Raw genomic sequence first — 57,671 nt, forward strand, 5'->3', positions numbered from 1 at the left:
TTACTAAGTTCTCTTGGAACGGTAAATAAAAACAAATAGAGATACTATATAAGTCAAACCTAATAAATAGAAGAAACGCCTATGGAACAGAAGCTTACCTAATAGAAGAAATAATTCCGTTTATTTCTAATTCACTACCCTTACCCTAAATTTTGAGAAAATTATTTTGATTAACAACAAAATCATCAATCTTTTATGAATGAAGATCGCAAAAAACGAGGATTAACGCATAGCAAACTCCTCATGGCAGTAGCTATCGGTACGCTGTTTTTGAACAGTGGAAATGTACTAGCTACTCAGGTTGCCTCCGACAGCCCTTTGGAAGTGACAGAGCAACTACAAACTCAAACGATTAACGGCTTAGTTGTAGATGCCAACGGTGAACCGGTTATTGGAGCCAGTATTATAGAGAAAGGAACCACAAATGGTGGTATTACGGATATTAATGGTAAATTTACGCTGACTGTAAAGCCAGGAGCTACCTTAAAGATTTCATACATAGGCTACCAGACTCAAGAAGTGAAAGCTGCCCGGACTATGAAAATTATCCTGAAAGAAGATAGCGAATTGCTGCAAGAAGTAGTAGTGGTTGGTTACGGTACACAAAAGAAAGCTAACCTGACAGGAGCAGTGGCAACAGTCGATGTAAATAAGACATTAGACAGTCGTCCTATCGCTGATATTGGTCGTGGATTACAAGGTGCGGTAGCAGGAGTTAATATCACAATACCAACCGGTGAAGTAGGATCAGATCCTTTGATTAAAATTCGTGGTCAGGTTGGCTCTATTTCAGGAAACAATACACCACTCATCTTATTGGACAACGTGGAAATCCCAAGTATCCAGATGGTAAATCCTAATGATGTTCAATCTATTTCTGTTTTGAAAGATGCAGCTTCATCTTCTATCTATGGTTCTAAAGCTGCGTTTGGTGTAATCCTAATAACCACAAAATCAGGGGCACAAAGTGATAAATTTGAAATAAGTTATTCGAATAACTTTTCTTGGCAAGACCCTGCTAAGAAAATTGAGATTGGCGGTATAGAAGCATTACAATATACATTGGATGCACAAACAAACAGAAGAGAACCAATGCCAGCCGGCGGTTTCTGGCGTATTAGTCCTGAAAGCCTGGAAAAGGCCATTGAATGGCAAAACCTGTACGGTGGAAAAGTTAAATGGAATGATCCGGTAGTGTATGGCCGTGACTGGTTCTATGACGGAAAAGACAAATATGGATACAGACTTTATGACGGTGCTAAAGCCATGATTAAAAATTGGACACCGACAATGACTCATAACTTGTCTGTTAATGGTAAGAGTGGTAAGACCAGTTATAATATCGGATTAGGCTATCTGGATCAGAGCGGTATGTCAAAAACGGCTAAGAAAGATGACTTCAAACGATACAATGCTTCGGTTAGTGTTACTTCAGAAATCAATAAGTATATTACTGTAAGGGCAAGCTCAATCTATTCAGATCGTAACAAACGCTATCCGGGAATTGGAAATACAACTGCCGACCCATGGTTATATCTTTATCGTTGGAGTCCGCTAATGCCTATGGGAGTGACTGAAAATGGCAATCCGTTGAAGGAACCTACCTACGAAATGGCAGCTGCCAATACGGATAATCTGCAAAATAAATACTACAATATTAATTTAGGTTTCACACTGAATTTGACCAAAAATTGGGATGTCAAGTTTGACTATACATATGACAGACAAACTACTGAAACGAATTCATCCGTAATGCAATATGAGGCGGGTGAAATGTGGTATGCTCCCACTGCCTGGATGGAAAACGGCAGTCAAGTATTTGTTAACGAACAAGGAGAGAGAGTAGATACCGGTGGTATGCCTGCATATCGCTTCCCTGTGAACAAATACTATAACAGTTCCGGTCCAAGTGCCAGTCAGGTAGGCAATAATAGTAAGTCTATTGATAACAATACCTTCAACATTTATACTACTTATAACTTGTTGCTGGGTCCAGAAAAGCAACATGCATTCAAGTTCATGGCAGGTATGAACAGAGTTACCAACAAATGGAGTTCATATAAAGGTTGGAAAACAAATCTGATTGATTTGACAAATCCGCAATTCCCATTGGCATCCGGAGATCAATTTATTGAAGGAAACCGGAACTGGGAAGCACAGTTAGGCTTTTTTGGCCGTCTTAACTATTCTTTTGAAGATAGATATTTCGTTGAAGCAAATATACGTCGGGATGGTTCATCCAAGTTTCCAAAGCATCTGCGTTGGAAGTGGTTCCCTTCTTTCTCTGCCGGCTGGGTATTTACCAATGAAAAGTTTATGGCACCTATTAACAATATCTTAAGCTTCGGTAAATTCAGAGCTTCATGGGGTAGTATTGGTGACCAATCTGTTTCAAACACTCTGTATAAATCCATATTGTCAGATGGTCAATCATCATGGCTGGATGGAAGTGGAAATAAAACACCTATGTTCGGTACTCCATCATTGGTGGACAGCGATATTAGCTGGCAGCAAATCGAAACGCTGGACTTTGGTATCGATCTCAGATTCTTTAATAATAAGTTCGGAGTCACTTTCGACTGGTTCCAACGGGATACAAAGAACATGATTATCCCTGGTGAAAGCCTGCCGGTAACTCTTGGCGCAGCTGCTCCCAGTGGCAATTATGGTAGCCTGAGAACTAAGGGTTGGGAATTGTCAGCCGACTTCAACCATCGTTTTGCTAACGGATTGGGCATTAATGCAACAGCATCTATTTCAGACGCTTCTACTTTTATCACAAGAGGTGCCGACTACTTGACTCCGTGGGAAGATCGAAGTTTAGGAACTACCTACTCAACAGGTAGACGTTATGGTGATATCTATGGTTTTGTAACCGATAGATTATTCCAAAAAGAAGATTTTGTATATGGAGCAGACGGCCAGATTGAAAAGATTATCGTTATTTATAACGGAACAGCTCGTACCACCTATAAGCAATCTTCAGAGTATCCGGTTTATCAGGTGCATTATGAAGATGGAAATAAGCTAATATTCTCTCCTGGTGATACCAAATTTGTAGATCTGGACGGTGATGGTTACATCACTCCGGGAACCAGTACAAATGGTAATCCTGGCGACCAAACTGTTATCGGTAATACTACTCCGCGTTATGAATACAGTTTCAGATTGGGTGCTGACTATAAAGGTTTTGATTTTTCTATTTACTTCCAAGGTATTGGAAAACGCAAGATTTGGGGTAGCGGGCAATTAGCAATTCCCGGGTATAATGCTAAGGAAGGTGCACTGCCTAAAACTTTTACAACAGACTATTGGACAGAAGAACGCACCAACGCTTTCTATCCCAGAGCATGGGATTTAGGTGGCAGCAATACTGGATTTGCTATGCAGAAACAATCCCGCTATCTACTGGATATGTCTTATTTAAGAATCAAGAATATAACATTGGGATATACCGTTCCGACAAATATCTTATCTAAGATATACATCAGCAAAGCAAGAGTCTATATGTCATTGGAGAACTTCTTTACATTTGATAACCTGAGAGGATTACCTATTGATCCGGAAGCTATATCAGGATATTCAATGTTCTCCACCAACTATAACCTTGGACGTACAGGTACCGGTACACCGGTATTCAAAAGTTTATCATGTGGTGTTCAATTAACCTTCTAAAATAGAATCATTATGAAATTAAAAATATTTATAATTTTAGCCGGTGTCGTTTTATTGTTTACGAACTGTAATGATGTGCTCGACCGCCCGTCATTGACTACGGCTGAGGATGATGCATATTGGACCAATGAAGATAGAGTACGTCTATATGCTAATGCTTTTTACACAAACTTCTTTGTGGGGTATGGATTAAAGTATACAACGATTTATGCTCCTAACGCCAATTATACGTTTAATGACGATGCAGTGAGGATGTCCACTCAAACACAGTTTGGGCGTACAGTTCCTACATCTAAAGGAAGTACAAGTCTGGACATGATGTGGCAAAGTGAATTTACCGGTCCTACATGGAATTTTGCCTGGGTTAGAAAAGCAAATGTTATGATTGACCGCATCACTAATCTGATGCCTGAAATATTGACAGACGAACAATATAACCATTGGACAGGTGTTGGACGCTTCTTCAGAGCACTGGAATATGCTCGTCTGGTAAATGTTTTTGGCGATGTTCCTTATTACGACACAGAAGTTCAGAATACGGATAAGGATGGCTTATACAAAGACCGCACTCCGAGAAACGAGGTTATGGATGCAGTTTACAACGATTTTGAGTATGCATTACATAACGTTCGTTTGAATGATGGAGGTCAATATGTGAATCGTTACGTAGTAGCTGCCATGGTTTCAAGATGGGCTCTGTTTGAGGCAAGCTGGCAGAAATATTATTATAAAAATAACGAACGGGCTAAAAAGTTCTTCGATCAAGCTGTTGCTGCAGCAGAGATGGTTATGAACAGTGGCAAATATGGTATTGTTGAAGATTTCCGTAAATTATTCGGTTCTACTGACTTAACCAACAGCAAGGATTGCATTTTATACAGAAAATATGATGCTGGCCAAAACGTTACACATTCCATCGCATCGACTTGTAATATGAATGACCCTACTGATGTTGGTCCAAACTTGGATTTGATTAAAGCGTTCATCTGCACAGATGGTAAAGATTGGCAGACTTCTTCTTTGGAAAATGTAGATGATTTTACTCTTAGCAATCTGATTAAAACAAGAGATTCTCGTTTTGAAGCCAGCTTCTATACTAAACCCACTCCAAGATCCAAGAGTAGCTATTTATATGTAACAAAGTTTATCCCACGAAGTGGACTGAGTTATATTGAAAGTGGTGGTTCTCCGGCTGCAGAATTCCAGAGTGAGAAAAACGTGACTGGTTATCCGGTACTACGCTATGCTGAAGTCCTGTTAAACTGGATTGAAGCGAAAGCTGAACTTGCAACATTGGGTGGTACAGAGGTTTCTCAGTCTGATATAGATATATCTATCAATCTGATTCGCAAAAGACCGATAGCAGAAGAAGCCAAAGCTTTAGGAGTAACTATGACAGCTGAAATGAAATTGGATGCACTTCCACAAGATCCTCATAGAGATCCTACTGTACCAGCACTACTTTGGGAGATCAGACGGGAAAGAAGAATGGAATTTGCTTTTGAATTTTCACGTATCATTGACTTAAGGCGTTGGAAAAAGCTGGAATACATGGATACTGATAAGAATGAAGATTTGTTGATTGGTACCTGGGTTAATTTCAACAATGAAGTAAAAAGCGAGTTGAAGGATGAGAATAAAGGGAAACTCAGAGTAATGGCCAAAGACGGAAGCTTTACGGTATATGATGGAACCAATGCAGCTAAGATGAATGGTTTCTTCTATCCTACACAAAATCAAGGTAGGCTGCCATTCTTGAATGTTCCTAACGTTAATCCATATCTCTCTCCTATTGGTACGAATCAAATTTCGGACTATAAGAATAAGGGATATACTTTGACTCAGACTGAAGGTTGGCCAACGGGCATCAATTAACAATATGAATCTGTGAAATCATGGAAATTATTTTAAACTAAAACATGAGATTATGTATAAATTAATAAGAAATATAGGATTTCTGGCTGTATTGCTGGGACTTGGTCTGGTATCCTGCGATGAGGATTATCCGAAAAGCCATATAGCACCTTATGATACCGAACTTCTTTCTATCAAAATAACCAATGCAGGTGCAGATGGCAATACAGTGGTAGAAGGAACTATTGATGAAGACAATAAAATCATCAATTTCCCCCGTTTGGATATGACAACGAACTTCTCTGCTCTTAATCTGGACGCGAAGCTTTCTGATGGAGCTACTCTTCAAAATTCGGTATTAGATTTCTCCATGGATGAAGAAACTGCTTCTAAAACTTTGGTTCTTCGGATAGTAAATCAAAAGAGATACAAAGAATATTTTATAAGAGTCAGAAAAAGAATTCCGGTATACGGAGCTGATTTTGAAAAACCTACAGTATATGATTTCTCCGGAGACAATATCTATCCTGATTATGGAAGCCTATTAACAAGATGTGCTTCTTATGATGGTGAACATGTATTGATTGTCAGCAGAAAAACTGCTCCACATCTTCTTAAAGTGTCTGAACTGAAGAAAGGTGAAATTAAACCGATAATGTTGGATCTTACGGGCGTAACGGGTGGAACCTATTCTTATAATATGGGAGCATTGGCAAACGGACATGTATATATTGCATCCCTATCAGGTTCTCAAGCATCACCATTGAAGATTTATTATTGGGATACACCAACTTCTAAACCTGAAGTTATTGCCGATATCAAAGTATCGGACATTCCTGGAGCTGGAAACAGACATGGAGATAATATATCAGTCAATATTGATAAGAACGGTAATGGATTTATCTTCTTCGGAGATAATGCATCTACTAAATTTTTGAGATTGACCGTAAATAATCATAAGACAATAGGTGAACCGAAAGTACTGACTTCAAGCGCTGATGCGACTATGGTTACCAATGTGTATAGGATAGAAGATACAGACCAATATGTATGGTCAGGAGTAAGATTGCCTGTTACATTGGTTGATGAATCTCTTGGAAGTAAATATGCAATGAACAAATCGAACTTGGAAACAGAAGCGGTTGCTCCTAGGATATTTACCTTTAATGAGGAGCGTTATCTGATAGTTTGCAGTGCCGGACAAGGAAGTGCATCCAAAGCAACTCCTTCCTTGGTTGTTTACAATCTGACCAAGGGAAGTACAGTGGCTGAAGCAATGCAGAAGTTTGATGAAGGAGATAATCATAATCCTGATTATAAATTCATCTTGGGTGGAAGCGGTAATGGAGCAGCTCTTGCACAAACAGATTATCTTATAGAGAAAGATGAAAATGGAAAGGATGCTAAACTCTGCATTTTCGGCTCGCGTACAGATTCTGGATTTGTAATCTGTGAATTCCCTATCAAACAAGAGGAAGAAGATTAATAACTATCCTCGTTTTTTAATCAAATAAATTATAGTATTAACATAGGAGCCGTCTAATGAGTGAGAATTAGGCGGCTTCATTATTCTGAATTTAGGAATGAAATATTTGAAATATCTAACCTTGATTATTTTCATTGCATTTGTCGCATCTTGTAGTAAGGACAATGACGATGATATTATACCGCCACCGGAAGAAAATACACCTTCGACTTTGCCTCAAAAAGAGTTACGTGGAGTATGGGTAACTACAGCCTGGGGTATCGACTGGCCCATGGAGGAATACAATGCTACAGCTCAGAAACAAAAGTATATTGACTATCTGGACTTATTAGTCGAAAACAAAATGAATGCAATATTCTTCCAGATTCGGGGAATGGCAGATGCATTTTATGATTCGCAATATGAGTCTTGGAGTAAGTATATCACAGGAACTTCCGGAGTTAAGCCAAGTTATGACGTTCTGGGATTTCTTATTGAAGAAGCTCATAAACGAAATATCCAATTCCATGCCTGGTTGAATCCTTATCGTATTTCAACCCGGGCAAATAAGAACTCCTCATTTCCTCAGTTGGACCCAAAGATTCCTTCTGAACTGACTAAGGATTACGAAAAGATTCGGATTTACAATCCGGCTTTACCCGAGGTGCAAACCCGTATCACACAAATCGTCAAGGAAATTATTACTAAATATGATGTTGACGGTATCCACATGGATGATTATTTCTATCCTGCATTAGAAGCATCTGAGAGCATGAATGATAATGTGGAATATGAAAAATATGGTAAGGCACAATTTGATAATATTGCTGATTTCAGACGAAATAACGTAAATGTAGTAATCCAGAATATTCAAAAGACTATTATCGAGACTCGCCCTGATGTTATTTTCTCCATCAGTCCTGCTGCCAATATGGATAGTAACTATAATACTTTGTTTGCAGATGTGAAAAAGTGGTCGAAAGAAGGCTGGGTGGATGTTGTAATTCCACAATTGTATTTTGCTACGGGTACGGAAGAAAGTAGTTTTAACCAGAGACTAAATTTATGGTCACAATATATTTATGAGAATCATCTTTTAGTAGGATATGGAGTTTATAAATTTGGTGACCCGGCATATGGTAGTAAATTCCAGTCGTCCGAAGATCTGCAGAAACAGTTCGACTTTGCAAAAACAAAACCAAAAGTAAAAGGAAGTGTTTTGTATAGCGTTAAATATTTGGTAGAAAATAAAGTTAGGATTATGGATGTAATCAGGAATGTATATAAAACCCCTGTCTTACTCCCCTACTTAGGCAGAACCATAGCTGAAAAGCCAAACACTCCTACTAATGTCCGCGTAAGTGGAAGTAATTTATCATGGAGTGGAGTACAAGCTGCTTATTATGCAGTGTATAAAGATAATGGTATCAACCAAATAGCCAGTTTAATAGGGACCACTAAAGATACCACATTCAAACTGAATGAAAAAGGAACTTATTTCGTAACAGCACTCGATAAGAAAAATGCAGAAAGTGATTTATCGGAATCTGTAAACTATTAAAATAGGTTCATCCTGCAAAATACTCCTTGACAATCAGAACATAAGCAGATACTTTTTGACCTTGCACTAATTAAATAGCCATTAAATTAATGATTATTTAATTAGCACAAGGTCAAAAAATTAACAATCTTCTTTGTCCAATCTGCCAGATATAAAGGTATATTAATCAGCGTGCCATCTTGTTTTAGATTATTCAATGAATAGCGTAACTTACATGCCGGATGATAATTTGCATCATAAACAGACAAACTTTTACCTCCTAACCGAGTTTGAGCTTTTACTTCAACAGGGATAATTTCACTACCAGACTGAATGACAAAATCAACTTCAGCTTTCCCTATAGAAGTCCAATATCGTGGAAGAATATCATATTGAGGAACTAAACTCTGCAAAACATAATTTTCAGCAATAGCTCCTTTAAATTCCGTATATGCACCGTTACCCAAAAATATAATTTCAGATGGAAGCCCGGATAATTCACGCAACAGTCCGACATCGGATAGATAGACTTTGAATGCTGACAAATCATCATAGGCTTTCAAAGGAAGAAACGGTTTTGTTGTACAAAATACCCGGTAAATCAAACCGGCACTTTCCAACCAAAGCAAAGCGTCTTCATAATCACGGGCACGTGCACCGGGCTTAACCAATTTATATAGGAACTTTCTATTCTCTTTAGCCAACTGGCTGGGAATGGAATTCCAAATATGAGTAATACGGGGAATATCTTTATTTTCTGCATGTTTTGAAAAATCCAGAGTATAGGCATTCAGTATTGTTTGCTGTTCCTTTTTCACTTTTTCCATACCTTTATTTTCGAGGAAATAGTTTATTACGGCGGGCATTCCACCAATGACCAAGTATTGTTGATACAGTTCACTAAGCCTGTCAGTAACGAATTGTGGTAAAGGAGCGATTTCAGTAAGTTCTTCAATATAGCTATATAGTTTTTCATTGATCGTCTTCAAGAATTCCTTAAATGTAAGAGGATATAAATTCAAGAACTCAACTTTGCCTACCGGGAATGAATCTCCCTTCGACAAAGCTACACCTAACAAAGAGCCTGCCGCTACAACAGCATACTCAGACGCATCTTCGTAGAAATACTTCAATGCGTTCAGGGCAGGATTGCATTCTTGAATTTCATCGAAAATAAGTAAGGTTTCGCCCGGCAGAATAGGACTGTCAGTGAGCAATGACAATTGTGAGATAATTCGGGAGGGTTCTTTAGTTGTTTCAAATATCTCATGGATAGAATGATCCTTGTCAAAATTAAATTTGACCGTGTACTTAAACTCTGTTCTCCCAAAATATTCAAGAATCCAAGTTTTTCCGGTTTGACGTGCTCCTTTTAATATAAGGGGCTTTCTTTCAGAATTGCGTTTCCACGCTTTCAAATCTTCTATTATACTCCGATACAATTCCATAGCTACAGTCTTATGTTCCGATTATTGGCATTATCACACAAAACAGGTTCCTGTTTTTGGCAAAACTACCAATAATCGGAACATAAACAAATAATAATCGGATAATTATTCTCTCAACATATTCTATATGGCATTTTTTAACCTTATCAGCTATTACTATAGGTGATATTCAGGACCAACACGTTTTTTGCTCATCTTTATTACTACACATTTTCAGCAATGTTCTCTTGGAACTTATATGCTACGAAAAAGAATATAAGAGAGATGAAATATAAGTTAAACCTATAAATAGAAACAAGCCTATGGAGAAGAAATCTATCTAACCGAGAAAATAGCCCTAATTACTATTTTAAACGGACTATCCTTACCCTATTTTTTGAGAGAACTATTTTAATTAACAACAAAATCATCAATCATTTATGAATGAAGAACGCAAAAAAAGAGGATTAGCATATAGCAAGTTCCTCACAGCAGTAGCAATCAGTGCACTGTTTTTAGGTAGCGGTAATGCGATGGCTACCCAACCTGCAAGCGGCAGATCCTTGGGCACGACAGAACAATTACAAGCAATAACTGTTACCGGTTTGGTTATAGACACCAATGGAGAACCAGTCATTGGCGCCAGTGTAGTGGAAAAAGGAACGACAAATGGTATTATGACAGACATTGACGGTAAATTTACCTTGAATGTACAGACTAATGCAATATTGAAAATATCATTTGTAGGTTATCAACCTCAAGAAATAAAGGCTACCAAAATAATGAAAATTATATTGAAAGAGGATACAGAATTATTGGATGAAGTGGTGGTCGTAGGTTATGGCACGCAAAAAAAAGCTAATTTAACAGGTGCCGTATCAACAGTAGATGTTAGCAAATCTCTTGAAGCTCGTCCGCAATCAGACGTATCAAAAGCCTTACAGGGAGTTGTACCTGGTCTTTCCATCATCAATTCTTCGGGTGCAATAAATAAAGAGCCTACTATCACGATCCGTGGTACCGGTACTTTGAGCAATGAAGCCAAAAGTAATCCGTTGATTATAGTAGATGGTGTTCCGATGGATGATATTACTTATCTGAACACACAGGACATCGAGAACATTTCTGTACTGAAAGATGCTGCTTCCACGTCTATTTATGGTACGCGGGCTGCATTTGGTGTGTTACTTATCACCACCAAAGCTGCTAAAAAAACAGATAAGATTACGATTAACTACACCAACAACTTTGCATGGGAAACGCCGACTGTGATGCCTAACTATCCGGACGTTCCTACACAAATCAGAGCATTGGGGATAGCGAACAAACGTATCAATAAAGAAAATGAATTATTTGGTATGATGTTAAACGACATGCTTCCAAAGGCAGAAGCATGGAGAGACAAACATGGAGGTAAAAAAGCCGGATATCGAGAAATGATATTAGGCGAGGATTTTGATATGGATCCTAATACGGGAATTGGGCAATATTATGCAGATTGGGATGTTGTGGGTATTATGTATCGGAATTGGAAGCCTTCTCAAAGTCACAATATTTCGGTTCAAGGCACCAGCGGCAATACTTCCTATTACTTGTCTTTAGGCTATAATAAAAATGAAGGAATCATAAGATTCAATCCCGACAAGATGAATAAATGGACTGTAAACATGAGCGTTACTTCTGACATAACCAAATGGTTACAGATAGGGGGGCGTTTTAGCTACAGCGACAAAACATATAATACTCCGGCAACGCAACGTTCTACATATCAATACATGTGGCGTTGGGGCAGTTTCTTTGGCCCCTATGGAACCTACAATGGTATAGATATGCAGAATGATATTGCTTATCGTAAACAAGCCGGAGAAGATAAATATAACAATACGTACACCCGCTTAGGAGGTTTCTTGAAATTGAAAGTTATGAAGGGACTAACTGTGAATGCCGATTATACATTTAATGTTATGAATGGCTTCAACCGTACTTCCGCACTTCCTGTTACAGGTTATAACTCATGGGGTGGAGATATCCGCACTCCAATTGAGTTAGTTCCGGCTTCCAAATCGTATGTTTACCGTGATTCAGAACGTGACCAGTCTTATGCTTTAAATATTTATGCTAATTACGAATTTAACCTTGCCCGGAAGCATAACTTTAATGTAATGGTTGGTGGTAATGCCGAAGAGGGAGAGAATGAAAAATCCACGTCAAAACGTCTGGGATTGTTAGATTCCAATCTACCGGAATTTAATTTGGCAACCGGCGACCAAACAGTAGGTGGTTTCCACAACGAATGGGGAGCTTGCGGCTATTTTGCCCGTATCAATTATGACTATAAAGGCATTTGGCTTTTAGAATTGAACGGACGTTATGACGGTTCTTCTAAATTCCCCGAAGCAGACCGCTGGGCATTCTTTCCTTCCGGATCGGCTGGCTATCGCATCAGTGAAGAGTCTTTCTTCGCCCCCATCAAAAAAGTTGTTAGCAATGCAAAAATTCGTGGTTCATACGGTGATGTTGGCAATCAGGCTGTAGGTAGTAATATGTATATTTCCACATTGTCAAAGTCTGCAGTTGACAAGACACACTGGCTGGATAATAGTGGAGTGAAAGTTGTGACTTATGGTATGCCTTCTTTAGTTTCTTCTACGCTAAAATGGGAACGAATCCAAACACTGGACTTAGGGGTCGATTTGGGATTCTTGAATAATGACGTAAATGTATCATTCGACTGGTATCAACGTACTACGAAAGACATGTTGGCTCCGGGACAGACAATGCCTGAAGTGTTGGGAGCAAGTGCTCCGAAGATTAATGCCGGTACATTGCGCACTCGTGGTTGGGAATTGAGCATTGACTATCATCACAAATTCAATGAACTTTCTGTTTATGGTAATTTCAGTATCGGCGACTTCAAGACTATCATTACCGAGTGGGATAACGATACTCGTCTCTTAAACACAAATTTCAGCGGCAGAGTATATGGCGACATCTGGGGTTTTGAGACCGAACGGCTATATCAGAAGTCTGATTTTGAGTATGATGCTAATGACAAGTTAGTAAAAGTATATGTAGATCCCGATGGCAAAGTTGTCCCGAAAGGTACCGAAAAAGCAATTGAAGCTTATAAACTGAAGAATGGTGCCTACCAGCATAAACTGCAACAAAAAGGATTCTTGTATGAACCGGGAGACGTGAAATTCAAAGATTTGAATGGCGATGGTAAGATTGATGCAGGTGAGGGTACTCCTGAAGATCATGGCGACCTGAAAGTAATAGGTAATACCACTCCTCGTTATCAGTATAGCTTCCGTTTAGGTGGCGAGTGGAAAGGCTTTGACCTTGACATGTTTTTCCAAGGTATAGGCAAACGTTCTGTTTGGACTACCAGCTATTTCGTAATGCCGATGATGCGTGGTACAGATGCAATCTACACTAATCAGACGGATTACTGGACTGAAGATAATACGGATGCTTTCTTCCCAAGCCTCTATCCGGGGAATACCAGCCAGGGAACCATTTCATCCAGTATCATTCAAGGGGGTAATCACAACTTCTATCCCCAAAGCAGATACTTAGTAAATATGGCTTACCTGCGTTTCAAGAACTTGACCGTTGGTTATACATTGCCTCGTCAGTTGACCCGCAAGGCTTATCTGGATAAAGTACGCATTTATTTCAGTGCTAACAATCTTTGCGAACTAATAAATAAGAGCAATGCGCCGGTTGATCCGGAAATCAACGGTTCTGATACCGGTTCATTGACGGATGGTAAATGGGGTACCGCAGATCCTATGACACGTACCGTATCCTTTGGCGTGCAAGTAACTTTCTAAGCTCAGCTACTAACAATTAGAAAAAAGTAAGTATGAAAAAGATAAATATATTATGCCTGTTGTCGCTTCTGGTTTTTACAGGTTGCGATGATATTTTGGATAAAGGTCCACTGGATACTTTTACCAATACCAATTTTTGGAAAAATGAAGGGAATATCTCCGGTTATGCTAATGCTTTTTATGAGGACTTTACCGGCTATGGTAATGGTACCGGCTTTGGTGATTTCTATTATAAAACACTTTCAGACGATCAAGGAGCCAGTTCTTTTGCCCAATGGACTTATTTGACTGCTCCGGCAACTTCAGGAGGCTGGAAGGACTCTTATGTAGATATTCGCCGTGCTAATATCATGATAGAGAAAGTAGCGGAAACATCTATGAATGGGGAAGCTAAGAATCATTGGATAGGAGTTGGCCGCATGATGCGTGCATGGGATTATTACCACTTGGTACGTATGTATGGCGATGTCCCTTATACAGATAAAGCTCTGGATATTACAGATGAGGGTGTTTTGTATGGTCCACGCAATAACCGTGACGAAGTGATGGATAAAGTTCTGGAAGATTTGAATTTTGCTTGTGCCAATATAAGGGATGTATCGTCTAAAAATACTTGGAGCCGGAATTTAGCCTATGCCATCAAAGCGGAAATTTGTCTGTATGAAGGAACATTCCGCAAGTATCGCAAGGCGGAAGATTATCAAACAGCACCGGATATAGAAGGGGCAAAAAAATATCTGAAAGAAACAAAAACAGCTGCTGCTTATATTATGGGAAAAAATTACAAATTAGGTGATACCTATCAAGGTCAATATAATTCTACTAATTTGTTTAATAATCCGGAAATCATATTCTTTAAGCAATACAAGAAAGATATCTTCTCACATTCGTTGATTGACTATACTTGTAGTTCCACACCGCTTAATGGCATGTCGAAGAATGCATTTGAAGCTTATTTATTTACCGATGGCAAGCCGTTGGCATTGACTTCAGAGGACAAAAGTGATCTTCCTAAACTAATAAAAAAAGGGTCTGCAGGAAGCGTATTTTCTATCTCCCACCTATTAAAGGTACGTGATAAACGCTTGGAACAGACTATTGACTCTGCTGTGTTCTATGTAGGACGTGGTTTCACACGCTTCGATGTAGGAATGGCCATGTCTTCTTCTACTGGTTATGGAGTGAGCAAATATGATAATGAAGAAATTCCCGTAAATTATCGCAATCAGACGGGTTCCAACTACACCCACGGTCCGCTTTTCTGGTTAGCTGTCATATATCTGCAATATGCCGAAGCTGCTGCCGAGCTTGCGGATGCCGGAGGTGAGGCTATTACACAATCCGATTTAGATAAGACGATCAATTTATTAAGGGATCGTGTCGGCTTGCCGCATCTCAATCAAAATGTAGGATTTGATGACCCCGCCAATAATCATGGCGTGAGTTCATTAATCTGGGAAATTCGTCGCGAACGTCGCTGTGAACTCATGTTTGATAACTGGTTCCGTTATTGGGATTTAATTCGTTGGCATCAATTGGACAAACTGGATTCAAGCATAAACCCTGATATTCTTTTAGGAGCTAACCTTAGTGCTGACCCGGAAATTGCAAGTAATAAAGATGTGACATTAAAAGGGAATTATATGGATGCCTCACGTGGGCAGACACGCACATTTGATAAAAGACACTATTGGTATCCAGTACCAACAGGACAGATAACTCTTAATCCACAATTAACTCAAAACAGAGGTTGGGGAGACTAATTGAAAATATGAGAGATTAAACTAGAACTGACAGATAGAGTAATTTCCTAATCATCAAAAAAAATAGCGTCCATTCACTTTGTTTATTCTCAAGGTGAATGGACGCTTTATTTGTGTTATTGTTATTTCATCATATCTTCCAATGAAAGCCCTTTCTGAACTAAATTATATTGTGTAAACTCTTTGGGTAGATTAGCTATCTTCTCTGCCAAGACAGTATAATTTATTTTATTCGGATTACGCTTTACCTCAGCAACAACACCACTCTTCTCAAAATCATTCAGTGCAATCAGATCAATTTCATTTTCTCTTTTAGTATTCCAATAGTTACCCACTTGGGTAACATTCATGGTTTCTGCAACTCTTTCCCGAAAATACCTTTCCAACATCCATCCACTATATTGTACGTAATGGCTTTTGATATATTCGTTTAGCTGGCTGTATTTTTCCAGTTCGATGGCGGACTGATGAGGGTAAATAAAGCGAAACCAGAAATTAAGAAAGTTATCGGACATAAACCAGCGTAGATTTCTGGTTCCCGGTTTAGCTAAAAGAGGAAGCTGTCTTTGAATGAGTGAATAATCTTCGCTGAGATTTTTCAGATAAGGACCGCTATTTTTTCCAATGATACTGTCTATTTCACTCTGCCGTGTGTTTCCCGAAGCAATCAGTTGCAAAACAGAGAAATAGGTACTGTAATCGCGTCCGAACTCTTGTATTAGCATATCTTTACCTTCCGTCAAAAGTGGGGAATCGGGTTGAGTCAGGAAATCAATCATCGAATCTTTGGTGAAAGCACCAGCATCCATTAGCAAGCTTACGTATTTAGCCACTCCACCGGTCAATGTGTATAGGCACAACAAATCTTCCGGCGTAAATGTGGGGTTGTGTTCTTGCATAATTTCAATAAGCACGGAAGTTTTAAATGGCTTCAGTATGAACTTAGAAGTTAGGCGGCCGAACAATGGTTCTTTATGATCTTCAAAAATCTGCCTCATTAAAGAATAAATAGAACCACAAACGACAAAGTTTATTTTTGCTTGAGAAGAATATTGGTCCCAAATGTTCTGTATATCACTGAAAATTGACGGATTGACACGGTCAAAATCTTGGAATTCATCGATAATGAGAGTAAAATGTTCTCGTGAAGCATATTGCATTAAGAGTTCGAACAAATCAACGAAACGAGTAGGATTACCATAAATAGGGATAGATAGCTTATTCATTATTTCTTTTTTGAAAGCATCGCATAATAAAGCTTCATTGGTACGTGAAACAAATAAGTAAATATATCGTTTTCCCTCAAGAGCTTTCCGCAACAAAGTAGTCTTACCCACACGACGACGCCCCATAATAACAGTGAAACAGGCAGAAGAAAGCGATTTTTCTTCTGTCCGTTGGATCAACTTTATCTCTTCTTCGCGATTATAGAATCTCATAATCTATTAAAGTATTATTAATTAAACCTCCTCTAATTAAATAGCCATTAATTTAATATCCATTTAATTATCACAAAGATAAAAAGTAAGAGGCAATAAACAAATGTTTATTAGATAAATATTAACCAAAGGGAACCATATATCAACAAAATAAGCCACTCATTTATTTGCAAATTAATAATTATAATACTAAAAATAATAAAATAAGTGTTTTTGATATTAAAATAAAGTCTATCTTTGTTGCTACGAAAATCCTCCTTAACAATAATACTATTATGAAGAAACTTCTGCTACTGACTCTTTTATTGTGCAGTGCCTTCTTGTGTCAAGCGCAAAAAGATCGAATCATTTTGGGTGACGAACAGACTTCCGAGTATTTTCCCATCCTGAAAGATAAGAAAATCGCTATATTCTCCAATCATACAGGAATGATAGGAGACAAACATTTATTGGATGTCCTTTTAGAAAATAAGTTCAATGTAGTTGCCATTTTTTCACCGGAACATGGATTCCGTGGAAATGCAGATGCAGGAGAACACGTATCCAGTTCAGTAGACTCAAAAACGGGTGTACCTATCCTTTCACTTTATGAAGGTAAAGATAAGAAGCCAAGTAAGGCTTCAATGCAAAAGTTCGATATATTAATAATAGATATACAAGATGTAGGGCTACGCTTCTATACCTATTATATAACAATGTGCAGGCTAATGGATGTTTGTGCGGAATATAATAAGAAAGTCTTATTGTTAGACCGTCCCAATCCAAACGGACATTATGTAGACGGACCGATTCTGGATATGAAATATAAATCAGGTGTGGGATGGTTGCCGATTCCTATTGTACACGGAATGACATTAGGGGAACTTGCATTAATGGTAAATGGAGAAGGCTGGTTACCCGGTTCACGCAAATGTGATTTAGCTGTTATCAAGTGTAAGAACTATACACACCAGACAAGGTATCAGCTGCCAATTCCTCCATCTCCTAATCTGCCGAATATGAAGTCGATATATTTATATCCGTCTACTTGTTTCTTTGAAGCAACACCTGTCAGCTTAGGCAGAGGAACTTCGCTACCATTTCAGGTGTATGGACATCCCAATATGACCGGATATAATTATAGCTTCACTCCAAGAAGTATTCCCGGAGCAAAGAATCCGCCTCAGTTGAATAAACTATGCCATGGCGTAGATCTGAGCAATATGAGCGATGAGGAAATCTGGAAGCGAGGAGTAGATTTAACCTATGTCATTGACGCCTACCGTAACTTGAATCTGGATGACCATTTCTTCCGCCCGTTCTTTGAGTTGTTAGTGGGAAAAGATTATGTACGGAAAATGATTAAAGAAGGAAAAAGTGCTGATGACATTAAAGCCATGTGGAAAGGTGATGTTGAAAAGTTCAAGGCACAACGTAAACCATATTTGCTTTATGAAGAGTAAGTTTATTACCGATATAAATTGTCCAATCGTAAAATAATAGTATGAGCCCGATATCCGTTATTATCACCATTGCCGCTTATTTTGTGATACTGTTCACTATATCCTACATAGCCGGTAGAAAAGCCGACAATGAAGGTTTCTTCGTTGGTAACCGTAAATCGGCCTGGTATGTTGTGGCATTTGCCATGATTGGGTCCAGCATCTCCGGAGTGACGTATGTATCAGTGCCGGGCATGGTAGCTGCCAGTAGTTTTGGTTATCTGCAAATGGTATTGGGATTTGTTGCGGGACAACTAATCATTGCATTCGTATTGACGCCACTGTTCTATCGGATGAACTTGGTGTCCATCTATGAATATCTGGAGAATCGTTTTGGTATGTCTTCCTATCGGACAGGTGCATGGTTCTTCTTCATATCTAAGATGCTGGGAGCCGCAGTACGTTTGTTCCTCGTATGTTTGACACTGCAACTGCTGGTATTCGAACCGTTTGGATTACCTTTCATTTTGAATGTAGCTATTACCGTAGCATTAGTATGGCTCTATACGTTCCGGGGTGGAGTAAAATCCCTGATCTGGACAGATTCACTCAAAACATTCTGCCTGGTGGTATCGGTAGTTCTTTGCATCAGTTATATTGCTTCTGATCTCAACCTGTCGCTTAGCAGTATGATTAGCACCATTGCAGATAGTGACATGTCACGCATCTTCTTCTTTGACGATATAAACAGCAAGCAGTATTTCTTCAAACAATTCTTTGCCGGGGCATTCACAATGATTGCCATGACAGGACTGGATCAGGACATGATGCAACGTAACCTCAGCTGCAAGAACTTCAAAGATTCACAGAAAAATATGATTACGAGTGTTATATCACAGTTCTTCGTAATTCTGCTGTTCCTGATGCTGGGGGTATTGCTTTACATCTTTGCTGGTAACCAGGGTATTCAGGTGGAAAAGAGCGATGAACTCTTCCCGTTGATAGCCACCGGTAACTACTTCCCTGCAATTGTAGGTATCCTGTTTATCATCGGACTTATTTCTTCAGCTTATTCCGCTGCCGGCTCAGCACTGACAGCTTTAACAACTTCCTTTACAGTAGATATCCTCGGGACAAAAGGCAGGACGGAAGAAGAAATCGTAAAGATACGTAAGCGGGTACATATTGGTATGGCTGCAATTATGGGTATCACGATATTCGTATTCAACCTATTGAATAACACAAGTGTGATCGATGCCGTATATATACTGGCAAGTTACACATACGGTCCCATCCTCGGATTATTCGCATTCGGTATATTCATGAAACAGCAGGTTCGCGATAAATATATCCCATTGGTAGCCATCCTTTCCCCTATCCTTTGCTTCATCCTGCAAAAGAATTCGGAAGCCTGGTTCAATGGGTATCAGTTCAGCTACGAACTGTTGATATTCAACGCTCTGTTCACGTTTATCGGACTCTGTCTGTTGATCAGAAAAGATAAGAACTAATAATTAACTTAATACATCATCCATGAATGTAAGACTTCATTTTTTGTTCACTTTGCTCACCGCCTCCCTGATCCCCCAGACGGGAGGCGCGCAAGAGCTTTCGACGGATGTCCGCCAGAAAATCGGTAAGTTTCTGGACGCAACTGCACGGAAAGAGGTTTCCGTAGGACGCATCCGGATTGACTCTGTTTCCATTGAAGGAAATACGTTGCAATTGTTTGCTAACATGAACTGTGCATATATTCCTTTCCGGGAAGATAATGTGACAGAGATTTATCAAGGTGTGCAGGCACTGCTTCCGGCAGAGCTTTCAAAGTACAACCTGCAAATCCGCACGAATAAGCGTAGCATTGAAGAATTAATTCCCCAAGCACTACGCAGTAAAAAGGACAAAAGAGCCAAAACATTCAATCCTGCCGGAACAAAACCCTTAGTAACGGCCCTTTCTACCCCCTATACCCCTACAAATGGCTTAAAGAACCGTCACATTGCCTTGTGGCAGAGTCACGGCTTCTATTATGAGCCTAAACTGACACGTTGGGAATGGCAACGCGCCCGCATCTTCCAGACGGTGGAAGATTTATATACGCAAAGTTATGTACTGCCTTTCCTGGTTCCCATGTTGGAGAATGCAGGAGCTAATGTGCTGATACCCCGTGAACGGGATAGTCAAATAGCAGAAGTTGTTGTAGACAATGACGGTTGCCTTCACTCCCGTTCCGTTTATACAGAAAAGATAGGCGATAAGAACTGGATGCAAGGTACTGGTGAAGGTTTCGCCCATCTGCGCGATCAATATATCAATTTTGAGAACCCATTCCGTGAAGGAACTTTCCGCACAGTTGAGACGGTAAAAGGTAAGAAAGAGAAAGAAAGCACTGCCGAATGGATTCCTGAACTTCCGTCAACCGGACAGTACGCCGTTTATGTATCCTATAAATCATTGCCAAACAGTACGGATGATGCTCTTTACACTGTTTATCACAAAGGAGGAGTATCCCAATTCAAAGTGAACCAACAGATGGGTGGCGGCACCTGGATTTATCTGGGTACATTTGGTTTTGATGCCGGAAAAAGCGATGCCGGAAAAGTTGTTTTAAGCAATCGTTCTGATAAAGCCGGACGTATCGTTACCGCTGATGCCGTAAAAATCGGAGGTGGTATGGGAAATATAGCACGCCGTATCTCTGATGCAGGTGCCACAGAGAATATTAAAAGTTCGGACGGCAATGCTGCCATAGTGCATAAAGAAATGCCGAAGATAAATTACCCGTATGAGATAAGCGGTTATCCCCGTTTCTGCGAGGCAGCACGCTACTGGCTTCAATGGGCAGGTATTCCGGACAGTGTCTATTCCGACAGTCAAGGTAAGAATGACTATACAGACGATTACAAATGTCGTGGTATCTGGGTGAATTACCTTGCCGGTGGTTCTACGGTTAATCCGACAGAACAAGGACTGAATATCCCGGTAGATATGGCTTTCGCCTTCCATTCAGATGCAGGAACCACGCTAAACGATTCCATCATCGGAACACTGGGTATCTACTATACCAACGTTTACAATGAAGAATACGCCAACGGAGCATCCCGCTATCTGGCACACGACATGACAGACCTGATTCAGTCAAATATCGTACGGGATATCCGCAGCCTATACGAACCGGATTGGACACGCCGCGGTATGTGGAACCAATCCTACTACGAAGCACGTGTACCCCGTGTCCCCACTATGTTACTGGAATTACTTTCTCACCAGAACTTTGCAGACATGCGTTATGGTTTAGATCCACGTTTCCGTTTTACGGTAAGCCGTGCAATCTATAAAGGTATGCTGCAATTCATTTGCTCGCAATACCACATGGATTATATTGTTCAGCCGTTACCTGTCGACAATATGGCATTGAAAATGGCAGGCGAGAATGAAATAGAGTTGACCTGGCAACCCGTAGCCGACCCACTGGAGCCAACGGCAAATGCTGAAAAATATATAGTTTATACCCGCATCGGAGATGGCGATTTCGACAATGGTGTGTTGGTAGATAAGAATACCTATCGCACTGCCCTCCCTGCCGGCATGGTATGCAGCTATAAAGTAACTGCCGTCAACAAGGGCGGAGAAAGTTTCCCGTCCGAAATACTCTCTGCAGGACGTGCACTTAATAGTTATAAGCGATTAACGATGAGTGATAAGCAAACAAACGCTAATCACTCAGATATCGTACTGATAGTAAACGGCTTCGACCGCATCAGTGCTCCGGCAGATTTTGTTGCACCTGCTCCCGGTGATACTTTACTTGCCGGTTTCTTAGATGATCTAGACCACGGCGTACCTTATCTGAAAGATATCAGCTATATCGGTAAGATGAAAGAATACCGCCGTTCCATTCCATGGATGGACGACGATGCTTCCGGCTTCGGAGACAGCTATGGCAATTACGAAGATAAAGTAATCGCCGGAAACACATTCGATTATCCCGCTATTCATGGAGCCGCTATTTTGAAAGCCGGATATTCTTTCATATCTTGCAGCGATGAAAGTGTGGAAAATAAAACTATGAACCTGAACGACTATAAGTATGTAGACCTGATATTGGGTAAAGAATGTCAGACTAAAATGGGATGTGGCGGTGTGAAGCCATTAGAGTTCAAAACATTCAGCCAACCTATGCAGGAAGCTATCACCGCATATTGCGGACAAGGCGGAAACATCTTCGTTTCGGGTGCTTATGTTGGAACCGACCTTTGGGACAATCGCCTTGCCCCGGCTCAGGAATCCGATAAGAAATTTGCAACAGAAGTCCTGAAATATAAATGGCGCGTGGGGCAGGCAGCTACAGAGGGTAAGGTGAAATGTGTAGCTTCACCGTTCCCCGCCCTTTCAGGCAACTATACATACCATAATGAACTGAATGCAGACAGCTATGTGGTAGAATCACCGGATGCCATCGAACCGGCAACAAAAGATGCATACACCGTAATGCGTTATTCGGAAAACAACCTGAGTGCCGGAGTAGCTTACAAAGGCGACTACAAGACCTGCATACTGGGCTTCCCGTTCGAAGCATTGCGCACTGCCTCTGAAAGAGAAGCGTTAATGAATGCCATCCTGACATTCTTCAGTGAAAAAACTAATTCATGCAAGCAATAATATACTAAAATCAATCATCATCTATGAAGCGAAGACTTTTAATAATGTTCCTGTTGGGCTGCCTGCTACCGTTCGCGGTACAGGCACAACATGGCACATTCCGTTTTGCGCAAATAACGGACATCCATTTCAGCCCCAATAATTCCAACCCGACGGAAGACTTGCTACGTTCCGTCGCGCAAATAAATGCGACAGACAGTATTGACTTTGTTTTGGTTACGGGCGATATCACTGAAGAAGGCGACCGTGCCACTATGCTGAAAGTCAAAGAGACATTGGATTTACTGAAAGCAAAGTATTACGTGGTTCTCGGTAACCATGAAACCAAATGGAGCGACTCCGGTTGTACTGCCTTCGGTGAGATATTCGGCGGCGAACGCTTTGAATTCGAGCATAAAGGCATCCTGTTTCTGGGTTTCAACTCCGGCCCGTTGATGCGTATGGCTTACGGACATGTCGTTCCGCAGGACATCCGTTGGATGACGGAAGAAATGGATAAGTTTGGAAAAGACAAACCGGTTATACTCGTCACACACTATCCGTTACTGGACGGAGATGTGGATAACTGGTATGAAGTAACAGATGCAGTACGCCCCTATAACATTCGTCTGTTCATCGGCGGGCACTATCACCGTAACCGGGATTTGCGTTATGATGGCATTCCGGGTATTTTGATGCGCAGCAACCTGCGTGATAAAGATGGAAAACCGGGATATGGCATCTATGATATAACGAAAGATTCAATCCTCGTCTACACTCAACGCATCGGCGAATCGAAAAAACAATGGGCTGCTTTCTCGCTGGCTCAGCCCTATTATGATCGTAATGGAAAAGCAGAGAAATACCCCGATTTTTCAGTCAACACAGCATACCCGAATGTGAAAGAACAGTGGATAGTACAAACCGGTGCAGGCATCTATTGTTCACCTGCAGTAGAAAAAGAAAAAGTGTTCGTCGGAGACGATATGGGTTATCTGACTTGCTATGCCTTGAAGAATGGAAAGAAACTATGGAACTTCCAATCCGGCAAACGCATTGTAGGCACTCCGGCTGCGGCAGACGGTGTAGTCGTATTCGGTTCTGCCGACCGTAACATCTACGGTCTGAACAGCAAAGACGGAAAACTGCTGTGGACTGTAAAAGCAAAAAGCCCGGTACTGGGTGCGGTAACCATTGAAAATGGAATTGCCTACATTGGTGCCAGCGATTCTACTTTCCGTGCAATTGATATCCATACAGGTAAAGTAATCTGGGTATATACCGGTGTGAAAGGATACATTGAAACCAAACCACTGGTAACAGCCGACAAAGTGATCTTCGGTGCCTGGGACAATACCCTCTATGCATTGAATAAGGCAGACGGCAAGGAATTATGGAAGTGGACAGGCGGTTTAACGCGCATGCACTTCTCACCCGCAGCCGTATGGCCGGTAGCTGCAGAAGGCAAAGTATTTATCACCGACCCGCAACGTGCCATGACGGCTATCAATATAGAAAATGGAGAAACAATATGGCGCACTTTCCAGTCTATGGTACGTGAAACGATTGGTTTATCGGAAGACGGAACGCGCGTATTCAGCAAGACTATGAACGACAGTATTGTCTGCTATGCCACACAAGGAGATCAACCCCGTGAATTATGGGCAAGTAACGTCGGCTTCGGATACGAACATGCACCCTCTATGCAAGTGGAAAAGGGAGGTGTAATGTTCGGCAGTACCAAGGAAGGATTGATCTTTGCTTTGGAAGCCCAGACAGGTAAAGTCTTGTGGAAACATAAGATAGGTAACTCACTGATCAATACCGTAGTGCCGCTGAACGGGCAACAGGTATTGTTCACCGCCACCAGTGGCGAAGTAGGACTGCTACGAGTTAAAAATTAAAGAATTAATAATTAAAAGCAATATAGGACATTATGAATAAAATCAATTGCTTCGTTCCTTTCTCAGGAGCTGCACAAGCGGAAAAGACAGTAAAAGGCCTGCAAGAAACCGGCTTAGTGAATAACATCTATCTGCTCGCCCTACCGGACGTTACAGAAAACCTGCCCGGATGCAGTACTCTGCACATGCAATCCATCCAGTCCAGTACCACCATGAGGGATATTGCCGGACATAGCGATGCAGAATATACGCTGATCTATACAAAATATACAACGCTTGAACTGGGGTTATTCGCCCTGGAGCGTATGATACACATTGCTGAAGACAGTGGTGCAGGCATGGTATACGCTGACCGTTACCAAGTAAAGGAAGGCAAGCAAACCAATGCCCCGGTGATAGATTATCAATTCGGCTCATTGCGCGATGATTTCGACTTCGGTTCCGTACTGTTATTCCGTACGAATGCATTCAAGGAAGCCGCTGCCCGCATGAATGAAGACGAATATAAATTTGCCGGACTTTACGACCTTCGTCTGAAAGTAAGCCAGAAAGCAAGTCTGGTACACATCAACGAGTACCTGTACAGCGAAATCGAAGACGATACCCGCAAAAGCGGTGAGAAGATATTCGATTACGTGGATCCCAAAAACCGCGACCGTCAGATTGAAATGGAACAGGCTTGTACCGAGCATCTGAAAGAAATCGGCGGCTATCTGGCACCTGAATTCAAACAAATAGAATTCTCAGCAGGTAACTTTGAATATGAAGCTTCGGTTATCATCCCTGTACGCAATCGTATCCGTACCATCCGCGATGCCATTCATTCGGTATTGAAGCAGAAGACCGACTTTAAGTTCAACCTGATTATCATCGATAACCACTCTACGGACGGAACCACAGAAGCTATTGACGAATTCAAGAACGACGAACGCCTCATCCACATCATCCCCGAACGCAATGACCTGGGTATCGGCGGTTGCTGGAACATGGGGGTGCATCATCCCAAGTGCGGTAAGTTCGCCGTACAACTGGACAGCGACGATGTATACAAGGATGAAAACACACTGACTATCATGGTTCGCGCTTTCTATGAACAGAATTGCGCTATGGTGGTAGGTACTTATATGATGACGGACTTCAATATGAATATGATTGCTCCGGGTATTATCGACCACAAAGAATGGACACCCGAGAACGGACGCAACAACGCACTCCGCATCAACGGTCTGGGCGCTCCGCGTGCTTTCTATACTCCGGTACTGCGTGAAGTGAAAGTTCCGAACACCAGCTATGGTGAAGACTATGCACTGGGATTAAACTTCTCCCGCCAATACCAGATCGGTCGTGTATATGACGTAGTTTACATGTGCCGCCGCTGGGACGACAACTCGGATGCTTCACTGGATATCGTGAAAATGAATGGTCATAATCTGTATAAAGACCGCATCCGTACTTGGGAACTTCAGGCACGTGTAGCAATGAATAAGAAAGGATAACTATGAACCAAACCATAAACAATTTGTTCACCGAGCAACTAGTCTCCTGGGAAACGGCTCGTAACAACTACGCCGCCCTTTCGGGTGTGCAGGTGAAGGAGCTGGATGTAAACGGTATTCCGTATAAGGTACAGTTCAATCCTGCACGTATCGTTTCTTCGGGAGCTAAAGTAGATGCCCAGTCCATCAAGGAACGTAAATGTTTTCTCTGCCCGGCCAATTTACCGCCGGTGCAGAAAGGAATTCCGTTCGAAGGACATTATAATATCCTGGTCAATCCGTTCCCTATCTTTCCCCGCCACCTGACGATACCGGAAGTGGCACACGTGAACCAGCGCATAGCCGTCCGTTTCAAGGATATGCTGGCATTGGCACAGGCGTTGACGGATTACACAATATTCTATAATGGTCCCAAGTGTGGTGCCTCCGCCCCCGATCACGCTCACTTCCAGGCAGGCAACAAAGGTTTCATGCCTATTGAAAAGGACTGGCGCGAACAAGTAGCAGGCAAAGTGGCAGGTTACGGTGAAGCTACCCTCTGGTACTTGAATGACGCTCCCCGTGCAACATTGGTCATTGAAGCAGCCAATAAGAAACATGCTGCCGCCCTGTTCGATATCATTTATCATTCACTGGACATCAAACCGGGAGATGACGAACCGATGATGAATGTATTGGCATGGTACGAAGATGAGAAATGGATCGTATGCGTATTTCCACGTGAGAAGCACCGTCCGGCTTGCTATACAGCAGAAGGAGATGCCAATTTATTGAGCAGTCCTGCATCCGTAGACCTCGGCGGAGTGTTTATCACACCGGTCGAAAAAGACTTTCTCAAGATTACCGCCGAAGACATAGCCCAGATCCTGAGCGAAGTATCGCTTTCTGCCGAAGACTTCCATCAGGTACGTCAGCGCATTAAAGAGAAGATATAATAAAACGGAGTATCCTTATTCTCCTCCGGAGAGGGGAATTAAGATAGTAATTAATAAGATAATATGAAAGAACCCAAAGTACACGTAGGCATATTGTTCGAGCCGCAAATAGAGTTTATCCTGCTGAATCCGTACCGCATCAACGGTATGGAAATCAGTGGCAAGCAGGTTGTGACCTACAACGAAGGCAGGATACTGTGGAACGGACGCCTTTATGACGAGCTTCTATTTGAACCTGTAAACGAAGCTACCGACGCTTTCGAACTGCTTGATGTCACCATCGGCATCAACTTCCACTGGGAGCGTAAAGAAGACCAGCGCTTCCTGGGTTCTCTGAAGATTATTGTGGAGAACAAGAAGCTGACAGGCATCAACGTCATCCACGTAGAAGATTACCTGACCAGCGTAATCTCCAGTGAGATGAGCGCAACGGCTTCGTTAGAGTTGTTGAAGGCACATGCAGTGATTTCACGAAGCTGGCTCCTTGCAATTGACAATTCAATTGACAATTCCTTACGGCATGACAGCGCAGCACCCAATAACGCAGCCAATTGTCAATTGTCAACTGTCAATTGTCAATTGAAGTGGTATGAGCGCGACGCCCATACCCGTTTCGACGTCTGTGCAGACGACCATTGCCAGCGTTATCAAGGCATCACCCGCGCCTCCACCGAAATCGTAAAGCAAGCTATCGCTGCCACCCGCGGACAAGTATTGACGTCTGACGGTAAGATATGTGATGCCCGCTTCTCCAAATGCTGCGGCGGTGCATTCGAAGAATTCCAGTATTGCTGGGAAGATACACCCCATCCGTATCTCCGGAAACAACGCGACTTCCGCATCTTCAATCCCAAAACCTGCGACCTCAGCTTTGAAGCTACCCGACCCGGTGGAGGATTACCCGACCTGACGGATGAACAGGAAGCGGAAACGTGGATTCGTACCTCTCCACCGGCCTTCTGCAACACCACAAATAAGAGAATCCTTTCGCAGGTGCTGAACAATTACGACCAGGAAACCACCGACTTCTACCGCTGGAAAATGGAATACACCCAAGAAGAACTTTCTGCACTGATCCTGAAACGCTCCGGCATCGATTACGGGCAAATCATCGATCTTGTCCCTATCGCCCGTGGAACTTCAGGTCGCCTCTGGAAACTGAAAATCGTAGGAACCAAACGGACGCTCACCATCGGCAAAGAACTGGAGATACGCCGTACGCTGTCCACTTCCCATCTCTACAGTTCCGCATTCATAGTAGGTAAGGAAGACGTCTCTCCCGAAGGTATCCCCGGACGCTTCATCCTCACCGGAGCTGGTTGGGGACACGGCGTAGGCTTGTGCCAGATCGGCGCCGCCGTCATGGGCGAGGAAGGATATAAGTATGACGCAATACTGCTACACTATTACATAGGCGCAAGTATCGAGAAGCTATATGACTAATTCAACAAAACAATAAACAATATCATGAACAGTACAAAAAGAATATCACCGTGGGCATGGGTACCTACCTTATACTTTGCACAAGGCATCCCCTACTTCATAGTCAACAACATCTCGGTACTGATGTTTGCCAAGATGGGTGTTCCCAATGGAGAGATGGCTTTGTTTACGAGTTTGCTGTATCTACCCTGGACCATCAAGCCCTTCTGGAGCCCGTTCATCGACATCATCAAGACCAAACGATGGTGGATCATCTCTATGCAAATCCTGATGTCGATAGCATTCATCCTGTTGACACTGTCTATTCCGAAACCGGATGAAGCAGCGATAGCTGCCGGAACAACTCCCATCAGCATGTTCACCATCACACTGATTCTCTTCATCATTACAGCATTTGCTTCGGCTACACATGATATTGCCGCCGATGGCTTCTACATGCTGGCATTAAGACAGAGCGACCAGGCTGCATTTGTCGGTATCCGAAGCACCTTCTACCGCCTTGCATCCATCTTCGGACAAGGAGTACTCGTAGCCATAGCCGGTGCCATCGAGCTGAGGTACAAAGACATTCCACTGTCATGGACCATCACAATGCTGGTTACAGCCGTCATGTTCAGTTTGGTAACTTTCTATCACCTCTTTGCAATACCCAAGCCTACCTCTGACAAGTCTGTGCTGACACCGGGAACAGCCAGTGCAAAAGCCATATTCCAAGAGTTCGGGCGCACATTTGCCACTTACTTCACCAAACCCGGCGTATGGCTGGCCATCGCATTCATGCTGCTTTATCGCCTGCCCGAAGCATTCCTCATCAAGATGTGTATGCCTTTCCTGGTAGCTTCTAAAGAGGCAGGAGGTCTGGAACTTTCCACGGCAGAAGTAGGTATTGTGTATGGCACTATCGGAGTGATATTCCTCACCGTAGGCGGTATCCTGGGCGGATTGTTTGCATCGCGTATCGGACTGAAGAAATCCATTTGGTGGATGGCGGGATGCATGACACTCCCCTGTCTGACCTTCGTCTATCTCGCCATCGGCCAACCCGATAATCTGTTTGCCATCTCCACGGCCATTGCCATCGAGCAGTTCGGCTACGGATTCGGATTCACGGCCTATATGCTTTATATGATGTACTTCTCCGAAGGAGAGTTCAAGACGTCGCACTATGCCATCTGTACCGCCTTCATGGCACTGAGCATGATGATTCCGGGCATGTTTGCAGGTTACCTTCAGGAAGCAGTCGGCTATGTCAACTTCTTCTGGATCGTAATACTCTGCTGTGCCGCCACTATTGTGGTCACGGTGTTTGCCGACAGGAAGATTGACCCGACATACGGGAAGAAGTGATAAGTGATAAAGTGATAAAAAAGAACGATTCATTATGAAAAAGTATATTCTCCTCTGTGTCCTCTGCTTCCTCTGTGGTGCATCGCAGGCACAAAAGATTCGGATAAAGACAGGTATCGAAGTCCTGAAAGATCAGAACTTCAAGTGCTTGGAAGGCAAACGCGTAGGTCTGATTACCAACCCCACCGGAGTGGATAATCAGATGAAATCCACCATTGACATTCTGCATGAAGCACCGAACGTAAATCTGGTTGCCCTCTTCGGTCCGGAGCATGGGGTTCGTGGCGACGTACATGCCGGCGACCACGTGACAGACATCAAAGATGCCACCACCGGATTGCCCGTATATTCCCTTTACGGCAAAACCCGCAAGGCTACACCGGAGATGTTGAAAGACATTGACGTATTAGTCTACGATATCCAGGATATCGGTTGCCGCTCATTCACCTATATCAGTACAATGGGACTGGCTATGGAAGCAGCAGCCGAAAACGGTAAAGAATTTATCGTATTGGATCGCCCCAACCCGGTAGGCGGACTCAAGATAGAAGGCAATCTGGTAGAAGATGATTGCATTTCTTTTGTCAGTCAGTTCAAGATTCCGTACCTTTACGGGCTGACTTGCGGTGAGCTGGCATTGATGCTGAACGGAGAGAAGATGATGGCAGCACAATGCAACCTGCATGTTGTGAAAATGAAAGGTTGGAAACGCAAGATGGACTATGTACAGACGGGATTGCAATGGGTACCCTCTTCTCCGCATATTCCCCATCCGCACTCGGCTATATTCTATCCGGTAAGCGGTATTCTGGGTGAACTGGGATACATGTCTATCGGGGTAGGCTATACGATACCGTTCCAGATGTTCGCCGCACAGTGGGTAGAAGCAGAAAAACTGGCGGTAAACCTGAACGCATTGAACGTGCCGGGTGTTGTATTCAGGCCGATGTATCTGAAACCCTTCTACTCCGTGGGTAAGGGTGAATTGTTGCAAGGCGTACAAGTACACATCATGGACGTGCAGAAAGCCCCGCTGAGCGACATCCAATTCTTGGTGATGCAGGAAATCGCAGCGCTCTATCCTGACCGTGCCGTATTTGAGCATGCCGACAAGGGACGTTTCCGTATGTTCGACATGGTAAGCGGCTCGGAAGAGATACGCAAGCGGTTCTCACAGCGCAACCGATGGGAAGATGTTCGCGACTATTGGTATAAGGATGCTGAAGACTTCCGACGGTTGTCGAAGAAGTACTACCTGTACAAGTAGGGAACAATAAATGCTTCTTGCACCGAAAAGAACCATTAAGGAACCGAGATGTCATAAGAGGTGACGAGTGCTTGTCATCACAGGTAGGTGAAAGAAGAAAAGAATGATAAGGAAAAGAAAGGCGAAAACACTATGGTAAAAAGTAGCTACACTTCGTTTTTGCAGGAAATAAGGGGACTTATTCCGCAAGATAGGATATACACCGACGAACTGCGCCGGTTAGCATGGGGAACAGATGCGGGTTTCTACCGCCTCATCCCACAAATCGTGATTCGTTCCAACAGCGAAGAGGAGATCTCCGACCTGTTGAAACTTGCCGACCGTTACGGTCTGCCAGTAACGTTTCGTGCCGCAGGAACCAGCTTGTCGGGACAAGCCATTAGTGACTCTATCCTGATAGTAGCCGGAAAACATTGGGAGAAGTACAGCATTTCTCCCGATCATGAACAGATTACCTTGCAACCGGGCATCATCGGTCAGCGGGTTAACGAGATTCTCGCACCCTACGGACGTAAGTTTGCTCCGGACCCGGCAAGCGTGAAAAGTGCCATGGTAGGTGGCATTGTCATGAACAACGCCTCGGGTATGAATTGCGGTACACACGCCAATAGTGACAAGGTACTTCTCTCCGCCCGCATCGTATTGGCGGACGGCACCGTACTAGACACAGGGGACGACATTTCGCGTGCTTCCTTCGAAGCCACCCACCCCGATTTCCTTAACCGCATCTGCGAACTGCGCGATCGGATACGTGCCAACGAAGAACTCTCCGCACGCATCCGCTACAAATATTCCATCAAGAACGTAACCGGACTGAATCTCCTGCCATTCGTCCGCTTCGACGACCCGTTCGATATTATTGCCCACCTGATGGTAGGCTCGGAAGGCACGCTTGCGTTCCTTTCCCAAATTACCATGCGCACAGAGTACGACTATCCGTACAAGGCTAGCGCCATGCTCTATTTTACCAACATCAAGGATGCCTGCCGGGCGGTGGTGGCGATGAAAGAACTCTCAAATGACAATACTTCCGCATCAGAAGCAGACAGAAAGATAGTAAAAGGCGCCGAACTGCTGGACTATAAGAGCCTCTCTTCGGTAGAAGATCCTGTCTACTTAAAGTATAAGCAAGAAGTTGCCGATGCCTCCGGCCTCACAGCCGTGCTGACCGAAACCAAAGCCCGCACCCGCGAGGAACTGGAACAGAACATCTCAGTAATCGAGAAATGTCTGAAAACTTTCAGCACCTACATCCCCGTGCACTTCACCGACCGGCCGGAAGAATATTCCAAGTATTGGGCTATCCGCTCAGGCATATTCCCATCCGTAGGTGGTACACGCCAGCCGGGCACTACCTGCCTCATCGAGGACGTAGCCTTCCACATCGAAGACCTGCCCGAAGCCACTGCCGACCTGCAACAGCTCATCGCCCGCCACGGCTACGATGATGCCTGCATCTACGGTCATGCCCTGGAAGGCAACTACCATTTTATCCTGAACCAGTCCTTCAGTACCGACGCCGAAGTAAAGCGCTACGAGGACCTAATGAATGACGTAAAGACTCTGGTAGTCGATAAATACGACGGTTCGCTGAAAGCAGAACATGGCACCGGACGTAACATGGCCCCCTTCGTGAAATATGAATGGGGAGAGGCAGCTTTTGAAACCATGAAGGCAGTCAAGCAGTTGTTCGACCCGAAAGGGCTGCTCAATCCGGGCGTTATCTTCAATGATGACCCGCAATGCCACATCAAGAACTTCAAACCGTTGCCGTTGATTCCTATCGACGAAGCCAGTCCTGCCGAAAAAGTAAACAAGTGCATCGAATGTGGCTTCTGCGAAGTGAACTGCCTGTCGTGCGGCTTTACCCTTTCTTCGCGCCAGCGCATTGTATTGCAACGGGAAATATCACGTCTGAAACAAAGCGGCACAGCCCCGGAACGTCTGTCTCTACTCGAAAAACAATACCGCTACCCGGGCAATCAAACTTGCGCAGGAGACGGACTATGCTCCATGTCTTGCCCGATGAATATCAATACAGGCGACCTGACCCACATCATCCGCCAGGAAATACTGCCGAAAGGTAGCCTCGGATATAAAGCAGGAGATTTCGTAGCCAATCACTTCGCCGGTGTTAAGAGTAGTCTACGCCCCGTTTTATCATTAGCCAATTTCGGACACTCCGTATTAGGAACCAAAGCCATGAGCAGCATTACGAAAGGGATGCACAATGTATTGGGCGTACCTTTGTGGACGCCTGCCATGCCGAAAGCTTATTCAATTGACAAGTCACAATTGTCAACAGTCAATTGTCAATTAAACAAAGTAGTTTATTTCCCCAGCTGCATCAACCAAACCATGGGCCTCCCGAAAAAATCCCCCGTGGAGCAACCTTTGGTAAACAAGATGATCTCCCTCCTACAAAAAGGCGGTTACGAAGTCATCTTCCCCAAGGACATGGACAAGCTCTGCTGCGGCACCATTTGGGAAAGTAAAGGTATGCTCGACATTGCTGACCGCAAAGCTGCCGAACTCGAAGCCGCCCTTTGGGAAGCCAGCGAGCAAGGCAAATACCCAGTTCTCTGCGATCAGAGCCCCTGCCTGCACCGCATGCGCGAAACCATTCAAAAGATGAAACTCTACGAACCTGCAGAATTCATCTACACTTTCCTGCGAGACAAACTGGTCTTCACGCAGACCGACCGCCCCGTAGCTGTACACATCACCTGCTCCATGCGTAAAATGGGTCTGGCAGATACAATTATCTCCCTGGCAAAACTCTGTTCTACGCATGTCTTCGTACCCGAAGAAGTAGGCTGCTGTGGTTTTGCCGGCGACCGTGGATTCACCTATCCTGAACTGAATTCCTATGCCCTGCGCAAACTCCGTCCGCAGATAGAAGCATCGGGTATCACTATCGGCTACTCCAACAGTCGTACTTGCGAAATAGGACTGACTACCAACTCAGGTATCCCCTACGTCTCTATCGCCTATCTTGTAGACCAATGCACGAAGAGCGTGAAAGCTGAAGCAACTGATAACTTATAACTAATAACTTAACACACTTATTACAATGAACAGTCAGACCAAGACAAACAAGCGCATTCTTGCCCTCGACATCCTTCGCGGTGTCACCATTGCGGGCATGATTATGGTGAACAACCCCGGCACTTGGGGACATATATATGCCCCCCTGCGCCACGCTGAGTGGAATGGCCTCACCCCCACCGATCTCGTCTTCCCTTTCTTCATGTTCATCATGGGTATCTCTACCTATATCTCCCTGAAGAAGTACAATTTCGAGTTCAGCCATGCAGCCGCCATGAAGATATTGAAGCGTACCATTATCATCTTCCTGATCGGACTTGCCATCGGCTGGTTCTCCAGATTCTGTTACTACTGGGCAGGTTCCCATGAAGGGCTCAGCTTCGGCGAACAACTCTGGGCATCCGTCTGGACCTTCGACCGCATCCGTATCCTGGGTGTCATGCAGCGTCTGGCCCTTTGCTACGGTGCTACCGCTATCATTGCGCTGACTATGAAACACCGTCATATCCCTTACCTCATTGCCACATTGCTGGTAGGCTACTTCATCCTGCTGATGTGTGGCAACGGATTTGCTTACAATGAAACCAATATCCTCTCCATAGTGGACCGTGCCATCCTCACCCCCGCACACATGTACAAGGACAACGGCATTGATCCCGAAGGTCTTTTAAGTACCATCCCCTCCATTGCCCATGTATTGCTGGGCTTCTGCGTGGGTCGCATGATGCTGGACAGCAATAAATCCGAGAGCCGCGAAGCGTTACTGAATTCTCACCTGATCAAATTATTCCTGGTTGGCGCCATCCTTACTTTTGCAGGCTTCCTGCTGAGCTACGGGTGTCCTATCAACAAGAAAATCTGGTCTCCTACTTTCGTCCTCACCACTTGCGGATTGGCCTCTACTTTCCTTGCATTGCTCATCTGGATCATCGACGTGAAAGGATACAAGAAATGGTGTACTTTCTTCGAAGCTTTCGGTGTCAACCCCCTGTTCATGTACGTTCTGGGTGGAGTGCTCGGCATCCTGTTCGGCAGCATCAGCTTCCCCTGGGGCGATGGCAGCATCAGCATACACGGATTCTTATACAAGATTGTTCTCATGCCGATATTCGGTGAGACAGGCGGTTCACTGGCCTATGCATTGCTCTTTGTAGCCATCAACTGGTGCATCGGCTATCAATTGTATAAACGGAAGATATATATCAAGATATAGTAGCAAGCAGATAAATCGGCAAAAGACTATAACACCGATGAAATATAAACGATGAATAATTAAAATTAAACGATATGATATTAATAGCAGACAGTGGCTCTACAAAAACCGATTGGTGCGTTGTAGAGAAAGGTAAACTCATCCAGCAAGTTTCTACGAAAGGTACCAACCCTTTCTTTCAGTCGGAAGAGGAGATCAGTAATGAAATTGCGACAGCGCTGCTGCCCCAGTTAACGACCAATGCCTTCGACGCTGTGTACTTTTACGGTGCCGGCTGTGGCTTCCCCGACAAAATTGCCATGGTACACCGTGCCATTATCCGGCATCTCCAGGTTTCGGGCGACGAAGTGGAAGTAAATACGGACATGCTTGCCGCCGCCCGCGGACTTTGCGGACACGAACCGGGCATAGCCTGCATCATGGGCACAGGTTCCAACTCGTGTTATTACGACGGCAAACACATTGGTGCCAACGTCTCCCCCCTGGGTTTCATCCTTGGCGACGAAGGTAGCGGTGCTTGCCTGGGCAAATTGCTGGTAGGCGATATTCTGAAAAATCAAATGACTCCGGAACTGAAAGAGAAGTTCCTCAAGCAGTTCAATCTAGAACCGGCAGACATCATCGACCGTGTATACCGTAAACCGTTCCCGAACCGTTTCCTGGCAAGCCTGTCTCCATTCCTCGCTCAGAATCTGGACGAGCCTTGTGTGCGCACGCTAGTATTGAACAGTTTCAAGGCTTTCCTGAAAAGGAACGTCATGCAATACGATTATCTGCATAACAAGGTACATTTCATCGGTTCCGTAGCATTCCATTATAAGGAAGTACTTGCCGAAGCTGCACAGGAAATGGGCGTTCAAATAGGCACCATTCTCCAAAGCCCTATGGAAGGCCTGATTAGCTACCATAGCACAATTGACAATTAAAAATTAAAAATTAAATCATCATCATGGCATTCGTAAAGATATCAGAGCAACCTTCGCTCTACAACGACTTAGAAAAGAAATCTGTCCGCGAAATATTGGAGGACATCAATACAGAAGACCAGAAAGTGGCATTGGCTGTTCAGAAAGCCATCCCACAGATTGAGAAACTGGTGACACAAATCGTTCCACGCATGAAGCAAGGCGGACGCATCTTTTATATGGGAGCAGGTACCAGCGGTCGCCTGGGTGTGCTGGATGCCTCGGAAATTCCTCCAACATTCGGTATGCCTCCTACGCTCGTCATCGGACTGATAGCAGGTGGTGATACAGCCCTGCGCAATCCGGTAGAAAATGCGGAGGACGATATGCGTCGCGGTTGGGAAGAGTTGGTTGAACGTAACATAACGGATAAAGATACCGTCATCGGCATTGCTGCTTCCGGCACGACTCCTTACGTTATCGGTGCCATGCAGAAAGCACGCGAGCACGGCATCCTTACAGGCTGCATCACCAGCAACCCCGACTCTCCGATGGCAGCAGAAGCAGATGTTCCCATCGAAATGATTGTAGGACCGGAGTATGTAACAGGCAGCTCACGCATGAAATCGGGTACGGGGCAGAAGATGATACTGAACATGATTACTACTTCTGTCATGATACAACTGGGCCGCGTAAAAGGTAATAAGATGGTGAACATGCAGCTGAGTAACCAGAAATTGGTAGACCGTGGTACCCGCATGATTGTAGAAGAACTGGGATTGGACTATGGAAAGGCAAAGGCCCTGTTGCTAATGCATGGTTCAGTGAAAAAGGCAGTGGATGCTTATAGGGGGGTAACATTATGAAACTCCTCCCTTCCCTTTTCTTTTTTGTATTGCTTGCCCTGCAAGCCAATGCACAATCCTTGCAACGTGTTGCCCCCGAACAAGTAGGCATGGATTCCCGTCATTTGCTATACGCTGACGAAGCGATAGAAACCGCCATCGCCAATAAAGACATTCCCGGTGCCGTGCTCGCTGTAGTACGCAACGGGAAGATGGCTTACCTCAAAGCATACGGCAACAAGTGTGTGTACCCTAACACCGAGCCTATGACCGTAAACACTATTTTCGATATGGCCTCATGCAGCAAACCCATGTCCACTGCCATCTGTACCCATATCCTGGCAGAACGTGGCAAACTCCGCCTCCTGGACCCCGTCAGCCTCTACATCCCTGAATTTAAGTCCTGGGTGAGCGAAGACGGAAAAGATAAGAAAATCATCCGCATCGCCGACCTGCTAACGCACACTTCCGGTCTCCCCCCTTATGCCCCAACCAGTGAAATGGAGAAACAATATGGCTCTCCCAGCCCCGACGGAATGATAGAGTACATAGCCAACTGCCGCCGCGACTTCAAGCCGCAGACCGATTTCCAATACAGTTGCCTTAACTACATCACCCTGCAACGCATCATCGAAACCGTCAGCGGACAATCTTTACGTGACTTCGCTCGCGAAAATCTTTTTGATGTATTAGGCATGGCCCATACCGACTATCTCCCCTGCAAGCGCGACAAGGATGGAAAATGGATAAACAGCGCCCTCCCCCACTGGGCAAAAACCGATCTCCACAGCACCGCCAATTGTCAACTGTCAACTGTCAATTGTCAATTGAAAAACGTCGCTCCTACCGAAAAGCAACCCGACGGCAGCGTCCTCTGCGGACAAGTACACGACCCACTCGCCCGCGTCATGAATGGCGGTATTTCCGGCAATGCAGGTGTATTTTCTTGCGCCGAAGACATAGCTGTCCTCTGCGCCGCCCTGCAAAACGGCGGAGAATGGAACGGACACCGCATCCTCAGCCCATTAGGAGTAAAAGCTATGCGTACCGTCCCTCGTGCCACCGCTACATTAGGACGCACTTTAGGATGGGATAACTTCACCGCCTACGCTTCCAATAACGGAGATTATTTTGGTCCGAATACCTACGGGCACACCGGATACACCGGTACTTCCATCATCATAGATCCGGACAACGACACTTCCGTCATCCTGCTTGTCAATGCCGTGCATCCCGAAGACGGTCACAGCATGGTTCGTCTGCGCTCTCTGGTAGCCAATGTTGTTGCAGCTTCTATCTATCCCACCCCACGTATTTATACGGACCATTACTATAAGCGCTTCCTGCAATTCATGGATGAACCTGCCATTACTTCCAAAGACATCGTCATGGTGGGCAACAGCCTTACAGAAGGTGGCGGTGACTGGAACGCCCGCCTCAACAAGAAAAACATCCGTAACCGTGGTATCATCGGTGATGAAGTTATGGGTATTTACGACCGACTGCACCAGGTACTTCCGGGACACCCTAAGAAATTATTCCTCCTTGCCGGTGTCAACGACATCTCACACGACCTCACTGTGGACAGCATCGTCAGTATGATACGCATGACCGTAGAGCGCATTCAGCGTGAATCTCCCGATACGAGACTCTACCTGCAAAGTCTCCTGCCTTTCGATGAGAGCTTCGGACGTTACAAAAAGCTAACCGGAAAAACCGACATGGTTCCCGAAATCAATGCACAACTGGAAATTTTAGCTAAAGATCACAAGATTACATTCATCAACCTCTTCCCGTTATTTACAGAGAAAGGCACGAATGTACTGCGCAAAGAGCTGACCAGCGATGGCTTGCACCTGAATGAAGAAGGATATAAAATTTGGGTGAAAGCGTTGAAAAAGAGAATGTAATGAGTGATTAGCGGTGAGTGATTAGTGGGTTGCACCGTTATTCCGCATAAGCCTTATTGCTAAACATTAATCACTCCCAACAATTCTCTCGTCTTATCCGCCAGGAACAAAGGTATATTCAGCAAATTCCCATCCTGCTTCAGATTCAACATTGAATACCGAATCCGACAAGCAGGTTGAAAGAGTTTCTCATACTGAATCAGACTTTTGCCCTGTATATTTTGATCTGCCTTTACCTCTATCGGATAGATCTGATTGATATACTGAAGCAGAAAATCCACCTCTGCCTTATTGCCTGAAGTCCAATAACGGAAAGGCATTTGAAACTGTGCCGTAAGACTTTGCAATATATAGTTTTCAGCCAGCGCTCCTTTATATTCTGTATAGGCAGGAGTAGGCAGCAATAGTATACTGGCATCCAATTCAGACAGCTTCCTCAACAACCCCAAATCCAATGTATAAAGTTTAAATGTGCCCAAATCATCATAAGCTTTCAATGGCAACTTAGGAGCCTTGCTAAGTAACACTTTATTAACAAGCCCTGCCTGCTCTAACCACAAAATTGCATCTTCATATTCCCTGGCACGTGCTCCCGGACGAACCAACTGATAAACAAACTTACGATTCTCTTTCGCCAACTGCGAAGGCAACGAATTCCAAACATAATTGATACGAGGAGCCAAAGTCGGAGTAGTATGTTTCACGAAATCCAGAGCATAATCATTCAGTATATCTTGAAGTGCAGAGTCCACTCTCTCCATATCATTAAAATCAACCATCAACGTGGCCGGTTCAGGCATACCACCACAAATGGAATAAGCAGTAAAAGACTCCCGCAACTTATCAAAAAAGATCTGTGGCAGTGGCTCTACCTTATCAATAGAATGCATATACTCATGCATAACCGGGTCTTTTGTCCTCAGGAACTCCGTAAAAGTGAGTGGATACATATAAAGATGATTCACTTTCCCCACCGGAAATGATTTACCCACATGATTCAGATAGATACCTAACAAAGAGCCCGCACACGCCACAGCATACTCTGGAGCTTCCTCACAGAAGTATTTCAATGCATTCAACGCCTCGTTGCACTCTTGAATTTCATCCAGAATCAATAAGGTTGTTTGAGGTTCTATCTTCTTTCCATGCAAAAAAGATAAGTGTTGAATAATTCGTTGAGGGTCTTTCGTTGTTCTGAAGACATCGCAAAGACCACTTTCATCCTTATCTAAACTGAAATAAGCAACATCGTCAAAATACTCCCTGCCAAAGTACTTCAAAATCCACGTCTTACCTACCTGTCGTGCACCATGAACTACAAGCGGCTTTCTGTTAGTATCCGTTTTCCATGCTGCCAATTGCGAGATAATGTCTCTTTCAAACATAGCAAATCACATTTTTGATATCACAAAAGTGTATGTTTACACATTTTTGATATGAGTTTCGTGCAAATATACACATTTTCGGCAAAAGACCCTGCAATAGTAAAATATAAAACAAACGAAGGAGGCCTATCTAATCACAAGAAATAGATAGGCCTCCTGTATTTTTTAAAGAAGAAGTTAGTTTACTGAACCACCTCTGTCATTATTACATCAAAAGCTAATACTGAATAACCGGGAATCGATCCACTACCATCAGTTCCATACGCAGAACCCCATGGAACATAAACCATCCAGCGTTCTCCAACGCGCATATATTGCAGGAAAGTTCTCCACCCACTTGTCAGTGAAGAAGAGTTGATAGTAAACATAACAGTCCAGTCGAAATCTGTCGGCTCATTCTTTGGAGGATTAGGGATAGCCTGATCTATTGCACTATATCCCGTAAAACTTCCATCAAACTTAGTACCAGTAATCAGTGTACCATAATAATAAACATAAGCCGCCTCTGTAGCCATCGGACGTTGTCCATCCAGATTCTTCACAAGCTTTTTACAATATATATATTCCGGAGTCTGAAGAGTGCTGACAAATTCATTCTTAACATAGAATATTTCGCCTACCTCTACTTTATCCAACTTTTCCAAGTCCATAGGAACATAATTATCTCCCGCAACTACCTTGATAGAATCCAGAAACGCTTGGTTACGCTCCTGCCAGTTCGCATATTTCCCTTCCTCTTCCACTTCTTCGCAAGAGACAAACGCACCTGCCAAAATCAGCAGGAAAGGTAAAAATACTAAGAGTTTTTTATTCATTCAATTATTTTTTATTCTGTATTCTAACTTTCGAATTCCGGTACTTATTGCAACCCTTTCAGCAATGAAGTGATGCTGACACGGTCTGCAATGATGTTATTCAGTTCAGCAATAGCCACGCGTTCCTGTTGCATCGTGTCACGATTACGCAGTGTCACGCAGTTATCTTCCAGAGTTTGGTGGTCAACAGTCACACAGTACGGAGTACCGATGGCATCCTGACGACGGTAACGTTTACCGATACTATCTTTTTCATCATACTGGCAGTGGAAGTGGAACTTCAATGAGTCGATGATCTCACGAGCCTTTTCAGGCAGACCGTCTTTCTTCACCAACGGCATTACGGCCAACTTCACAGGAGCCAGTGCGGCAGGCAATCTCAGCACTACGCGGCTTTCTCCACTTTCCAGTTGTTCTTCGCAATAAGAAGCAGACATGATGCTGAGGAACATACGGTCCACACCGATAGAAGTCTCGATAACATACGGAGTATAACTTTCATTTGTCTCAGGATCGAAGTACTTAATATTCTTACCTGAGAACTTCTCATGCTGAGACAAGTCAAAATTCGTACGGCTATGGATACCTTCCACTTCCTTGAAACCAAACGGCATCAGGAACTCGATATCTGTAGCAGCATTCGCATAGTGAGCCAACTTATCATGATCGTGGTAACGATAGTGGTCATCACCGAATCCCAATGCCTTATGCCATTTCAGGCGAATTTCCTTCCACTTCTTAAACCAGTCCAATTCAGTGCCCGGCTTCACGAAGAACTGCATTTCCATCTGTTCGAACTCACGCATACGGAAAATGAACTGACGGGCAACAATCTCGTTACGGAATGCCTTACCAATCTGTGCAATACCAAAAGGTATCTTCATACGGCCGGTCTTCTGTACATTCAGGTAGTTCACAAAGATACCCTGAGCTGTTTCAGGACGCAGGTAAATCTTCATGGCACCATCCGAAGTAGAACCCATCTCTGTAGAGAACATCAGGTTGAACTGACGAACTTCCGTCCAGTTCTTTGTACCGCTGATAGGGCAAACGATTTCTTCATCCACGATAATCTGGCGAAGCTCGTCAAGGTTATTATCATTCAGAGCCTTTGCAAAACGTTCGTGCAATGCGTCACGTTTAGCCTGGTGTTCCAGTACGCGACCGTTTGTGCTACGGAACTGTGCTTCATCAAAAGACTCTCCGAAACGCTTGGCAGCTTTGGCAACTTCTTTATTGATCTTATCGTCGTACTTTGCAAGTTGGTCTTCAATCAATACATCGGCACGATAACGCTTCTTGGAATCACGGTTGTCAATCAAAGGGTCATTGAATGCGTCTACGTGTCCGGAAGCCTTCCAGATGGTGGGGTGCATAAAGATAGCGGAGTCGATGCCGACAATATTTTCGTGCAGCAACACCATGCTCTGCCACCAGTATTGTTTAATGTTGTTTTTCAGTTCCACACCCATCTGACCGTAGTCATACACTGCTCCCAATCCATCGTAGATGTCGCTGGAGGGGAATACGAAACCGTATTCCTTACAGTGTGATACGAGTTTCTTAAAAACGTCTTCTTGTGCCATTTTTTTGTTATATCTATTAATTTTAATCCTGTTCTTTATTAAAAAGCGCCACAAAGATAGGGATTTATATCATAAGTCGGGCAGGTGGGGTATTAATTTATCTTATCGTAACAAACTCTCACTTTGCACTTCCGGCCCAATCTGTCCATCAAACAAATTGAGGATACGATGGATATATGAGGCCAAAATCCGTCTCATGGAATGATTCTTACCGTCCCACGAAGCAAGGTTGTCCCATCTCACGAGGCGGATTTCGTCGCATCACGAAACGAATTTCGTCATCTCGCGAGACAGTCTTACCCGAAGTTGGAGAAGAATCCATTGCCTCGTGAGATTGTTCCAGACAGCATTGCCCACCGAGTGGAGAAGTGCTTCGTCGGCGATAAGGCAGCTCATAGGACGGCTGCCTGAGACAGATGGCAGGAAAGAAATTACTGCCGGAAAAGGGAAAAATGACAGTATTGGCAGCAACATAGATATCACTGTGATTAACAGTAACAGCAACAGCAGATATTTCTTTTTCTTTTGCTGCTGTTGTTATTATATCTCTTATATTCTCTTTATGCTGTATGGAATTATCCGATAAAAAGCTGTTATTCTGACTATTGCAATTTATTTCAGATTCATTTTCATCGCGATTTTTATCCATTGCCTGCCTGTTTTTCGTCGAAATTCCGTCATTTTTGCCCGATTTTACATCATTGTCCGGGTACTTTTTGCCATTTTGCCCACTGTTTTTCGCAGTTTTTTTTGTCGGTTTCACCTCCACATCCTCTTCTTTTTTTTGCGGCCCTTCAACGTATTTCGTATTTAGCTGCACGGGTGAAAAATGATCGCCGACAATAGTGAACAACTGGAAATCCATAACGATCTTCATCATATAAGGATAAGTGAAATTACGGGTGGCAAAAGGTTTCAGGTATTTCATGTCCGCTTCCATATCGGGCAGAAAGCTCAGTTTCTCCAAAATATACCAATAAGTACCATAGGCCTTACCGCCCTCACGGGAAATCATATTCTGAATACGGGAATCATTGAAAGACATAATCTCATGCTTAAGGTAAAAGTGCTTATTCATATTCTGCTTAATTCTGTTTCAAATAATTTATCTTTTTGCTTTTACAAAGATCCGATTATTATTCCACTACACCAAAAACGGTTTTTCACGAAAAGGGCCGTTTTCTTACTATTTGAAATGCAGGAAATGAGATAGGAAACGGCTTGTTAACTGGACGAAAAGCGACAAGACATCACACTAATAATCAACATCTTACAACCAGCACCTTCTTATTTCCATTCTCATTCATAAATTCTACAAGTAGATTCGGAAAATTGACAAAAGAACGAAATGCCGCCCACAAGTAGCCAAACGCCACATATTAGAGAAAAAACTCACATTTCAAATAGTGCGTTTTCGGCCATAAATGTCTTATTTGAAAAGCGTTTATTTATGATATAATAACACATTGAATACAAAAGAGAAAATCACACATGCAACATCTGATAAATGATAATTTATTATTCATCTGCAGATTGTAGCTTATGTACATCCAAGATGTACCTTTCTTTTCCAGATAATTAAAAAGTCTTCATTTGCAGATTTTCCCAAGAAATTTCGTATTTTTGCGTTCGACTGAAAAATTCAGTGATTATTCAGAATAGATATTCCCGAAATAGATATGAGCGAAGACTTTGAAGCACCGAAAGACGACTTGGAAAAGAACCTCCCGGAAGGGAACGAAGGACATTCGGATTATAAACCCGCTGACACGAAAGACGTAAAAGCAAAATACCAACTTAGCGGTATGTACCAGAATTGGTTTCTGGATTATGCTTCATACGTTATTCTGGAACGTGCCGTACCCCACATCAATGATGGTTTAAAGCCTGTGCAACGACGCATCTTGCACTCCATGAGGCGTATGGAAGATGGACGCTACAATAAAGTGGCAAACATCGTAGGACATACCATGCAGTTTCACCCGCACGGTGATGCTTCCATCGGTGATGCATTGGTGCAGTTGGGACAAAAAGATTTGCTCGTAGATTGCCAAGGAAACTGGGGTAATATACTCACCGGCGACGGTGCGGCTGCTCCCCGTTACATCGAGGCACGTCTGTCTAAGTTCGCCCTCGATGTGGTCTTCAACCCTAAAACAACCGAATGGAAACTCTCCTACGACGGACGAAACAAGGAACCGGTAACTCTACCAGTGAAGTTCCCTTTGCTCTTGGCACAAGGGGTAGAAGGTATTGCCGTAGGTCTTTCTTCCAAAATACTTCCCCATAACTTCAATGAACTTTGCGATGCATCCATCCGCTATCTGCACGAGGAAGAGTTCAAGCTCTATCCGGACTTTCAGACTGGCGGTAGCATCGACGTTTCTAAATACAACGACGGTGAGCGCGGAGGTGCAGTGCGTGTACGTGCTAAAATCGAGAAAATCGACAACAAGACACTTGCCATCAAAGAAATTCCTTACGGTAAGACCGTAGCCAATGTTTGCGATTCCATTGTGAAAGCAAGCGAGAAAGGCAAGATCAAGATAAAGAAAGTAGAAGACCTCACGTCCGGGAATGTGGAGATACTTGTTCATCTTGCTCCCGGCGTTTCTTCGGACAAAACAATCGATGCCCTGTATGCTTTCACGGACTGCGAGGTAAGCATATCACCTAACTGTTGCGTCATCGACGATCAGAAACCCCACTTCCTCACCGTAAGCGATGTACTGAGAAAATCGGTAGACAATACCCTATCCTTGCTACGCCAGGAACTGGAAATACGCAAAGACGAAATACTGGAAAGTCTGCACTTTGCTTCACTGGAAAAGATCTTCATCGAAGAACGCATTTATAAAGACAAGGAATTTGAGCAAGCCAAGGATATGGATGCTGCTTGCGCACATATCGACGAACGTCTGACGCCTTATTATCCACGATTCATACGCGAAGTAACTAAGGAGGATATCCTCAAATTGATGGAGATAAAGATGGGACGTATCCTCAAGTTCAACTCTGACAAAGCGGAAGAACTCATTGCTCGTATGAAAGCGGACATAGAGGAAATAGACCATCATTTGGCAAATATCGTGGAATATACGGTAGACTGGTACTTAATGCTGAAAAACAAATACGGCAAGAATTTCCCACGCCGCACAGAATTGCGAAACTTCGACACCATCGAAGCAAGTAAAGTGGTGGAAGCCAACGAAAAACTATATATCAACCGTGAAGAAGGCTTCATCGGCACAGGTCTGAAGAAGGATGAATTCCTGTGTAACTGCTCAAGTCTTGATGATGTCATCATCTTCTTCCGGGACGGACGCTATCTGGTTACTCCCGTATCCGACAAGAAGTTCGTAGGCAAGAATATTCTCTATGCCAACGTTTTCAAGAAGAACGACAAGCGTACAATCTACAACGTTGTTTATCGCGACGGGAAAGAGGGTACACAGTATATCAAGCGGTTTGCCGTAACAAGCATCATCCGCGACCGTGAATATGACGTAACTCAAGGTACTCCCGATTCACGCATCACGTACTTCACGGCCAATCCTAACGGTGAAGCGGAAGTCATCAAAGTAACCCTGAAGCCCAATCCGCGCGTGCGCCGTATTATCTTTGAAGAAGATTTCAGCGACATCAGCATCAAGGGACGCCAGGCAAGAGGTAATATACTAACCAAGCTTCCGGTGCACAAGATTGCCCTGAAACAGCGTGGCGGATCAACACTGGGCGGACGGAAAGTATGGTTCGACCGCGACGTGCTCCGACTCAACTATGACGGACGAGGTGAATATCTGGGAGAATTCCAGAGTGAAGACAGCATCCTCGTAGTACATGATAACGGAGATTTCTACATCACCAACTTCGACCTTAGCAATCATTACGAGGCCAACATCCGGATATTGGAGAAATTTGACCCGAACAAGATATGGACCGCTGTGCTCTACGATGCAGACCAGCAGAATTTCCCATATATCAAACGTTTCTGCATGGAAGCAACCAACCGCAAGCAGAACTATCTGGGAGAGAACAAGAATAATCGCCTTATCCTGCTGACGGACGAATGTTATCCCCGCCTGGAAATTATATTCGGCGGACATGACAGTTTCCGCGAACCGATGATTATAGAAGCAGATGAATTTATTGCCGTAAAAGGTTTCAAGGCAAAAGGGAAACGCCTCACCACGTTCACGATGGAAACCGTCAATGAACTGGAACCAACACGGCAACCCGAAGTTCCTGAGGAAACGGAAGACCAGAATGAAGAAGAACCGGAAATACTGGACCCGGATCACGGCAAAAGTGAAGACGATATCCGGGACGAGATAACAGGACAGATGAAACTGTTCTAAGTGATTAACGGCTAATGATTAGTGATAAGCAACTCTATCAATGAAGCTAAATAAGATTGGTGTAATACTAATGGGATGCCTGCTTCTGGCAGGCGGAAGTATACAGGCGCAAAGTGTGGAAGACAGGGCGCTACAAGAATTAAGAGCGGACTCTTCGGCCCGGACACGTTTTGTAACCCGTGCCACCATGTATGGCGTCGGTTACACCAATGTGTACGACACTTACCTGTCACCGCAGGAATACAAAGGTATAGACTTCCGCATTTCACGCGAAAGTATGCGCATGACCAAGTGGATGAATGGCAATATATCCCTGCAGAGCTTTTTTCAGGCTGATTTGGGTTATACCCACAACCGTGTGGATAACAACAATACATTCTCCGGGCTTGCCAACTGGAATTACGGGTTGCATTACAACTTCCCGATTACTTCCAACTTCAAGTTGCTTGCCGGAGGGTTGATCGACCTCAACGGTGGCTTTGTCTACAATCTGCGCAATGGCAATAATCCGGCACAGGCACGCGCTTATATCAATCTGGATGCATCCGGAATGGCAATATGGGATTTACGGATCAAAAACTATCCCATCAGCCTGCGCTATCAGGTTAATCTTCCTTTCGCAGGCGTTATGTTCTGCCCGAATTACGGACAATCATACTATGAGATATTTACGCTGGGCAACTGGGGCGGAGTGATAAATTTCACCTCCCTGCACAATCAGCCATCCCTGCGGCAAATGCTGACTGTTGATTTTCCGGTAGGAAGGGCAAAAATGCGTCTGGCTTATCTCTGGGATGCACAACAGGCAAAAGTAAATGACATAAGGATGCATACCTACTCGCACGTATTTATGGTAGGTTTTGTAAAAGAGTTGTTTCTCATTCGTGATAAGAAAAAAAAATAGAGTGATAAAGCGACAGCGTGTAAAGGCGATAGAATAATGAAAATAAAAGGAATATATCATATTAAATTAAGGTGGCTTGGAATACTTTTCATGTTGTTGCCATTGTTTTCAAGTTGCATTCGGGAAGAAGAGTTCAACAACTCCCCGCAAGGCAATTTCGAAGCCTTGTGGAAGATTATCGATGAGCAATATTGTTTCCTTGACTATAAACAGATAGACTGGAATGCCATCCATGACAAGTACCAGCCTCTCATTACTTCGAATATGCCCAACGATGGGTTATTCCAAGTACTTGACAGTATGCTGGCAGAACTGAAGGATGGCCACGTCAATCTGTACAGTTCTTCGAATATGGGTCGCTACTGGGATTGGTACCTGGATTATCCACGCAACTTCAACGAAGGTATCATCGAACGGCAGTACCTTGGAAAAAGTTACCGCATTGCCGGCGGTCTCAAATATAAAATCCTTGAAGACAACATAGGGTATATCTATTACGAATCATTCTCCAATGGCGTCGGTAACGGTAATCTGGACGAAGTTCTCTCCTACCTTGCTCCATGTAGCGGACTGATTTTCGATGTGCGAAATAACGGCGGAGGTAATCTTACTTACTCTGAGCGTATTGCCTCCCGCTTCACTAATGAAAAGGTATTGACGGGATACATCCAGCATAAGACGGGAAAGGGACATAGTGATTTCTCCGATCCTGAACCTATTTATCTGGAACCATCCAACAGCATTCGTTGGCAGAAGAAGGTAATGCTTCTCACCAATCGCCACTCTTACAGTGCGACGAATGATTTCGTGAACGCTATGCGCTATTTTCCTAATGTCACTTTAGTAGGTGACAAAACCGGTGGTGGTTCAGGTTTGCCTTTTTCTTCGGAACTTCCTAACGGTTGGGGAGTACGTTTTTCTGCCAGTCCACATTTGGATGCCAAAAAGCAACATATAGAATTCGGCATTGATCCGGATGAGAAAGTAGATATGGCAAAAGAAGATGAAGACAAAGGAATAGATACGATCATTGAAAGGGCACGGGAACTCTTAAAAGTGGTTCAATAAATACTTTCTGCACCAAACTATTTGCTGAAAAGAAAAATCTTTCTATCTTTGCCGTCGCTTAACAAGAAAGCCACTGCGGGTGTGGCGTAATTGGCAGCCGCGCCAGACTTAGGATCTGGTGCCGAGAGGCGTGTAGGTTCGAGTCCTATCACCCGCACATAGATTTAAAAAAGCCTTCGGAAAACTTAATTCCGAAGGCTTTTTCTTTTCAAAGTCAGAACTATCTTTTCCTTATCTTACCTACTAACTTTTTGATGGAGCCAAAACCTATCGTAGGAGCATGTGCATGGCAAGTATCAAAAACAACAAATTGTCCGGGTTGCACTTCGATAAGTTCACTAATAGGATCGTCAAAAAACTGAATATCTTTTATTGTATCCAACGGAGCTTTCGGAAATTTGCACTCGCTACGCAATTTGTAACCATAGTTTTCAGCTACTGAAACAGGCATCTGTAAATCAAGATAATTATCATGTATTTCAAGCAATGCTTTCTCCTGTTCTTTCATATCACACTCCATTATAATCACCCAAGCATTATCATCATCCAAGATATAAGTACCTGGTTTTACATTGATTAGATCAGTAGTATCTATGAAATGGAAAACTGTTGCAAATGATGGATTCAAGGCTTCCCAGAAGGCTCTGGCTTCAGCGTCAGCATTTTGTACAATCGGTTGCATCAACATCTGTTTTCTTGTACAACTATACACTGTAATAGACACGCAGAGCACAATAAATGCCCTTTGTATAATCAATAAAAGTCTCTGTAACTTCATTTTATAAGATTATTTTCACATTATATTCTAAATACGGGATTCCCAACTGAATCTCGTATTTTAAACTATAATCCCAACGCAGTTAATGGAACACGTGTAATCGCCATATCCTCTTTGCCCACAGAATATAAAGTATACAGCCATCCATTTAATATTATAGAACTGGGATAAGCATAGCCTAAATTTCGCCCTTTGATACCCGCAAATCGATATTTCTTAGGAGCATCAATACGTAAAGCATATACACAATCGAATTTATATCCGTCCTTACTGACTGACACAGTTATCGGATCCCGGTCTAAATATAACGCTTGATCAAAACTATATGCATTTTGGTTGCCTATCAGCAACACAGTCCCGTCTCCTGATGAAATAGCCTGCGCTCTGCTTGGTGAATCCGGAATATCTGTCGGATAAGGAATTCCCCACCCACCTGCTCCATCATTGAAGCTCACATACATTCTATTATCATGTACCGGATTCTGTGAGGTTCCCCAGTCACGTAACATGAGTACCAGCCCTCCATCTTTAGCCCGATAGATAAAACTTTCTATTAGTTTATGACTGTCAATCGCCGTACGCAATACTCCCCATGTGTCTGCCGCCCACCAACTGATTTGATCGTTCTCCCGATACCAATTGCGTAGCCGGATACCTATAGGTGGAGCCGTAGCTGAAGCAAGATCTTGCATGTATACAGGCAATTTTCCACCATCAGGTAAGTTTTCAACCAGGAATGGTTGTCCGAATTCCCCTTTTTCGTTCACAGTACGAGCAATCGGATATACTTTGGCACCATGCACGTAGGTAATGGCATATAGCACATCATCAATAACCGCCCATCTGTCGGGTTTCAGATGAATGCCTTTCTCTGTACGAGGCAAGACCGGACCGGGAGCAGGAAACAATTCTTTTGCCTCCGACCACTTTCCCCACGCATCAGAAGTGGCATATAACACACGTTGCCCGGGAGCATCTTCACCTAAAGGATGATTTCCCCACATTGCATAAAACTTACCTTTATGATTAATCAGACAAGCATAATGATTATAAGCACCATCTTCCCGAGTAGGTGGTTGCCACACTACTGCATGTTCAGCCTTGGATAATACTGGGAATCCCGCACCAGCAGAAAGGTCAACAGTTGGCATTTGAGCATTCCACATTGGTACAACCGGTGTCCCCTGCTTAGTAACCTTATTCGTTTTAAAGTTTTTTGTTCCTACTTTCACTTCAATCTCACCTTGATTGTCACCACCCGGAGAGGATTTTTCTGAAGACGTTTGACAACAAATATTGGATAGCTGAATAAAAACGAGCAAGCCAGTTATCGATATTTTTTTTAAATTATCCATAATATTTTTTATTTAGTAGCCAACTGTTTGTTCCAGCTTAGCACCAACATTGCTATCAATAGCTGTCTGCGGAATAGGCCACCACTGGTGAAAATCTTGTATAGAAGTCCGGGTAAGCTCTCGTATACTATATTTCCTTACCCTATCCACCAGTCTCCCCATTCGCACCAATGTTCTGCGGCGAGGTTCCTCAGTAATCAACTCTCTGGCACGTTCATCCAAAATGTAATCTTCCGTTACGTCGGATGCTTGAATCGGTTTTGCTCTGGCACGTTCACGTACCACGTTAATATCCTTAGCTGCATTTTCCAAATCATTCAACCTAAAGTAGGCTTCGGCACGCAACAAATAAGTTTCAGCCAATCGGTACACAATGAAATCCTGATAGGTACGCCCGGACCAAGACGTACTCGTGTTGGTTAATATACCTATATCTCCCTCAATCTTACGAGGATAAGGATAAACATTTTGCATAGTATCGATTTCTGTTTTTCTTGGTTCTACCAACTGCCCGAAATAGGCTGATTTCGAATTTGTGTAACGGAACTCCCTACGCATATTATGAACCGAATTACGCATATCATTGTCCCAGTTTCCTTTCCAGACATTATATAAGAAATAAGGCGTAGGACGTACTTGTCCGGTCCCTCTTCCCATACTATCAACGACAATCATACCTGACTTTCCGGCAGGATCAGTAAGTCTTTCATACCAAGGTCCCCAATTTCTCAAACGATTATTGCCATTACTACCGCCTTGTCCACCTAATGTCATGTCCTCAAACTGCCATACATAAATGGACTCTAAATTACCGGCATCACGATTCTGATTACCGTCTTTGAACATATCAGAGAAGGGATCTCCCGGCTCATTCATTTTGGTACCAAAACGTTCATCCATCAACTTATATAAACCGGAATTTATAACTTTATTAGCACTTTCTACAGCTAACTGATACTCTCCAAGACTAATATAAACTTCAGTCAACAGATGATCAGCAGCAGCTTTCACAATCCGGCCTTGCTTTTTCACCGTTGCAGGTAGCCATTTAGAAGCATATTCCAGATCAGCACGCGCAGACTGGAGGACCTCTTCACGGGTATTTCGCACAAAATTAGTTTTGGGACTAACATAAATGGTATCTATAATAGGTACTCCCCCATACAGATTAGCCAACATATTATGCGTATAAGCCCTGAAAAACTTAGCTTCGGCAATCATTGCATTCTTTTTTTCTTCACTACTCCATATATCAGCCAACTCCGGTTTACTGGCATATGCAATGATGGTATTAGCTATAGGAAACATACTCTCGTAAGCCCAATCCCACACATATGTAGTCACGGTACTAGTTGGAGTAAGCAGGGTATTATAATTATTACTGGAAGCTGAATTATTGCCAAACGACGCTATGTCTGTTGATGCACTCATTATATAAAAATAGCGGGAGGCATCACGAGCAGCCATCTCATCACGGGCAGCCTTATGCATAGCAGTCATATAGGCTTCAAAACCTATTTCGGAGGTCAAGACTCCTTCTGTACTATAATTAGAAAGAGGCACTTCATTAAGAAAATCCGAACTGCATGATTGGCCGGTAACTATTAACAGTGCGGCACACAGTATTTTACTTGTTAGATTGACGAATGTTCTCATTTTTTTCTTGTATTAATATTTTTAATATTACTCAAATAAATTAGTATTAAAAGCCTAACTTAAATCCTAATGTATATGTACGGGCAATAGGATATCTTTCTGATGAGATTGATTCAGGATTAGTACCCAGCCAATCTGTAAATGTCAGTAAGTTCTTTCCACTCAAGAATACACTGAGATTAGATAAACGATACTTAGTCAGGAATTTCTGAGGGAAACGGTAGGACAATGACACTTCCTGTACACGAATGAAACTGCGGTCGGAATACCAATTATGCCCAAGTACGCTTCTTCTATATTCAAGTGAAGGACGGGAATTTGATTTATTTTCCGGAGTCCACCATCCCCCATCATACATATTAACAGGACGGACAGGATCCAGACTATTGTTATAGAAATCCAAATCATTGAATGTTCCAATCCAACCTTGCATTGCATTGATGAAGATGGACAAATCAAAATTCTTATAACTGAAATTATTAGTAATACCCCAACGGTACTTAGGCTGGCTACCCTGCCCAATAATTGTACGGTCATGTTCAGCTTCAACCTTACCATCATCATTCAAATCTTTGAATCGTGCATAGCCAGATGCATATCCTGCAGGGAGTTCATCTCCCTCCTGATAAATACCATCAAATACATAATCATAATATACATTAATAGGCTTCCCTATGAACCAACTGTTGCCAATGTCATCATCTTCTTTACCATCCCCGTTAGCATCTTCACCATACAAACTTACAATTTTATTCTTGTTATGTGAGAATACAAAACTTGTACTCCACTCAAAATCTTTATTATGGATGTTCACTGTATTCAAAGTTAATTCAATACCTTTATTATTTACCTCTCCTAAGTTCGTCCATATAGATGAATATCCTGTCATTACAGGAATAGACCGCTCTACCAACAAATCGCGCGTATCCATATTATAAAGCTCAACCGTACCACCGATTCGCTTATTGAACAGTTCAAAATCTAATGCAATATTAGCTGTATAGGTTGTTTCCCATTTTAAATCCGTATTGGCAATTCTAGACGGATAAATGCCCAATGCTGACTCTTCGCCAAACACATAACGGCTGGTGGTTGCCAAACTTAATGACTGATAAGGTGAAATAGCCTGATTACCTACAGCACCGTATGACACTCTCAATTTCAGCAAGTCCAGAAATGCCGCATTATCCAGAAAGTCTTCCTCAGAAACTATCCATGCAAAAGCCGCAGACGGGAATGTTGCATATTTATGATTAGCCGCAAAAACAGAACTACCATCCCTTCGGGCTGTCAAGGTGAACAAATACTTATTCATGAGTCTATAGTTTAACCTTGCCATAGAAGAGATACCGGAAACTTTCTTAGCCGAGGAAGTTGTTTCTTGTAACCCGCCAACACCAAGATTATTCCATCCAAATGTGTCAAACTCTAATTGATCTGCACTTGCTGTGGTACTTTCTTCGTTACTTCGGTTTGCACCATACATTAAAGTTACATCAAATGCATGTTTTTCACCCAATTGGAATTTATAGTCTAAAATATTTTCAACAACCCAATCGCGCGACATCCAGTTGCGCTTGGAAGCTGATGAAGTATTTGCATCAACATATACATCATTCTTTGTAGAGTTATAATCACGAATCCAACGATAGTTCATTGAGTAGTTTATCCGGTATGTAAGACCCTTAACCCATGGAATATTAACTATTGAATAAAAATTTGCGAATAAATTATTCCGGTAATAATCTTTCTGAGAAAGGCTATTACTCCTCACAGGATTTGCAGAAACGCCTTGGTCTTCGGGTACAGTATATTGTGTGGGTGACCCATCTTCACGATACCACGTGCCGTATGGACTTTGTCTCTTGGCCAGATTGACCGATGCAGGTACACCTGACTGGTCGTTTTGAGAAAACATAGTACTGGTACCGATGCTCAACCAATCAGTAATCTTGCTTTCCAAATTCACTCTAAAGGACATTCGGGTCAGGTTGTCATCAAGTATCAATCCTTTTTCTTGCGCCATAGAGGCAGAAATATAATAGTTAGTATTCTTGGACTTTCCTGACATACTTGCATCCACTGATAAAAGCTGCCCCTGTTGAGAAATCAAATCCAACGGATCAATAGTATGGCCATTTCGATAGTTTTCGGCCTCCGTTAAAGTCAGATATGTAGAAACATCATTCGGATCATATGGGATTTCCCTAAGCCGTCGAATTTCCATTGATTTTTCCAGATAACGTTCCGGGGTCAACAACTTCAATTTAGAAGCCCAATCCGACAAGCCATAAAATGCACTTACATTAATATTAGGCTTCTCTGTTTTACCTTTTTTAGAAGTGATAAGGATTACTCCATTCGCGGCACGAGAACCATAAATTGCAGCTGAACTGGCATCTTTGAGTATTTCCATAGATTCAATATCGTTCGGATTGATATCAATCATACTTCCATTAAAATAAATGCCATCCAGAATAATCAACGGATCGTTTCCACCACTCAACGAACGAGGACCACGCACCAGGATACTACCGTTCTGCCCCGGACGCCCATTATCTGTAAACTGAACTCCAGCCACCTGACCACGTAATGCCTGAGTAACATTAGTATTCGGACGGCTTTCCATATCGCTCATATTCACTTTACTTACAGAGCCAGTCACATTACGCCGACTTTGGCTTCCATAGCCAACCACTACAACTTCCTCCAAAAGGCCTGCATCTTCCTTTAAAACTATTTTAAAGGAATTCTTTCCTGCAACTTTTATTTCTTGCGGTAAAAAGCCAATAAATGATATCTGAAGCATTGCATTATCTTCTACAATCAGTTTGAAATGCCCATCCACATCTGTAACCGAACCATTAATAGTGCCTTTCTCTACTACATTTGCTCCGATAATAGCTTCTCCCCGCTCATCAGTGACTGTTCCGGTAATTTGCTTCTTTTGCTGAGTTGCAGCACTATTTCCAGGCACCTCAATATGCATCTCCGCTTGTGTGCCACTATAGGCATAAGCACCTATTGTCAAACTATTATAAACAGCCAACAATAAGAAAATGGAGCTCGATTTTATAATTAGCCATAAAAAATCATACGACTTTGCTGGTTTATTCATATCTTTACGTGTTTTTGATAGATTAAAATTTGGTATACAATTTGTTTGCGAGACAAAGGATACGTTAATTAATTAAAAACATTCTACAAAGTCGTGATGCTGCAGTGCAGCACCATGACTTTTTTTCTTATCTATACATCTCTCATAGGCATACATGTATTATAATTCAACTTCATTAATAACTCCCATTTCGTTACTGAACCGAGAACTTTTCATAATATCAATTTATTCAGCAACTATCTGCACCTTTACTTTTTCATTTTATTTTTTTTGCGTGCAGCAATATTAGCAGCTGATTTCTTTACTCTGCCGGGCTTACTAATACGCATTCCCAAATCGCCACGTTCTGAAATTATTTTTCCTTCTAAAATATCCTCTTCTGTAAAACGTGCCATGAGTACATCGCCTTCACGAGTACGCTGATGGTCATACGAAATATAAATATATCCGTCTGGTGTCTGGAACCCTGTGGGATATGAAACTCCGGAACGTTCATCAAGCAGTAAATTACCCGACCAGGTTTTGCCATCATCTGTAGAAATAAAAGCACGAAGATGAGAACGAGACTTAAGTTGCTCATCAGGCATACCATGACGTACAAGCAAGAGATTGCCTGACTTAAGTCGTAAAATAAAATGGCGTGAATTGACATGCTCCTGATATTTTTCGGGCTCTGTCCAAGTGAATCCCTTATCAGTAGAATAACTTTGCCAGATACCTACGCCTGTACGTGCCGTCATCCACCAACTACCATCTTTTTTCTCTATTGTCAGATGTTCATCAAAACTGGGAGAGGGATATTTCACCATTCCACGGAATTCCCATGTTGTTCCCTGATCTGTTGATACCATAAGGTGAGCACCACGTTTAGCATCTAATTCCGGATGTGCACCCTTCAAAGGATTCTCCTTCCACCCCTTTTCTAACAATATGTCCATGCGACTACGAGGCCAGATACTTACAGGAAGTACCCACTCACCACTACTCATCACTGTCGGTTTTTGGAGTGTACAACCAATACCTAAATAAACAGGTTCTGACCATACAGGATTCTCAGAATCCGGATTTTCGCATAGCGTATACCAGTTACCGGAACGTCCGTCATAGTAAGTCATTGCCTGGTCGAAAAAGAGCCAAAGGCGTCCCAGCGGATCTGTCCATAATTGGCCTACAATAGTTCTGCGTTTAAGAGGCAGTGATTCATCATGAGGATCAATAACTACTTTTGTCTTTGTCCACTTTTTGCCCTCATCATCACTCCAAGCCAGCACAAA

34 protein-coding genes and 1 tRNA gene (1 of these 35 running past the window's edge) are annotated in these 57,671 nt (G+C 43.1%); 24 read left to right on the top strand and 11 right to left on the bottom strand.

Features of this window, described 5'->3' with window-relative positions; genetic code table 11:
• Positions 1-195 precede the first annotated feature (195 nt).
• The 4 genes from BWI44_RS09550 (at position 196) to BWI44_RS09565 (ending at position 8,555) form a co-directional block, all read left to right on the top strand.
• The gene (locus tag BWI44_RS09550) at positions 196-3,675 is read left to right on the top strand and encodes a SusC/RagA family TonB-linked outer membrane protein (protein ID WP_138290968.1); all 3,480 of its coding nucleotides are present in this window, start codon (positions 196-198) and stop codon (positions 3,673-3,675) included.
• 12 nt (positions 3,676-3,687) lie between these two features.
• The gene (locus BWI44_RS09555; RefSeq protein WP_195208751.1) at positions 3,688-5,550 is read left to right on the top strand and encodes a RagB/SusD family nutrient uptake outer membrane protein; all 1,863 of its coding nucleotides are present in this window, start codon (positions 3,688-3,690) and stop codon (positions 5,548-5,550) included.
• 52 nt (positions 5,551-5,602) lie between these two features.
• The gene (locus BWI44_RS09560; protein ID WP_195208750.1) at positions 5,603-7,015 is read left to right on the top strand and encodes a DUF4623 domain-containing protein; all 1,413 of its coding nucleotides are present in this window, start codon (positions 5,603-5,605) and stop codon (positions 7,013-7,015) included.
• A gap of 97 nt (positions 7,016-7,112) precedes the next feature.
• Positions 7,113-8,555 carry a glycoside hydrolase family 10-like protein gene (locus BWI44_RS09565; RefSeq protein WP_118216844.1) on the top strand — a complete coding sequence of 481 codons (1,443 nt, stop codon included), beginning with the start codon at positions 7,113-7,115 and terminating at the stop codon, positions 8,553-8,555.
• Between the two features lie 101 nt (positions 8,556-8,656).
• On the opposite strand, the gene BWI44_RS09570 is transcribed toward BWI44_RS09565, so the two are convergent.
• On the bottom strand, positions 8,657-9,982 hold the full coding sequence (locus BWI44_RS09570; RefSeq protein ID WP_195208749.1) for an ATP-binding protein: 1,326 nt from the start codon (positions 9,980-9,982) through the stop codon (positions 8,657-8,659).
• Between the two features lie 419 nt (positions 9,983-10,401).
• Between BWI44_RS09570 and BWI44_RS09575 the strand changes: the two genes are divergently transcribed.
• Both BWI44_RS09575 and BWI44_RS09580 read left to right on the top strand, forming a co-directional pair.
• The gene (locus tag BWI44_RS09575) at positions 10,402-13,797 is read left to right on the top strand and encodes a SusC/RagA family TonB-linked outer membrane protein (RefSeq protein ID WP_195208748.1); all 3,396 of its coding nucleotides are present in this window, start codon (positions 10,402-10,404) and stop codon (positions 13,795-13,797) included.
• Between the two features lie 32 nt (positions 13,798-13,829).
• Positions 13,830-15,560: a RagB/SusD family nutrient uptake outer membrane protein gene (locus BWI44_RS09580; RefSeq protein ID WP_195208747.1), complete on the top strand. Its 1,731-nt coding sequence runs from the start codon at positions 13,830-13,832 to the stop codon at positions 15,558-15,560.
• 122 nt (positions 15,561-15,682) lie between these two features.
• Here BWI44_RS09580 and BWI44_RS09585 read toward each other — a convergent pair whose 3' ends face one another.
• Positions 15,683-16,999: an ATP-binding protein gene (locus BWI44_RS09585; RefSeq protein ID WP_195208746.1), complete on the bottom strand. Its 1,317-nt coding sequence runs from the start codon at positions 16,997-16,999 to the stop codon at positions 15,683-15,685.
• Positions 17,000-17,274: 275 nt separating this feature from the next.
• Here BWI44_RS09585 and BWI44_RS09590 point away from each other — a divergent pair, with 275 nt between their 5' ends.
• From BWI44_RS09590 to BWI44_RS09655, 14 genes are all read left to right on the top strand, one after another.
• Positions 17,275-18,441, top strand: coding sequence for an exo-beta-N-acetylmuramidase NamZ family protein (locus tag BWI44_RS09590; protein WP_195208745.1), 1,167 nt, complete (start codon positions 17,275-17,277; stop codon positions 18,439-18,441).
• 41 nt (positions 18,442-18,482) lie between these two features.
• On the top strand, positions 18,483-19,931 hold the full coding sequence (locus BWI44_RS09595) for a sodium:solute symporter (RefSeq protein WP_021967214.1): 1,449 nt from the start codon (positions 18,483-18,485) through the stop codon (positions 19,929-19,931).
• A gap of 22 nt (positions 19,932-19,953) precedes the next feature.
• On the top strand, positions 19,954-23,082 hold the full coding sequence (locus BWI44_RS09600; RefSeq protein ID WP_195208744.1) for a golvesin C-terminal-like domain-containing protein: 3,129 nt from the start codon (positions 19,954-19,956) through the stop codon (positions 23,080-23,082).
• 23 nt (positions 23,083-23,105) lie between these two features.
• On the top strand, positions 23,106-24,965 hold the full coding sequence (locus tag BWI44_RS09605) for an outer membrane protein assembly factor BamB family protein (protein ID WP_286813103.1): 1,860 nt from the start codon (positions 23,106-23,108) through the stop codon (positions 24,963-24,965).
• A 32-nt stretch (positions 24,966-24,997) separates the two neighbouring features.
• Positions 24,998-26,461, top strand: a complete 1,464-nt coding sequence (locus tag BWI44_RS09610; RefSeq protein ID WP_195208742.1) for a glycosyltransferase family 2 protein — start codon at positions 24,998-25,000, stop codon at positions 26,459-26,461.
• Positions 26,462-26,463: 2 nt separating this feature from the next.
• Positions 26,464-27,396: a DUF4922 domain-containing protein gene (locus tag BWI44_RS09615; protein WP_195208741.1), complete on the top strand. Its 933-nt coding sequence runs from the start codon at positions 26,464-26,466 to the stop codon at positions 27,394-27,396.
• A 63-nt stretch (positions 27,397-27,459) separates the two neighbouring features.
• Entirely contained in the window at positions 27,460-28,839 is a 1,380-nt protein-coding gene (locus BWI44_RS09620; RefSeq protein WP_117707975.1) for a SpoIID/LytB domain-containing protein, read from the top strand.
• A gap of 24 nt (positions 28,840-28,863) precedes the next feature.
• Positions 28,864-30,186 (top strand): MFS transporter, encoded by a 1,323-nt coding sequence (locus tag BWI44_RS09625; protein ID WP_138290957.1) that lies wholly within the window; start codon positions 28,864-28,866, stop codon positions 30,184-30,186.
• Positions 30,187-30,220: 34 nt separating this feature from the next.
• Positions 30,221-31,453, top strand: a complete 1,233-nt coding sequence (locus tag BWI44_RS09630; RefSeq protein WP_195208740.1) for an exo-beta-N-acetylmuramidase NamZ family protein — start codon at positions 30,221-30,223, stop codon at positions 31,451-31,453.
• Between the two features lie 132 nt (positions 31,454-31,585).
• On the top strand, positions 31,586-34,501 hold the full coding sequence (locus tag BWI44_RS09635) for an FAD-binding and (Fe-S)-binding domain-containing protein (RefSeq protein ID WP_286813185.1): 2,916 nt from the start codon (positions 31,586-31,588) through the stop codon (positions 34,499-34,501).
• Positions 34,502-34,526: 25 nt separating this feature from the next.
• Complete coding sequence (locus BWI44_RS09640) at positions 34,527-35,714, top strand: acyltransferase family protein (RefSeq protein WP_115503026.1); 1,188 nt, start codon at positions 34,527-34,529, stop codon at positions 35,712-35,714.
• Positions 35,715-35,788: 74 nt separating this feature from the next.
• The gene (locus tag BWI44_RS09645; RefSeq protein ID WP_286813107.1) at positions 35,789-36,640 is read left to right on the top strand and encodes a BadF/BadG/BcrA/BcrD ATPase family protein; all 852 of its coding nucleotides are present in this window, start codon (positions 35,789-35,791) and stop codon (positions 36,638-36,640) included.
• A gap of 23 nt (positions 36,641-36,663) precedes the next feature.
• Complete coding sequence (gene murQ, locus BWI44_RS09650; RefSeq protein WP_021968228.1) at positions 36,664-37,485, top strand: N-acetylmuramic acid 6-phosphate etherase; 822 nt, start codon at positions 36,664-36,666, stop codon at positions 37,483-37,485.
• On the top strand, positions 37,482-39,374 hold the full coding sequence (locus BWI44_RS09655; protein ID WP_286813111.1) for a serine hydrolase: 1,893 nt from the start codon (positions 37,482-37,484) through the stop codon (positions 39,372-39,374). Before murQ ends, BWI44_RS09655 begins: the two co-directional genes overlap by 4 nt.
• Before the next feature lie 59 nt (positions 39,375-39,433).
• On the opposite strand, the gene BWI44_RS09660 is transcribed toward BWI44_RS09655, so the two are convergent.
• The 4 genes from BWI44_RS09660 to BWI44_RS09675 all read right to left on the bottom strand — a co-directional run bounded on the left by BWI44_RS09660 (position 39,434) and on the right by BWI44_RS09675 (position 44,238).
• On the bottom strand, positions 39,434-40,759 hold the full coding sequence (locus BWI44_RS09660) for an ATP-binding protein (RefSeq protein ID WP_286813113.1): 1,326 nt from the start codon (positions 40,757-40,759) through the stop codon (positions 39,434-39,436).
• A 182-nt stretch (positions 40,760-40,941) separates the two neighbouring features.
• The gene (gene bamJ / locus BWI44_RS09665) at positions 40,942-41,574 is read right to left on the bottom strand and encodes a BamJ family beta-barrel-assembly machinery protein (RefSeq protein ID WP_007660622.1); all 633 of its coding nucleotides are present in this window, start codon (positions 41,572-41,574) and stop codon (positions 40,942-40,944) included.
• Between the two features lie 44 nt (positions 41,575-41,618).
• Positions 41,619-43,160, bottom strand: a complete 1,542-nt coding sequence (locus BWI44_RS09670; protein WP_007660624.1) for a glycine--tRNA ligase — start codon at positions 43,158-43,160, stop codon at positions 41,619-41,621.
• 208 nt (positions 43,161-43,368) lie between these two features.
• A complete protein-coding gene (locus BWI44_RS09675; protein WP_286813117.1) occupies positions 43,369-44,238 on the bottom strand; it encodes a hypothetical protein in 870 nt (289 codons plus the stop codon).
• Between the two features lie 601 nt (positions 44,239-44,839).
• Here BWI44_RS09675 and BWI44_RS09680 point away from each other — a divergent pair.
• From BWI44_RS09680 to BWI44_RS09695, 4 genes are all read left to right on the top strand, one after another.
• Positions 44,840-47,518, top strand: coding sequence for a DNA gyrase/topoisomerase IV subunit A (locus tag BWI44_RS09680; RefSeq protein ID WP_007660629.1), 2,679 nt, complete (start codon positions 44,840-44,842; stop codon positions 47,516-47,518).
• Between the two features lie 40 nt (positions 47,519-47,558).
• Positions 47,559-48,422 (top strand): DUF3316 domain-containing protein, encoded by an 864-nt coding sequence (locus BWI44_RS09685; RefSeq protein ID WP_286813120.1) that lies wholly within the window; start codon positions 47,559-47,561, stop codon positions 48,420-48,422.
• Between the two features lie 36 nt (positions 48,423-48,458).
• The gene (locus BWI44_RS09690; protein ID WP_286813122.1) at positions 48,459-49,490 is read left to right on the top strand and encodes a S41 family peptidase; all 1,032 of its coding nucleotides are present in this window, start codon (positions 48,459-48,461) and stop codon (positions 49,488-49,490) included.
• Between the two features lie 75 nt (positions 49,491-49,565).
• A tRNA-Leu gene (locus tag BWI44_RS09695) sits at positions 49,566-49,647 on the top strand.
• A gap of 63 nt (positions 49,648-49,710) precedes the next feature.
• Here BWI44_RS09695 and BWI44_RS09700 read toward each other — a convergent pair.
• The 5 genes from BWI44_RS09700 to BWI44_RS09720 all read right to left on the bottom strand — a co-directional run.
• A complete protein-coding gene (locus BWI44_RS09700; protein ID WP_158580796.1) occupies positions 49,711-50,172 on the bottom strand; it encodes a NanQ anomerase/TabA/YiaL family protein in 462 nt (153 codons plus the stop codon).
• Between the two features lie 161 nt (positions 50,173-50,333).
• Complete coding sequence (locus tag BWI44_RS09705) at positions 50,334-51,623, bottom strand: exo-alpha-sialidase (protein WP_118216834.1); 1,290 nt, start codon at positions 51,621-51,623, stop codon at positions 50,334-50,336.
• A 12-nt stretch (positions 51,624-51,635) separates the two neighbouring features.
• A complete protein-coding gene (locus tag BWI44_RS09710; protein WP_195208733.1) occupies positions 51,636-53,279 on the bottom strand; it encodes a RagB/SusD family nutrient uptake outer membrane protein in 1,644 nt (547 codons plus the stop codon).
• A 46-nt stretch (positions 53,280-53,325) separates the two neighbouring features.
• Complete coding sequence (locus BWI44_RS09715) at positions 53,326-56,397, bottom strand: SusC/RagA family TonB-linked outer membrane protein (protein ID WP_195208732.1); 3,072 nt, start codon at positions 56,395-56,397, stop codon at positions 53,326-53,328.
• A gap of 248 nt (positions 56,398-56,645) precedes the next feature.
• Positions 56,646-57,671, bottom strand: partial view of a sialidase family protein gene (locus BWI44_RS09720; RefSeq protein ID WP_118216831.1) — the 3' portion only. The gene runs 252 nt beyond the window's last position; the window shows 1,026 of its 1,278 coding nt (coding positions 253-1,278); the start codon falls outside the window, past its right edge; it ends in the stop codon at positions 56,646-56,648.

This window comes from Bacteroides sp. Phil13 (genome assembly GCF_001940965.1).
Classification (GTDB): domain Bacteria; phylum Bacteroidota; class Bacteroidia; order Bacteroidales; family Bacteroidaceae; genus Bacteroides; species Bacteroides intestinalis.

Excerpts from the sequence above, each read along its gene's own strand:
- BWI44_RS09550 (WP_138290968.1), top strand. The coding sequence starts at position 196 with ATGAATGAAGATCGCAAAAAACGAGGATTAACGCATAGCAAACTCCTC.
- BWI44_RS09555 (WP_195208751.1), top strand. The coding sequence starts at position 3,688 with ATGAAATTAAAAATATTTATAATTTTAGCCGGTGTCGTTTTATTGTTT.
- BWI44_RS09560 (WP_195208750.1), top strand. The coding sequence starts at position 5,603 with ATGTATAAATTAATAAGAAATATAGGATTTCTGGCTGTATTGCTGGGA.
- BWI44_RS09565 (WP_118216844.1), top strand. The coding sequence starts at position 7,113 with ATGAAATATTTGAAATATCTAACCTTGATTATTTTCATTGCATTTGTC.
- BWI44_RS09570 (WP_195208749.1), bottom strand. The coding sequence starts at position 9,982 with ATGGAATTGTATCGGAGTATAATAGAAGATTTGAAAGCGTGGAAACGC.
- BWI44_RS09575 (WP_195208748.1), top strand. The coding sequence starts at position 10,402 with ATGAATGAAGAACGCAAAAAAAGAGGATTAGCATATAGCAAGTTCCTC.
- BWI44_RS09580 (WP_195208747.1), top strand. The coding sequence starts at position 13,830 with ATGAAAAAGATAAATATATTATGCCTGTTGTCGCTTCTGGTTTTTACA.
- BWI44_RS09585 (WP_195208746.1), bottom strand. The coding sequence starts at position 16,999 with ATGAGATTCTATAATCGCGAAGAAGAGATAAAGTTGATCCAACGGACA.
- BWI44_RS09590 (WP_195208745.1), top strand. The coding sequence starts at position 17,275 with ATGAAGAAACTTCTGCTACTGACTCTTTTATTGTGCAGTGCCTTCTTG.
- BWI44_RS09595 (WP_021967214.1), top strand. The coding sequence starts at position 18,483 with ATGAGCCCGATATCCGTTATTATCACCATTGCCGCTTATTTTGTGATA.
- BWI44_RS09600 (WP_195208744.1), top strand. The coding sequence starts at position 19,954 with ATGAATGTAAGACTTCATTTTTTGTTCACTTTGCTCACCGCCTCCCTG.
- BWI44_RS09605 (WP_286813103.1), top strand. The coding sequence starts at position 23,106 with ATGAAGCGAAGACTTTTAATAATGTTCCTGTTGGGCTGCCTGCTACCG.
- BWI44_RS09610 (WP_195208742.1), top strand. The coding sequence starts at position 24,998 with ATGAATAAAATCAATTGCTTCGTTCCTTTCTCAGGAGCTGCACAAGCG.
- BWI44_RS09615 (WP_195208741.1), top strand. The coding sequence starts at position 26,464 with ATGAACCAAACCATAAACAATTTGTTCACCGAGCAACTAGTCTCCTGG.
- BWI44_RS09620 (WP_117707975.1), top strand. The coding sequence starts at position 27,460 with ATGAAAGAACCCAAAGTACACGTAGGCATATTGTTCGAGCCGCAAATA.
- BWI44_RS09625 (WP_138290957.1), top strand. The coding sequence starts at position 28,864 with ATGAACAGTACAAAAAGAATATCACCGTGGGCATGGGTACCTACCTTA.
- BWI44_RS09630 (WP_195208740.1), top strand. The coding sequence starts at position 30,221 with ATGAAAAAGTATATTCTCCTCTGTGTCCTCTGCTTCCTCTGTGGTGCA.
- BWI44_RS09635 (WP_286813185.1), top strand. The coding sequence starts at position 31,586 with ATGGTAAAAAGTAGCTACACTTCGTTTTTGCAGGAAATAAGGGGACTT.
- BWI44_RS09640 (WP_115503026.1), top strand. The coding sequence starts at position 34,527 with ATGAACAGTCAGACCAAGACAAACAAGCGCATTCTTGCCCTCGACATC.
- BWI44_RS09645 (WP_286813107.1), top strand. The coding sequence starts at position 35,789 with ATGATATTAATAGCAGACAGTGGCTCTACAAAAACCGATTGGTGCGTT.
- murQ (WP_021968228.1), top strand. The coding sequence starts at position 36,664 with ATGGCATTCGTAAAGATATCAGAGCAACCTTCGCTCTACAACGACTTA.
- BWI44_RS09655 (WP_286813111.1), top strand. The coding sequence starts at position 37,482 with ATGAAACTCCTCCCTTCCCTTTTCTTTTTTGTATTGCTTGCCCTGCAA.
- BWI44_RS09660 (WP_286813113.1), bottom strand. The coding sequence starts at position 40,759 with ATGTTTGAAAGAGACATTATCTCGCAATTGGCAGCATGGAAAACGGAT.
- bamJ (WP_007660622.1), bottom strand. The coding sequence starts at position 41,574 with ATGAATAAAAAACTCTTAGTATTTTTACCTTTCCTGCTGATTTTGGCA.
- BWI44_RS09670 (WP_007660624.1), bottom strand. The coding sequence starts at position 43,160 with ATGGCACAAGAAGACGTTTTTAAGAAACTCGTATCACACTGTAAGGAA.
- BWI44_RS09675 (WP_286813117.1), bottom strand. The coding sequence starts at position 44,238 with ATGAATAAGCACTTTTACCTTAAGCATGAGATTATGTCTTTCAATGAT.
- BWI44_RS09680 (WP_007660629.1), top strand. The coding sequence starts at position 44,840 with ATGAGCGAAGACTTTGAAGCACCGAAAGACGACTTGGAAAAGAACCTC.
- BWI44_RS09685 (WP_286813120.1), top strand. The coding sequence starts at position 47,559 with ATGAAGCTAAATAAGATTGGTGTAATACTAATGGGATGCCTGCTTCTG.
- BWI44_RS09690 (WP_286813122.1), top strand. The coding sequence starts at position 48,459 with ATGAAAATAAAAGGAATATATCATATTAAATTAAGGTGGCTTGGAATA.
- BWI44_RS09700 (WP_158580796.1), bottom strand. The coding sequence starts at position 50,172 with ATGCAACCGATTGTACAAAATGCTGACGCTGAAGCCAGAGCCTTCTGG.
- BWI44_RS09705 (WP_118216834.1), bottom strand. The coding sequence starts at position 51,623 with ATGGATAATTTAAAAAAAATATCGATAACTGGCTTGCTCGTTTTTATT.
- BWI44_RS09710 (WP_195208733.1), bottom strand. The coding sequence starts at position 53,279 with ATGAGAACATTCGTCAATCTAACAAGTAAAATACTGTGTGCCGCACTG.
- BWI44_RS09715 (WP_195208732.1), bottom strand. The coding sequence starts at position 56,397 with ATGAATAAACCAGCAAAGTCGTATGATTTTTTATGGCTAATTATAAAA.